The organism is Nonomuraea sp. NPDC001636, from assembly GCF_040298265.1.
Lineage (GTDB): Bacteria > Actinomycetota > Actinomycetes > Streptosporangiales > Streptosporangiaceae > Nonomuraea.
Genome location: NZ_JBEOZT010000017.1, coordinates 1 through 57,671, shown reverse-complemented (window position 1 = coordinate 57,671; position 57,671 = coordinate 1). Strand labels below are relative to the sequence as shown.

Annotated in this window: 51 protein-coding genes and 2 tRNA genes (1 of these 53 running past the window's edge); 11 read left to right on the top strand and 42 right to left on the bottom strand. The window is 70.6% G+C overall.

The features are described 5' to 3' along the window. The 11 genes from ABT158_RS28755 to dacB all read right to left on the bottom strand — a co-directional run. A protein-coding gene (locus ABT158_RS28755; protein ID WP_352358558.1) for a DUF3180 domain-containing protein crosses the window boundary here: on the bottom strand, positions 1 to 303 show its 5' portion. Its footprint begins 153 nt before the window's first position; only the first 303 of its 456 coding nucleotides appear in the window; the start codon lies at positions 301 to 303; its stop codon lies beyond the left edge, outside the window. Further along, complete coding sequence (folK, locus tag ABT158_RS28750; protein WP_352358556.1) at positions 300 to 803, bottom strand: 2-amino-4-hydroxy-6-hydroxymethyldihydropteridine diphosphokinase; 504 nt, start codon at positions 801 to 803, stop codon at positions 300 to 302. Before folK ends, ABT158_RS28755 begins: the two co-directional genes overlap by 4 nt. Beyond that, positions 800 to 1,165 carry a dihydroneopterin aldolase gene (gene folB, locus ABT158_RS28745; RefSeq protein WP_352358554.1) on the bottom strand — a complete coding sequence of 122 codons (366 nt, stop codon included), beginning with the start codon at positions 1,163 to 1,165 and terminating at the stop codon, positions 800 to 802. The genes folK and folB overlap by 4 nt, the downstream gene beginning before the upstream one ends. Continuing rightward, a complete protein-coding gene (locus tag ABT158_RS28740) occupies positions 1,155 to 1,601 on the bottom strand; it encodes a nuclear transport factor 2 family protein (protein ID WP_352358552.1) in 447 nt (148 codons plus the stop codon). Before ABT158_RS28740 ends, folB begins: the two co-directional genes overlap by 11 nt. Then, positions 1,598 to 2,455 (bottom strand): dihydropteroate synthase, encoded by an 858-nt coding sequence (folP, locus tag ABT158_RS28735; protein WP_502911577.1) that lies wholly within the window; start codon positions 2,453 to 2,455, stop codon positions 1,598 to 1,600. Before folP ends, ABT158_RS28740 begins: the two co-directional genes overlap by 4 nt. A gap of 66 nt (positions 2,456 to 2,521) precedes the next feature. Next, a complete protein-coding gene (gene folE / locus ABT158_RS28730) occupies positions 2,522 to 3,100 on the bottom strand; it encodes a GTP cyclohydrolase I FolE (RefSeq protein WP_352318609.1) in 579 nt (192 codons plus the stop codon). Next, positions 3,097 to 5,091 carry an ATP-dependent zinc metalloprotease FtsH gene (gene ftsH / locus ABT158_RS28725; protein WP_352358549.1) on the bottom strand — a complete coding sequence of 665 codons (1,995 nt, stop codon included), beginning with the start codon at positions 5,089 to 5,091 and terminating at the stop codon, positions 3,097 to 3,099. The genes folE and ftsH overlap by 4 nt, the downstream gene beginning before the upstream one ends. A gap of 238 nt (positions 5,092 to 5,329) precedes the next feature. Beyond that, complete coding sequence (hpt, locus tag ABT158_RS28720) at positions 5,330 to 5,881, bottom strand: hypoxanthine phosphoribosyltransferase (RefSeq protein WP_352318606.1); 552 nt, start codon at positions 5,879 to 5,881, stop codon at positions 5,330 to 5,332. 10 nt (positions 5,882 to 5,891) lie between these two features. Beyond that, complete coding sequence (gene tilS / locus ABT158_RS28715; RefSeq protein ID WP_352358547.1) at positions 5,892 to 6,896, bottom strand: tRNA lysidine(34) synthetase TilS; 1,005 nt, start codon at positions 6,894 to 6,896, stop codon at positions 5,892 to 5,894. A 50-nt stretch (positions 6,897 to 6,946) separates the two neighbouring features. Next, entirely contained in the window at positions 6,947 to 8,023 is a 1,077-nt protein-coding gene (locus ABT158_RS28710; protein WP_352358545.1) for an Rv3626c family coenzyme F420 biosynthesis-associated protein, read from the bottom strand. Positions 8,024 to 8,070: 47 nt separating this feature from the next. Next, on the bottom strand, positions 8,071 to 9,486 hold the full coding sequence (gene dacB / locus ABT158_RS28705) for a D-alanyl-D-alanine carboxypeptidase/D-alanyl-D-alanine endopeptidase (protein WP_352358543.1): 1,416 nt from the start codon (positions 9,484 to 9,486) through the stop codon (positions 8,071 to 8,073). 86 nt (positions 9,487 to 9,572) lie between these two features. Between dacB and ABT158_RS28700 the strand changes: the two genes are divergently transcribed. Continuing rightward, on the top strand, positions 9,573 to 10,064 hold the full coding sequence (locus ABT158_RS28700) for an inorganic diphosphatase (protein ID WP_352358541.1): 492 nt from the start codon (positions 9,573 to 9,575) through the stop codon (positions 10,062 to 10,064). 3 nt (positions 10,065 to 10,067) lie between these two features. Here the strand turns inward: ABT158_RS28700 and ABT158_RS28695 are convergent, their stop codons facing one another. The 5 genes from ABT158_RS28695 to ABT158_RS28675 all read right to left on the bottom strand — a co-directional run bounded on the left by ABT158_RS28695 (position 10,068) and on the right by ABT158_RS28675 (position 16,068). Beyond that, complete coding sequence (locus ABT158_RS28695; protein ID WP_352358539.1) at positions 10,068 to 11,189, bottom strand: C40 family peptidase; 1,122 nt, start codon at positions 11,187 to 11,189, stop codon at positions 10,068 to 10,070. Between the two features lie 68 nt (positions 11,190 to 11,257). Continuing rightward, positions 11,258 to 12,004, bottom strand: a complete 747-nt coding sequence (locus ABT158_RS28690) for a hypothetical protein (RefSeq protein ID WP_352358537.1) — start codon at positions 12,002 to 12,004, stop codon at positions 11,258 to 11,260. A 7-nt stretch (positions 12,005 to 12,011) separates the two neighbouring features. Then, entirely contained in the window at positions 12,012 to 13,490 is a 1,479-nt protein-coding gene (locus ABT158_RS28685; RefSeq protein WP_352358535.1) for an RNA polymerase sigma factor, read from the bottom strand. 102 nt (positions 13,491 to 13,592) lie between these two features. Then, on the bottom strand, positions 13,593 to 14,393 hold the full coding sequence (locus ABT158_RS28680; RefSeq protein WP_352358533.1) for a hypothetical protein: 801 nt from the start codon (positions 14,391 to 14,393) through the stop codon (positions 13,593 to 13,595). Positions 14,394 to 14,457: 64 nt separating this feature from the next. Further along, entirely contained in the window at positions 14,458 to 16,068 is a 1,611-nt protein-coding gene (locus ABT158_RS28675; RefSeq protein WP_352358531.1) for an ABC-F family ATP-binding cassette domain-containing protein, read from the bottom strand. A gap of 128 nt (positions 16,069 to 16,196) precedes the next feature. On the opposite strand from ABT158_RS28675, the gene ABT158_RS28670 reads away from it, so the two are divergent. The 5 genes from ABT158_RS28670 to ABT158_RS28650 all read left to right on the top strand — a co-directional run bounded on the left by ABT158_RS28670 (position 16,197) and on the right by ABT158_RS28650 (position 20,642). After that, positions 16,197 to 17,366, top strand: coding sequence for a DUF5005 domain-containing protein (locus ABT158_RS28670; protein ID WP_352358529.1), 1,170 nt, complete (start codon positions 16,197 to 16,199; stop codon positions 17,364 to 17,366). Continuing rightward, positions 17,363 to 18,373: a DUF4432 family protein gene (locus ABT158_RS28665; RefSeq protein WP_352358527.1), complete on the top strand. Its 1,011-nt coding sequence runs from the start codon at positions 17,363 to 17,365 to the stop codon at positions 18,371 to 18,373. The genes ABT158_RS28670 and ABT158_RS28665 overlap by 4 nt, the downstream gene beginning before the upstream one ends. Further along, positions 18,370 to 19,140, top strand: coding sequence for an SDR family NAD(P)-dependent oxidoreductase (locus ABT158_RS28660; RefSeq protein WP_352358525.1), 771 nt, complete (start codon positions 18,370 to 18,372; stop codon positions 19,138 to 19,140). The genes ABT158_RS28665 and ABT158_RS28660 overlap by 4 nt, the downstream gene beginning before the upstream one ends. 177 nt (positions 19,141 to 19,317) lie before the next feature. After that, a complete protein-coding gene (locus ABT158_RS28655) occupies positions 19,318 to 19,737 on the top strand; it encodes a peptidase inhibitor family I36 protein (RefSeq protein ID WP_352318580.1) in 420 nt (139 codons plus the stop codon). 110 nt (positions 19,738 to 19,847) lie between these two features. Beyond that, positions 19,848 to 20,642 (top strand): hypothetical protein, encoded by a 795-nt coding sequence (locus tag ABT158_RS28650; RefSeq protein WP_352358522.1) that lies wholly within the window; start codon positions 19,848 to 19,850, stop codon positions 20,640 to 20,642. On the opposite strand, the gene ABT158_RS28645 is transcribed toward ABT158_RS28650, so the two are convergent. From ABT158_RS28645 to ABT158_RS28600, 10 genes are all read right to left on the bottom strand, one after another. Then, a complete protein-coding gene (locus ABT158_RS28645; protein ID WP_352358520.1) occupies positions 20,601 to 22,037 on the bottom strand; it encodes a S10 family peptidase in 1,437 nt (478 codons plus the stop codon). The two genes, ABT158_RS28650 and ABT158_RS28645, sit on opposite strands and share 42 nt — an antisense overlap. 9 nt (positions 22,038 to 22,046) lie before the next feature. Then, entirely contained in the window at positions 22,047 to 23,279 is a 1,233-nt protein-coding gene (locus tag ABT158_RS28640; RefSeq protein ID WP_352358518.1) for an enolase C-terminal domain-like protein, read from the bottom strand. Next, complete coding sequence (locus ABT158_RS28635; RefSeq protein WP_352358516.1) at positions 23,276 to 26,233, bottom strand: glycoside hydrolase family 38 N-terminal domain-containing protein; 2,958 nt, start codon at positions 26,231 to 26,233, stop codon at positions 23,276 to 23,278. Before ABT158_RS28635 ends, ABT158_RS28640 begins: the two co-directional genes overlap by 4 nt. Then, entirely contained in the window at positions 26,234 to 27,043 is an 810-nt protein-coding gene (locus ABT158_RS28630) for a carbohydrate ABC transporter permease (protein ID WP_352358514.1), read from the bottom strand. Then, positions 27,040 to 27,885 (bottom strand): carbohydrate ABC transporter permease, encoded by an 846-nt coding sequence (locus ABT158_RS28625; protein WP_352358512.1) that lies wholly within the window; start codon positions 27,883 to 27,885, stop codon positions 27,040 to 27,042. Before ABT158_RS28625 ends, ABT158_RS28630 begins: the two co-directional genes overlap by 4 nt. After that, positions 27,885 to 29,135 (bottom strand): ABC transporter substrate-binding protein, encoded by a 1,251-nt coding sequence (locus ABT158_RS28620; protein ID WP_352358510.1) that lies wholly within the window; start codon positions 29,133 to 29,135, stop codon positions 27,885 to 27,887. The genes ABT158_RS28625 and ABT158_RS28620 overlap by 1 nt, the downstream gene beginning before the upstream one ends. 34 nt (positions 29,136 to 29,169) lie before the next feature. Beyond that, positions 29,170 to 29,865: a FadR/GntR family transcriptional regulator gene (locus ABT158_RS28615; protein WP_352358508.1), complete on the bottom strand. Its 696-nt coding sequence runs from the start codon at positions 29,863 to 29,865 to the stop codon at positions 29,170 to 29,172. A gap of 60 nt (positions 29,866 to 29,925) precedes the next feature. Next, positions 29,926 to 30,477 carry a DUF305 domain-containing protein gene (locus ABT158_RS28610; protein WP_352358506.1) on the bottom strand — a complete coding sequence of 184 codons (552 nt, stop codon included), beginning with the start codon at positions 30,475 to 30,477 and terminating at the stop codon, positions 29,926 to 29,928. 121 nt (positions 30,478 to 30,598) lie between these two features. Next, positions 30,599 to 31,705, bottom strand: a complete 1,107-nt coding sequence (locus ABT158_RS28605; RefSeq protein WP_352358504.1) for a serine hydrolase domain-containing protein — start codon at positions 31,703 to 31,705, stop codon at positions 30,599 to 30,601. 127 nt (positions 31,706 to 31,832) lie between these two features. Then, positions 31,833 to 32,681 (bottom strand): helix-turn-helix transcriptional regulator, encoded by an 849-nt coding sequence (locus ABT158_RS28600; RefSeq protein ID WP_352358502.1) that lies wholly within the window; start codon positions 32,679 to 32,681, stop codon positions 31,833 to 31,835. 102 nt (positions 32,682 to 32,783) lie between these two features. Between ABT158_RS28600 and ABT158_RS28595 the strand changes: the two genes are divergently transcribed. Then, positions 32,784 to 33,557: an alpha/beta fold hydrolase gene (locus ABT158_RS28595; protein WP_352358500.1), complete on the top strand. Its 774-nt coding sequence runs from the start codon at positions 32,784 to 32,786 to the stop codon at positions 33,555 to 33,557. Between the two features lie 134 nt (positions 33,558 to 33,691). On the opposite strand, the gene ABT158_RS28590 is transcribed toward ABT158_RS28595, so the two are convergent. The 4 genes from ABT158_RS28590 to ABT158_RS28575 form a co-directional block, all read right to left on the bottom strand. Continuing rightward, positions 33,692 to 34,198, bottom strand: coding sequence for an RICIN domain-containing protein (locus ABT158_RS28590; RefSeq protein ID WP_352358498.1), 507 nt, complete (start codon positions 34,196 to 34,198; stop codon positions 33,692 to 33,694). Positions 34,199 to 34,249: 51 nt separating this feature from the next. Next, a complete protein-coding gene (locus ABT158_RS28585) occupies positions 34,250 to 34,576 on the bottom strand; it encodes a hypothetical protein (protein ID WP_352358496.1) in 327 nt (108 codons plus the stop codon). 354 nt (positions 34,577 to 34,930) lie between these two features. Then, positions 34,931 to 35,007: transfer RNA gene (locus tag ABT158_RS28580), tRNA-Thr, on the bottom strand. Between the two features lie 56 nt (positions 35,008 to 35,063). Continuing rightward, entirely contained in the window at positions 35,064 to 36,596 is a 1,533-nt protein-coding gene (locus ABT158_RS28575) for an alpha/beta hydrolase (RefSeq protein WP_352358494.1), read from the bottom strand. A gap of 193 nt (positions 36,597 to 36,789) precedes the next feature. Between ABT158_RS28575 and ABT158_RS28570 the strand changes: the two genes are divergently transcribed. Continuing rightward, the gene (locus ABT158_RS28570) at positions 36,790 to 38,622 is read left to right on the top strand and encodes a glycoside hydrolase family 15 protein (RefSeq protein ID WP_352358492.1); all 1,833 of its coding nucleotides are present in this window, start codon (positions 36,790 to 36,792) and stop codon (positions 38,620 to 38,622) included. Between the two features lie 53 nt (positions 38,623 to 38,675). Here the strand turns inward: ABT158_RS28570 and ABT158_RS28565 are convergent, their stop codons facing one another. The 3 genes from ABT158_RS28565 to ABT158_RS28555 all read right to left on the bottom strand — a co-directional run bounded on the left by ABT158_RS28565 (position 38,676) and on the right by ABT158_RS28555 (position 41,515). Beyond that, positions 38,676 to 40,061 (bottom strand): MFS transporter, encoded by a 1,386-nt coding sequence (locus tag ABT158_RS28565; protein WP_352358490.1) that lies wholly within the window; start codon positions 40,059 to 40,061, stop codon positions 38,676 to 38,678. Positions 40,062 to 40,343: 282 nt separating this feature from the next. Next, complete coding sequence (locus ABT158_RS28560) at positions 40,344 to 40,862, bottom strand: hypothetical protein (RefSeq protein WP_352358488.1); 519 nt, start codon at positions 40,860 to 40,862, stop codon at positions 40,344 to 40,346. 158 nt (positions 40,863 to 41,020) lie between these two features. Further along, on the bottom strand, positions 41,021 to 41,515 hold the full coding sequence (locus ABT158_RS28555) for a DUF1269 domain-containing protein (protein WP_352358486.1): 495 nt from the start codon (positions 41,513 to 41,515) through the stop codon (positions 41,021 to 41,023). A gap of 432 nt (positions 41,516 to 41,947) precedes the next feature. On the opposite strand from ABT158_RS28555, the gene ABT158_RS28550 reads away from it, so the two are divergent. Beyond that, positions 41,948 to 42,241 carry a hypothetical protein gene (locus ABT158_RS28550; RefSeq protein WP_352358484.1) on the top strand — a complete coding sequence of 98 codons (294 nt, stop codon included), beginning with the start codon at positions 41,948 to 41,950 and terminating at the stop codon, positions 42,239 to 42,241. A gap of 104 nt (positions 42,242 to 42,345) precedes the next feature. On the opposite strand, the gene ABT158_RS28545 is transcribed toward ABT158_RS28550, so the two are convergent. The 7 genes from ABT158_RS28545 to topA all read right to left on the bottom strand — a co-directional run bounded on the left by ABT158_RS28545 (position 42,346) and on the right by topA (position 53,651). Continuing rightward, positions 42,346 to 43,518: an AI-2E family transporter gene (locus tag ABT158_RS28545; protein ID WP_352358482.1), complete on the bottom strand. Its 1,173-nt coding sequence runs from the start codon at positions 43,516 to 43,518 to the stop codon at positions 42,346 to 42,348. Positions 43,519 to 44,317: 799 nt separating this feature from the next. Further along, positions 44,318 to 45,178 (bottom strand): PSP1 domain-containing protein, encoded by an 861-nt coding sequence (locus ABT158_RS28540; RefSeq protein ID WP_352358844.1) that lies wholly within the window; start codon positions 45,176 to 45,178, stop codon positions 44,318 to 44,320. A gap of 522 nt (positions 45,179 to 45,700) precedes the next feature. Continuing rightward, positions 45,701 to 46,879 carry a DNA polymerase III subunit delta' gene (locus ABT158_RS28535; RefSeq protein ID WP_352358480.1) on the bottom strand — a complete coding sequence of 393 codons (1,179 nt, stop codon included), beginning with the start codon at positions 46,877 to 46,879 and terminating at the stop codon, positions 45,701 to 45,703. Positions 46,880 to 46,888: 9 nt separating this feature from the next. Continuing rightward, positions 46,889 to 48,925, bottom strand: a complete 2,037-nt coding sequence (gene tmk, locus ABT158_RS28530; RefSeq protein WP_352358478.1) for a dTMP kinase — start codon at positions 48,923 to 48,925, stop codon at positions 46,889 to 46,891. 141 nt (positions 48,926 to 49,066) lie between these two features. Further along, a complete protein-coding gene (locus tag ABT158_RS28525) occupies positions 49,067 to 49,639 on the bottom strand; it encodes a helix-turn-helix transcriptional regulator (protein WP_352358476.1) in 573 nt (190 codons plus the stop codon). Positions 49,640 to 49,711: 72 nt separating this feature from the next. Continuing rightward, positions 49,712 to 50,953: a metallophosphoesterase gene (locus ABT158_RS28520; RefSeq protein ID WP_352358474.1), complete on the bottom strand. Its 1,242-nt coding sequence runs from the start codon at positions 50,951 to 50,953 to the stop codon at positions 49,712 to 49,714. Between the two features lie 13 nt (positions 50,954 to 50,966). After that, entirely contained in the window at positions 50,967 to 53,651 is a 2,685-nt protein-coding gene (gene topA / locus ABT158_RS28515; protein WP_352358472.1) for a type I DNA topoisomerase, read from the bottom strand. A gap of 189 nt (positions 53,652 to 53,840) precedes the next feature. On the opposite strand from topA, the gene ABT158_RS28510 reads away from it, so the two are divergent. Continuing rightward, positions 53,841 to 54,026, top strand: coding sequence for a DUF5703 family protein (locus ABT158_RS28510; protein ID WP_125641854.1), 186 nt, complete (start codon positions 53,841 to 53,843; stop codon positions 54,024 to 54,026). Positions 54,027 to 54,148: 122 nt separating this feature from the next. Here the strand turns inward: ABT158_RS28510 and ABT158_RS28505 are convergent, their stop codons facing one another. Both ABT158_RS28505 and ABT158_RS28500 read right to left on the bottom strand, forming a co-directional pair. Next, on the bottom strand, positions 54,149 to 56,305 hold the full coding sequence (locus tag ABT158_RS28505; protein WP_352358470.1) for a chaplin family protein: 2,157 nt from the start codon (positions 56,303 to 56,305) through the stop codon (positions 54,149 to 54,151). Positions 56,306 to 56,503: 198 nt separating this feature from the next. Next, positions 56,504 to 57,085, bottom strand: a complete 582-nt coding sequence (locus ABT158_RS28500; RefSeq protein WP_352358468.1) for a hypothetical protein — start codon at positions 57,083 to 57,085, stop codon at positions 56,504 to 56,506. A gap of 319 nt (positions 57,086 to 57,404) precedes the next feature. Between ABT158_RS28500 and ABT158_RS28495 the strand changes: the two genes are divergently transcribed. Next, positions 57,405 to 57,490: transfer RNA gene (locus ABT158_RS28495), tRNA-Leu, on the top strand. Positions 57,491 to 57,671 lie beyond the last annotated feature (181 nt).

Here is a 57,671-nt window from a genome sequence, read left to right as displayed (position 1 = left end):
GTACGCGGCGAACCCGGCGAACATCCCGGCGAACACCGCCCCCGCGTACGCCGACGCCTTGGCCAGCGCCGCCAGCCGGGCCACCGCCAGCGGCTCGACCGGCTTGGTGTCGGGCTTCCTGGCGATCCTGGCCTTGGTCACCCATCCGCTGTAACCCTCGCCGAGAGCGAGCAGCAGCACGGTCGGGATGGCCGTCCAGGGCATGATGGGCAGGTCGGAGTAGAAATGCCGGACCGCCGCCCAGACGACCAGGGCGACGACGAGCAGGAGAGCGGCCAGCCGGCCGGGATGCGTCGGCTTCAATCGGGCCTCTGCAGCTTCAGGTCGTCACGCAGGCGCACGCCGTGCCGGTCGAGCTCGGCCAGCAGGTCGGCCACCCGGCCCCTGCCCGGCACCGTGGCCTCGGGGTCGATCACCGACCAGGGCACCAGCACGAACGCCCGCTCGTGGGCCCGGGGATGCGGCAACGTCAGCTCGGGGTCGTCGGACACGGTCTCGCCCACGACGATCAGGTCGACGTCGAGCGTACGCGGCCCCCACCGCTCCGCACGCACCCGGCCGAACGCGTTCTCCACGCCCAGCGCCCGCTCCAGCAACGTGCGCGGCGGCAGCGCGGTCTCGGCGACGACGACCGCGTTGAGGTACGGCTCCTGGCCGCCCGGCCCCCCGACCGGGTCGGTCTCGTAGACCGGGGACACCTTGACGAACTCCAGGCCAGGGGCGTCGAACAACGTGTCGATGGCTCCCTGCAACGTCTGGAACCGCTCGCCCAGGTTGCTGCCGAGAGCGAGGACGGCCTTCATGCGCGGCTCCGCTCGATCGTCACGATCACATCGTCGAACGGCAGCGGGATCGGCGCCGCCGGTTTGTGCACACTCACCTCGACCTTGTGCACCAGCTCGCTCGCCAGGCAGACGTCGGCCAGCCGCTGGGCCAGCGTCTCGATCAGCTCGACCGGCTCGCCCTCGACCACCTCGACCAGCGCCTGGGCCAGCTCGCCGTAGTGGACGGTCTTGGTGAGGTCGTCGCCGGCCGCGGCCGGGGCGGTGTCGAGGAACAACGTCGCGTCGATCACGAACTCCTGGCCGAGCTCCCGCTCGGCGGGCAGCACGCCGTGCCTGCCCCTGGCCCGCAGGCCCTTGAGAGCGATGCGGTCAGACCTCAAGCTCGCCCTCCTCGTCCTCGTCGTCGTCTCCCTGGAGCACCGGGGAGCCGTGGTGCATCCACAGCCGCCAGCCCTGCGCGGTGCGGATGTAGACGTTGCTCGCCACCACCTTGCCCGCGGCGAAGCTGGACTCGCCCTCCTCGCCCGCCGTCAGGATGTTCTCCACGCAGGTGAGCACGGCCACGTCGCCCAGCACGGTGGTGTTGACGTCGGTCAGCACGAACTGGATGTAGGTGGTGTTGGCCATGATCAGCGCCCACGACCGCAGCACCTCCGACCGGCCGCTCAGCAACGTCCAGCCGGGATGGACGCAGCTCACCTGGTCGTCGGCGGTGTCCTCGGCCCAGATCTCGGTCATCTTGTCGAGATCGGCGCTCTCGATCGCGGTGTAGAACTCCTCGTTGACCGTCTCGATCGCGGAAGTGTCGACGCTCATGTGCCTGCTCCGGCTCTCTTCCATGCGGCCGCCACGCGCACGGCATCGGCATTGGGACCTACCTCGTGCACGCGCACGCACCAGGCCCCCGCCTGAGCCGCCAGCGCGGTGACCGCCAGCGTTGCGTCGTCGCTCCTGCTGAACGGGCGGGGCGCGCCGTCGGGGCCGGCCAGCAGCCGCCCGAGGAACCGCTTGCGCGAGGCCCCGATCAGCAGCGGGTAGCCCAGCTCGGCGAGCTGCGGGATGCCGGCCAGCAACGCCCAGTTGTGCTCGGCGTTCTTGGCGAAGCCGAGGCCGGGATCGAGCACGATCTGCTCGGGGGACACCCCCTCGGCCAGCACGAGATCGACCCGTTTGCTGAGCTCCTCGCGCACCTCTGTCACGACGTCGGCGTAGACGGCGCGGCTGTCCATGTCATGGCTGTGGCCGCGCCAGTGCATCACCACGTAGGGCGCTCCCGTAGCGGCGACCACGCGCGGCATCTCGGGGTCGGCCAGGCCGCCGCTGACGTCGTTGACGAGCCTGGCGCCCGCCTCGACCGCGGCCCTGGCGACCTCGGCGCGCATCGTGTCGACGCTGACGGCCACGCCCTCGGCGTCGAGCGCCCGGATCACCGGGACGACCCTGGCCAGCTCCTCCTCCAGCGACACCCGCGCGGCGCCGGGACGGGTGGACTCGCCGCCCACGTCGACGATGTCGGCGCCCTCCCGCACCAGGTCGAGCCCGTGCCGGACGGCGGCCTCCTCGTCGAACCACAGGCCGCCGTCGGAGAAGGAGTCGGGGGTCACGTTGACCACGCCCATGACGAGGCACCGCTCCGTACCGCCCGGCACGTTGATGGGCACGCTAGTCATGGGGCAAGCCTAGGCGTTCCCCCACACCTGCCGACATCTCGGGTCCCCAGTTGTGGATAACGATCGTCACCTGCCGAGAATCAGCGCCATCGCCTCGGAGCGGGTCTTGTCGCTGGTACGGAAGTCGCCGCGGACCGCCGACGTGACCGTCTTGGCCCCCGGCTTGCGCACGCCGCGCATCGTCATGCACAGGTGTTCGGCCTCGACCACCACGATGACCCCGCGCGGCTCCAGCACCCGCATGAGGGCGTCGGCGATCTGCGAGGTCATGCGCTCCTGCACCTGCGGACGGCGGGCGAAGACATCGACCAGCCGGGCCAGCTTGGACAGCCCGGTCACCTGGCCGCGCTCGTTGGGGATGTAGCCCACGTGGGCCACCCCGTGGAACGGGACCAGATGGTGCTCGCAGGTCGAGTAGACCTCGATGTCCCTGACCAGCACCATCTCGTCGTGGTCGACGTCGAAGACCTTGTTGAGCACGTCTTCGGGGGTCTGGCCGAGCCCGGAGAACTGCTCGGCCATCGCGCGGGCGACCCTGGCGGGCGTCTCGAGCAGGCCGTCGCGGTCGGGATCCTCGCCGATGCCGTAGAGGATCTCGCGTACGGCCTTCTCGATCCGCCCCAGGTCAACCTCGTGCTGGGTCACGCACTGTCCCCGGACTGGAAGGCGTCCTGGTGGCCGGAGGTGAGCGAGCCGTTGGCCGACTGCTCCTTCGGGGTCAGGATCGGCGGGCGGTCGGAGGGCAGCCGCTTGCCGTAGCCCGCGTACGAGGGCCGGTGCTCCTTGACGACCACCGGGGCGAAGATCTGCAGGACCTGCTCGCGGGAGAGGGTCTCCTTCTCCATGAGCTCCAGCACCAGGTTGTCGAGCACGTCGCGGTATTCGACCAGGATGTCCCAGGCCTGGTCGTGCGCTGTCTCGATCATCCGGCGGACCTCCTCGTCGATGGAGGAGGCGATCTTCTCGGAGTAGTCGCGCTCGTGGCCCATCTCGCGGCCGAGGAACACCTCGGCCTGGCCGGTGCCGAACTTACGGGCGCCGAGCTGCTCGCTCATGCCGTACTCGGTCACCATGCGGCGGGCGACCGCCGTGGCCTTCTCGATGTCGTTGGAGGCGCCGGTGGTGGGCTCGTGGAAGACGAGCTCCTCCGCCGCGCGGCCGCCGAGCAGCATCGCGAGCTGGTCCATCATCTCGGACCTGGTGGCCAGGAACTTGTCCTCCATCGGCAGCGTCATGGTGTAACCGAGCGCGCGGCCGCGGGACAGGATGGTGATCTTGTGGACCGGGTCGGAGTTGGGCAGCGCGTGCGCCACCAGCGCGTGACCGCCTTCGTGGTAGGCGATCATCTTCTTCTCCTTGTCGGACATGACCCGCGACTTGCGCTCGGGCCCTGCCATGACACGGTCGATCGACTCCTCGAGGACCTCCATCGTGATCAGCTTCTGGTCGGCCCGCGCGGTGAGCAGGGCCGCCTCGTTGATCACGTTGGCCAGGTCGGCGCCGGTGAACCCGGGGGTGCGGCGCGCGATGACGTCGAGGTCGACGTCAGGCGCGAACGGCTTGCCGCGACCGTGGACCTTGAGGATGCCCTTGCGGCCCTCCAGGTCGGGACGGTCGACCGTGACCTGCCGGTCGAAACGGCCCGGACGCAGCAGCGCCGGGTCGAGGATGTCGGGCCGGTTGGTCGCGGCGATGAGGATGACGCCGCCCTTGACGTCGAAGCCGTCCATCTCGACGAGCAGCTGGTTGAGGGTCTGCTCGCGCTCGTCGTGACCGCCGCCCAGGCCGGCGCCGCGGTGGCGGCCGACGGCGTCGATCTCGTCGATGAAGATGATCGCCGGGGCGTTGGCCTTGGCCTGCTCGAACAGGTCGCGCACGCGGGAGGCGCCGACGCCGACGAACATCTCGACGAAGTCGGAGCCGGAGATCGAGTAGAAGGGCACGCCCGCCTCGCCCGCGACCGCGCGGGCCAGCAGGGTCTTGCCGGTGCCGGGCGGGCCGTAGAGCAGCACGCCCTTGGGGATCTTCGCGCCGATCGCCTGGAACTTGGCCGGGGCCTGCAAGAACTCCTTGATCTCCTGGAGCTCCTCGATGGCCTCGTCGGCGCCGGCGACGTCGGCGAACGTGGTCTTGGGGGTGTCTTTGGTGATGAGCTTGGCCTTCGACTTGCCGAAGTTCATCACCCGGGAGCCGCCGCCCTGCATCTGGTTCATGATGAACAGGAAGATCAGCACGATGATGACGATCGGCAGGAAGCTCACCAGGATGCTGAGCAGGAAGTTCTCCTGGGGCACCTCGGTGGTGAAGCTCTTCGTCTTGTTGGCGTCGACCTGGGCCTGCAGCTCGTCGGTCAGCTTCGCGCCGTAACCGCTGACCCAGTTGGACTGGATCAGCTTCGCCGGGGCGTCACCCGGCCGGACGACGATCGGCTTGATGAGGGTGAGCTCGACCCGATTGTCCTTGTCGACGACCTTGGCGCTGGTGAAATTGCCGGCGCGAATCTGCTGGAGGACCGTGGACGTGTCGGCCTGCTTGAAATTGCCCCCGCCGCTCCAGAGCTGGGTGACGAGCAGGAGCAGCACGACGATGCCCAGGATCCACAGCAGTGGCCCACGTGTAAATCGCTTGAGATCCATCCGATGCGGAACCCCTTGCGGGCCCGTCCCTTCCTGACCATGGCCTGGAACCCCGGGCTGGCCCGGGGCCGCGGCATCCGACACCGCGACTTCTGACTACCCGAAGGGGACTTGCGGTCACCCTTCCGGAGTCTGAAGGTACACCGGCACGGCGCACGGAGGGACCCGCCCGCTACACCGGTCTTGCCCTATCAACGTACGTCACGTTGCGCGATGTTCCCGGCCATGGCCGGGATTACTACTTATAAACGTGCGGGGCGAGCGTTCCGATGAACGGCAAATTGCGGTAGCGCTCCGCGTAGTCGAGCCCGTAGCCGATGACGAACTCGTTGGGAATGTCGAAGCCGACGTATTTCACGTCGATCGGCACCTTCACCGCGTCCGGCTTGCGCAGGGCGGCACAGATCTCCAACGACGCCGGATTGCGTGACTTCAGGTTTTCCAGCAGCCAGTGGAGGGTCAGGCCCGAGTCGATGATGTCCTCGACGATGAGGACGTGGCGGTTCAAGATGTCGGTGTCGAGGTCCTTCAGCACCCGCACGACGCCGGAGGACTTGGTGCCCGCGCCGTAGGACGACACCGCCATCCAGTCCATCTGCACCGGCACGTGCAGGGCTCTGGCCAGGTCGGCCATCACCATGACCGCGCCCTTCAGCACGCCCACGAGCAGGACGTCCTTGCCCGCGTAGTCCTCGTCGATGCGCCCGGCAAGCTCTTTGATCTTGGCCTGGAGGTCGTCCTCGGGGATGAGGACCTTCTCCAGGTCTTTGCCCATGTCGGCAGCGTCCACCTGTGGTTCCTTAAACGATGGGACTGATGGCGAGTATCAGGGTGCCATACCGCCGAACTGCGGACAGACCTCCGGGTAGATCCACCGCCTTCTGCCCGTGCCATTGCGTGACCAGCCGATCGACCGCCAGCACGTGGGTGGCGGAAAGCGCGCCGGAGGGCGTGCCCGCCGCGATGGCCGCGCGCCGCAGCACTCTGCGGCGCACGGCGTCGGGCAGTTTCTCCAACTCGGGTACGGACAGCACGACGGACTCTCCGATATCGCTAAGAGCGCAATTCGGGAACGCCGATTCGGCCCACTCGTCGAGGGCGTCGGCGTCCTCCCGCGCCATTCCGGCGGTCCGCGCGAGCGCCTCGGCCACCCCCGGGCCGAGTTCCTCGTCGAGCATCGGCAGGATCCGCTTCCTGACGCGGACTCGGGTGTAGCGGGGATCGTCGTTGTGCGGGTCGTCCCAGGGGACGAGGGACATGGCCGCGCAGGCGGCGACCGTCGTGGCCCTGGACAGGCCGAGGAAGGGCCGGCGGTAGCGGCCCGCGCGGGCGGCCATGCCGGAGATCGAGCGCAGGCCGCTCCCCCTGGCCAGGCCCAGCAGGACGGTCTCGGCCTGGTCGTCGCGGGTGTGGCCGAGCAGGACGGCGGCGGCCCCCAGGCGGTCGGCCGCCTCGGCCAGCGCGGCGTATCTGGCCTCCCGGGCGGCGGCCTCGGGACCGCCGTCGGTGCCGACGGTGACGGTGAGCACCTCGGCCGGGGTCAGACCGAGATCGGCGGCGATGCCGGCGACCTGCCGGGCGCGGTCGGCCGAGCCCGGCTGGAGCTGGTGGTCGACCGTGACCAGGCCCGCGCGCAGGCCGGAGCGGGGCGCGACGAAGGCCAGCGCCGCCGCCAGGGCCAGCGAGTCGGCGCCGCCGCTGCACGCGGCCAGGACCAGCGCGCCGGTGCCGGCGAGGTCGGTCAGCGCCTCGCGGACGGCCCGGCGCACGTCGGCGACGGCTGGACGGGGACCCACAGGAGCCATTGTCCCGGCTGTGGGAACCGGCCGCACGTCACGACGGCCGGGAAGGGACGTCAGGCGGGAAGGGCCGGGGTGCCGATGACGCGGTGGATCCAGGCGTCGGGGTCGGCGATCTCGGGGGTGGTGGGCAGAGTCTCCGGGGAGGTCCAGACCTTGTTGAAGCCGTCCATGCCGACCCGGTCGACCACCTTGCGGACGAACGCGGAGCCCTCGGCGTACTGCTTCATCTTGACCTCGATGCCCAGCAGGCGCCGCACGGTGCGGTCGAGCCGGGAGCCGCCCTCGCGGCGCTGGGCGAACTTGGCGCGGATCTCCGAGACCGACGGGACCACCGAGGGGCCCACGGCGTCCATGACGAAGTCGCCATGGCCTTCCACCAGGGTCATCACGGCCGTCAGGCGGTCGAGGATCTCCTTCTGGGCGGGCGACTGGATGGCGTCGATCAGGTTGCCCTCGCCGCCCCTGACCACGTCGGCCACCGTGTCGGCGGCGTTGCGCAGGCGGTCGAGGAGGGTGGGCAGGTCGAGGTCGGAGGCGAGCAGGAACTCGGTCATCTGCGACCTGACGTATTCGCGCAGCCAGGTGACGCCGGTGAACTGCACGCGGTGGGTCTCCTCGTGGAGGCACACCCACAGGCGGAAGTCGCGGGGCACGACGTTCATCTCGCGCTCGGCGTGGACGATGTTGGGCGCCACGAGCGTCAGGCGGCCGGTCGCCTCCTGGCCGGTCGGGTCGGGCGGCAGGAACAGCTCGTACTGGCCGAGCACCCGGGAGGCGAGGAAGGCGAGGACGGCCCCGACCTCGACGCCGGTGATGCGCGAGCCCACCGCGGTGACGATGGCGGGCGGCGGGTTGTCTCCGCCGCCCATGCGCTGGGTCAGCGGTTCGAGGACCACGCGGAAGCCCTCCACGTTGGCCTTGATCCAGCCCGGCCGGTCGACGATGGTCGCGGGCTGCGGCGCGGTCTCGGTGTGGATCTTCGTGAACTCGCGCACGTGGCCCTCGGCCTCACGTGACAGCGTGCGGAGCTCGGCGACGGCCTGCCTGGCCTCCTCCTTGCTCACCTGAGGACCGGGGCGCACCAGGCGCGTGCCGGTCGTGACGGCCAGATCCCAGTCGATCACCTGCATGACGTCCACCGTACGTTGTTCTCGTCACGCCTGCGAAGAAGCGGCGGTCAGGATCGCGCGACGATCGCGGCGAGCCTGTCGAGCACGGGTTCGGCGTTCACCGGCACGTCGTCGGCCAGGAAGGCGAAGGTGACCAGCCGGCCGTCTTTGGTGGTGGCCAGACCGGCCAGGGTGTTGACGTTGTTGAGCGTGCCGGTCTTGGCGCGGACGAGGCCGACCTGGCCCTTGCTGTCGGCGCGGGTGAAGCGCTTGCCGTTGCCCAGCGTGCCGGAGAAGCCGGCGATCGGCATGCCCGAGTCGACGGCCCGCAGCTCGGGATGCGCGGCCGAGCCGGCGATGGCGATGATCCTGGCCATGGCGTCGGCGCTGACCCGGTTGCGGATGGACAGGCCGCTGCCGTCGGCGACGCTGACGCCCTTGGTCACGCCGAGCCGCCGCATGACCCCGATCACCGCCTCCGCGGCCCCCGCGAACGACGCCTCCTTGCCCTCCTTGATGGCGACGTGCCTGGCCAGGGCCTCGGCCATGTCGTTGTCGCTGTGGGTCAGGGTGTGCTCGACCAGGGCGTACAGGGGGGCGGAGTCGACCTTGCCCAGCTCGGCGGCGCCCGCCGCGGCCCGCTCCTGGCGGACGTCCTTGGAGACGGTGACGCCGTACCTGGGCAGCAGCCGGGCGAAGGCGGCGGCGGCGTACGCGGCCGGGTCGGGCACGCGGGGCCGGGCGCCGGGGCGCTGGCGTCCCTCGTCCATGGCCAGGGCGTGGACGGGGGCCGCCTCGCCGTCGGGCACGTAGTTGGGCTTCCAGCCGGGCGCGATGTCCGGCCCGGTGAACAGGCTGTCGTCGTAGGAGAGCGTGACCTTCCTGACGCCCTTGGCCTTCAGCGCGGCGGCGGTCCGGGCGGCCAGGGTGGCGAGGGTGGCCTGCTTGGGGTAGCCGAGCCTGGCCGACGGCCCGGCGAGCAGCGGGTCGCCGCCGCCCACCAGGACGATCGCGCCGGGCGCGCGGCCCTGGACGACACGGGTGGAGAAGCGGGTGTCGGGGCCGAGCGAGGCGAGCGCCGCCGTGGTCGTGACGACCTTGTTCGTGGAGGCCGGGGTGATGCCCGTGTCGGGGTTGGAGGCGAAGATCCGGGCGCCGGTGGCGGCGTCGAGCACGACCGCGCCCACCCGGCCGCCGAGTGCTTTGTCACCCAGCGCGTCGGTGAGCTGGCGGGTCAAAGTACTCTTAGTCGGGAGAGGTCCGTCCCCTGACGTCGCCGAAAGCTGGGCCAGCACAGGCCCCGAGGTGACCACGGGGGCGGGGGGGATTCCCCGGGGAGACGCCGTCGGCCCGATCGGTGACGGCTGCCTCGTCAGCGCGCTCAGGTTGAAGTCGCTGGTCATGGCGTAGACGCCGATGACGATCGTGACGATCTGAAGCACGGCGAGAGTGGCCAGCATCATCGAACGCTCGTGCCGCGCCACGTCGCCTGACCTCTCTCCTGGTGTTCGCCTACGAGACATTAACGCCCAGCCGGGACTTCCCGGGGGCCTTGAGCGGAGGAACCGCGGTGGAGTTCGACGTTGTCGTTGAGATTCCCAAGGGGCAACGGAACAAGTACGAAGTGGACCACGAGACCGGAAAGATCAGGCTTGACCGGCTCCTGTTCACCTCCACGCAGTACCCCGCCGACTACGGCTTCATCGAGCACACCCTCGGCGAGGACGGCGACCCGCTCGACGCGCTGGTGCTGCTCCAGGAGCCGACGTTCCCGGGGTGCTACATCACCTGCCGCGCGGTCGGCATGTTCCGGATGACCGACGAGAAGGGCGGCGACGACAAGGTCCTGTGCGTGCCCTCGACCGACCCCCGGATGCACCACATCCAGGACATCCACCACGTGTCGGAGTTCGACCGGCTGGAGATCCAGCACTTCTTCGAGGTCTACAAGGACCTTGAGCCCGGCAAGTCCGTCGAGGGCGCCAACTGGGTCGGGCGCATCGAGGCCGAGGCCGAGATCGAGCGCTCGTTCCACCGGGCCAAGGACGCGGGTCACCACTGATCCTCACTGGGGCCTGGTGGCGCCCACCAGGTCCCCTCTCCAGATCGGGGCGACCCGCACCACGTCGCCGGTCTGGGGCGCGTGCACCATCTGGCCCTGTCCGACGTAGATGCCCACGTGGTGGATCGTGCCGGGGTCGTCGGTGATGCGGCCGAAGAACAGCAGGTCGCCGCGGCGGAGCTGGTCCAGCGGCACGTGCGGGCCGGACGTCCACTGGGTTCCGGTCCAGTGGTCCAGGCGCACGCCCACCTGCTCCCAGGCGCGCATGACCAGGCCGGAGCAGTCGTAGGTGTCGGGGCCCGCGGCGGCCCACACGTACGGCTTGCCGAGCTGGGTCAGCGCCCAGTTGGCGGCCAGGTTGCCGCCCGCCGAGCCCGCCGCCAGGCCGGCCGCCGACAGGGCCAGGGCCCGCCGTCTGGCCAGCAGCTCGGCGTGGCTGCGGGCGGCGTTCACCCGATGCTGGAGCTGCCGCCGCTCCACCCGGAGGGTGCGCGTCTCGCGGCGCTGCCGGGCGACGGCCGCCTCCGCGGCCAGCTTCGCCCGCCGGGCGCGCTCCGAGGCGGCCTGCCGGGCGTCGTAGGCGTTCCGCGCCTGCGTCCGGAGGATGGCGGCGACCTCCTGGGCGTCGCGCATCCTGCGCAGGATCTGGGCCCGCTCGTCGCCGAGCTGGCCGAGCACGCTCGCCCGGTGCAGGAACCCGTCGACGCCGCCCTCGTCGATCAGCATGCCGACGATCGGGTCCAGCGCCGTCATCCCGCCGTAGCTCTGCGCGGCGAGCAGCGCGACGGCCTGCCGGGCGCGCTCGGCCTCGGCGTCGGCCGCCGCCTGACGCGCCTGGGCCTGCGCGTACGACTGCTCGGCCTGCCGCAGCCGGACCAGCTCGCCGTTGTACGCCTCCACCTGCCGTTCCACGGCCGCGGCCAGCTCGTCGAGCCTGGACTGGGCCACGGCCAGCCCGGCGCTGGCCACCCCCAGCTCCTTCGAGCGCTCGCGGGCGGCCGCGCGCGCCTTCTTGACGTCCTTGGCCGACGGCATGGGGTCGGCCAGCACCGGCGAGCCCGGAGTGAGCGGACACAGGGTGGCCAGCAGGACGCACGCCAGGAGCCCAGCCCGAAATGCGCGCATAGGTCCCCCCGGAAACAGATGGTTACTCTATGCACACAGTTCCCAGCGCTTTCATGCACGTAACGTCATCACCGCAGGCGGAAGAGCCGTTCTATCCACGGACGCATTCCGGTGACCACCGGCCGGGCGGCCCGCGGGTAGGTGAAGACGGGGGTCTGGACGCCGTACGCGGCGTGCAGTTCGGCGGCCTTGCACCAGTCGGCGGTCACGCGGGCCGCGGCCCACGCCGCCGCGATGGCCGGTCTGGCCTCCGGATGGCGGTCGTAGGTCTGGAAGAGGGTCATCGCGGCGTCGGCGGCGGCGTGACCGTCGCCCGGGTAGGCGGTGCCGGCCAGGTAGGGGGCGGTGACCCGGCCGCCGTGGCAGGTGTCGAGCACCCAGGTCCAGTTGGCCGTCACCAGCCCGAGCACGGGCTCGGGGACGTCGGCGGCGGCGGCGTACATGCGGTCCTGGCGGGGGCCGGTCAGGCGGCGGGCGTCCCACAACCAGTCGAGCTCGTCCGGCTGCGGGCCGCCGGCCAGCCAGGACAGCACCGCCAGCCCGCGCGCGGTGCGCAGGCGGCACAGGTCGAGCACGTGGCGCAGCATGCGGGGGCCGCGGTCGAGCCAGGTCGGCCAGTCGACGCGGTGCCCCCTCGGCACCAGCTCGGCCACCCGCCCCGGGACGGGCATCGGGCAGACCCGGCGCCCCAGATGCGGATCCTGACGCACCTCGAACGCCTCCACGCCCCGCTCGGCGACCCGGTCCTGGCGCACCTCCAGAACCTGCACGGCCCCCTCGGCGAGCCCGACGTGGTGCGGCTCCCGCGCTTCCACGGGGTGCTCAGCCGCTCTCGACGGGGGTGACGGGCTCCTCGGTGGGGGTGTGCGTGGGGGCGGGCGTCGCCGTCTCCGAGGGCGTGGTGGTCGGCGCGGGCGTCTCGGTGGGCGTCGGGGCGGGGGTGGGGGTCGGCACCGGCGGGGTCCGGGTGGGCGGGCGCGTGCCGGGTTCGCCGTGCGGCGGACGGCCCGGCTCACCGTGCGGCGGATGCCCCGGGTGGCCGGTACGGCCGGGCAGGCCGGGCTGGCCGGGCTGGCCGTACGTCGGCTCGCCGGGGTCCTCGCCCGGCGGGTCGGTCTGGGGCGGGCCGTCGGGCGTCGGCCGCGGCTCGCCGGGCGCGGATTCGGCGGGCGGCGAGCTCGCATACGTGGGCACGAGGACGGCCGGCGGCACCGGCGTCGTCGAGCCGAGCATGCCGAACGGCTCGGGCGCGGCGCTGTCGAGGATGGGCTCTACGGTCAACTGGGCGTCCTGCGGGTCGGGTTGCCAGGGCAGTCTGATGCCGGGCGGCTCGCCGGTGGCGGGGAACGCGGCCGTCGCCACCCCGGCGAGACCGCCGTTGTCCTTGCCGAACTGGTTGAAGATCACTGCTATCGCCACCACGGTCGCGACCGCCGCCAGCGCGCCCGCCACCGCCTGAGGCCACCTTCGAGCCGCCGTCTGCGTGGGAACGGGAAATCCGGCGGCGTCCAGGGCGGCCGTGCGCCGGGCGACGTAGCGGCGGTAGGGCAGCAGCTCGGGGTCGGCGAAGCAGCTCATGACCCTGATGCGCAGGGCCTCGGGGAGCGCGGCGGCGGGCAGCAGGCCGAAGACCTTGGCCGCCGAGGCCTGGCGGGCGCGGTGGGGGGCGCAGACCTCGCAGCGGGCGACGTGCCCGACCAGGTGCTCGCGCATCTCCCTGGTGAGGTCGCCGGTGAAGCCGGCCAGGATCCGGGCCCGGCGCGGGCAGTCGTAGGGGCCCTTGCGCGCCAGGATCTCGGCGGTGACGGCGTCGGTGAGACGATCGCGCGCCTGCTCCCTGGCCTGCTCGACCTGGCGCGGCGGGATCGCGAGCACCTGGGACAGCTCGGCGGTGTCCAGCTCGTGCCTGGTCGCCAGCTCCAGCACCTCGCGGTCGGCGACGGGCAGGCTCACGACCGCGTTCCAGGCCATGAGCCGCAGGTCGGCGTCGGCGGGGTCGTCCAGCGGCGGAGCCTCTGCCAGGACCTCGTCGGCTCCGGGCGGCGCGGCCATCCGGCGGCGCAGGCATTCCTGCCGGGCCAGGGCGAGCAGCCAGACCCTGAACCTGTCCGGCTGGGCCAGCGCGCCCGCGTGCGCCTCGGCGGCGATCAGCGTGTCACGCAGGGCCACCTGGGCGCTGTCGGTGTCGAGGAGAAGGGACCAGCAGTAGCGGTAGACGCTCTCCGCGTGCGTGTCGTAGAGCGCGGCGAGGGCTCCCGGGTCGCGGGTGCGGAGTGCCTCCACCAGGACGCGGTCATTCATGTGACCGAAGGTAATGGATCGGTAACTAGTAGTTCTACCGGTTCCGCCGCTTCTACCGCGACCCCGCCAATTTCCCAAGCAATTTGTTCGGACTAATCCCGATTATTGCTTTACCTGTCCCATGGCCTCGCTCCCCCGGTCCACCGCGAACGGCTCGGAGGTGGGCTTGACCGTGTGCACCGGGAGCGCGCCGCCCATCGCCAGGTCCTCGTAGGGACGGCCGGTCGAGCCCCAGGTCCGGGCGGTGACGTCGGTCTTGACGACCTTGCTGTCCTTGGGCAGTCCGGCCACGGTGAGGATGAACCTGGGCGGGCTGCCGGCCTTGACGTCGTCCACGAACGTGCTGCCGCCGCCGAGCAGTTTGCCGGTCGCGTCGCGCAGCAACGCGTTCACCACCAGGCTGCTCGCCGGCAATTGATACGGATTCCCGACATAGCCGGTAATAAGGTAAGAGCCGTCCTTTTGGCGCATTGTCTGGACGCGCGTGATCGGGAACGACTGGAACGACGACGGGATGCGCGCGGCGGACCGCCACTGCGCCGGACGGTACTGGATGGTCACCTTCACCGGCTTCTCGGCGGCGGACGCCTGGCCGGTGAAGGCCAGGGAGCCGCCCGGCGGCACGGCGTCGAGCGGCTGGTCCATCCGCACCACCTCGGTGCCGGCGGCGTCGCGGCCCACGATGGTGGCCACCACATGCTCGCCGAAGTGCCACGGATTGGCGTTGGTGAGCACGCCCGCCCAGTTGACGGCGTAACCGTCGGTGGACTTGGCGATGTTCGAGACCTGCTCCTTGAGAACGAGCGGCTTGAGCGATTGGGCTGGCTGGTCCTCACTTGAACAACCGGCGAGGCAGATCGCCCCGAGTGCGAGGAGGCTGACGGTTCGGCTACGCGGGATCACTTTGCCGTGATAACCCGTGCATGGGCACGGCTGGCAGATGACACGCGCCGGGCGTACCAACTCTTTAACGCCTCCGGACGACCCTCGTCTCGTCCCACACCGGCTCGGACGACTCGTAGACCGTGCCGTCGGAGCCGAAGACCAGGAAACGGTCGAAGTCGGCGGCGAACCAGCGGTCGTGGGTGACCGCCATGACCGTGCCGTCGAACGCGTCGAGGCCCACCTGCAGCGCCTCGGCGCTGGCCAGGTCGAGGTTGTCGGTCGGCTCGTCGAGCAGGAGCAGCGTGGCGCCCGACAGCTCCAGGAGCAGGATCTGCAGCCGCGCCTGCTGGCCTCCGGACAGCGTGTCGAACCGCTGCTCGGCGATCAGCCCGGCCAGCTCGTAGCGGGCCAGCGTCTTCATGGCCTCGTTCTTGAGCTTGGCGTGCTCGCTCATCACGATCTCGACCGGGGTGCGGCCGAGCAGGTCGGGCCTGGAGTGGGTCTGGGCGAAGTGCCCCGGGACGACCCGGGCGCCGAGCCTGGCCACGCCGGTGTGCGCGACGGGCTCGCCGGCCACCAGGCGCAGGAAGTGGGACTTGCCCGAGCCGTTGGAGCCGAGGACGGCGACCCGCTCGCCGTACCAGATCTCCAGGTCGAACGGGCGCATCAGGCCGGTCAGCTCCAGGCCCTCGCAGATGACCGCGCGCTTGCCGGTGCGGCCGCCGCGCAGGCGCATCTTGATGTTCTGGTCGGCGGGGGCCTGCTCGGGCGGGCCCGCCTCGACGAACCTGCGCAGCCGGGTCTGGGCCGCGTGGTAGGGGGCGGCCATGCCGTCGTTGTACCTGGCCTTGTTCTTCAGCATGTTGACCAGGGCCTTGAGCTTGGCGTGCTCTTCGTCCCAGCGCCTGCGCAGCTCGTCGAGCCGCTCGTTGCGGGCCTTGCGGGCCTCGGCGTAGCCGGCGAAGCCGCCGCCGTGGATCCAGATGTTGCCCGACTCGACCGTGACGATGCGGTCGGCGGCGTTGGCGAGGAGCTGGCGGTCGTGGCTGACCAGCAGCACGGTCTTGGACGTCTCGCGCAGCTGCTGCTCCAGCCACTCCTTGCCGGGCACGTCGAGGTAGTTGTCGGGCTCGTCGAGCAGCAGGGTCTGGTCGGGGCCACGCAGCAGCGCCTCCAGGACGAGCCGCTTCTGCTCGCCGCCGGACAGGGTGGCCGCGTCGCGGTACTTCACCCGGTCGAACGGCACGCCGAGGGCCGAGACCGTGCAGGTGTCCCAGAGCACCTCGATGTCGTAGCCGCCGGCGTCGGTGTAGTCGCTGATGGCCTGCGCGTAGCGCATCTGCGCCTTCTCGTCGTCGCGCTCCATCATCACCAGCTCGGCCGCGTCGAGCCGCTCGGCCGCCTGCCGCACGGCCGGCGGGGCGACGCCGAGCAGCAGGTCGCGCACGTTGCTCCCGTCGCGCACGTTGCCGATGAACTGGCGCATCACGCCCAGCCCGCCGGAGCTGGTGACGCTGCCCTCGACGGGCTCCAGGTCGCCCGCGACCAGGCGCATGAGGGTGGTCTTGCCCGCGCCGTTGGGCCCGACGAGCGCCGCCTTGACACCGTCGCCGATCCGGAAGGAGACGTCGTTGAGCAGTGGCCTGCCGTCGGGCAGCACGTACGTCAGATGTCCTACTTCAACGTGGCCCATCCGGGCAGGCTACCGGCCGCCCGCGACCACCGGCACCCGGTTTTCGGCCGGTGAACCGGGGGCCCTGGACAGCAAGTGATCTAATGACTAGAACTGTACGGGACTCCCCCAGCCCCTAGGAACCGGTGATGACGCGATTCCGCTCCTCCCTCGTCCCCCTCGCCGTCGCCCTGCTCGGCCTGGTCGCCGTCCCGCAGCAGGCGTGGGCCGCGCCGCCCAAGCCGGTGCCACCGTCGGCCGGCGTGACGCGGGAACCGTCCGGGCCGGTCTCGGCGTGCGCGCCCACCGTGCGCGGCGCGTCCGTGGACGCCCGGCTGACCAGCCTGTTCACCTCGTACGGCAACGACAACAGCCGCCTGGACGACTGGACGGGAGCCGACGGCACCTACTCGCTCAAGCTGCCGAACGGCCGTGAGCTGTGGGTGTTCTCCGACACCTTCCTCGGCCGGGTCGACGCCGACGGCTCCCGGCCGCCCGTCGTCGAGGAGGGCGGCAGCACCGTCTTCCTGAACAACTCCTTCGCCGTCGAGCGGGACGGGCGGCTGTCCACCGTCCACGACGGCACGGCCGCGAAGCCGGAGGCCGTGATGCCGCCGCGCGACGACAAGCACTGGTTCTGGGCCGGGGACGCCACGCTGGCCGGCGGCCTGGTCGAGGTCACCTACCAGGAGTACGAGCGGTTCGGCCCCGGCGCGTGGGACTGGCGCTGGCACCGCAACGTGGTGGCCAGGTTCGCACCCGGCCGGCTCGACCAGCCGGTCAGCGTGCACGACCTGCCCTCGGGCCACGGCGTCTCCTGGGCCTCCGGCCTGCTGAAGGACGGCGGCTACACCTACGTGTACGGCGTCGAGGACCTCGGCTCGGCCAAGTACATGCACCTCGCCCGGGTCAGGGGCCAGAGCCTGCTGGGCACGTGGGAGTTCCGCACGGCCGACGGCTCGTGGTCGCCGGACGAGACCGACTCGGCCCGGATCATGGGCGGGGTGGCGAACGAGTACAGCGTCACCAAGGTCGGATCCGGATATGTCCTGATCACGCATGACACCACCGAGGTGCTCAGCCCCAACATCGTGGCCTACTCCTCCTGCTCGCCCACCGGCCCCTTCACCGGCAAGCAGCACGTCTACACCACCCCCGAGACCAGCGGGAACGTCTTCACCTACAACGCCCACGCCCATCCCGACGTCGCCGGGACCGGCCTGGTGGTCTCCTACAACGTCAACAGCTTCGTCAACACCGACCACTACCGGGACGTGTCCATCTACCGGCCCAGGTTCCTGGATGTGACGTTCGGGTGAGGCGCAACTGGGCGGCGCGCCTGCGCCACCTCACCCTCGACGGGCTGCGGGCGGTCACGCTGGAGAACGAACGGCTGCGCGTGACCGTCCTGCCGGACAAGGGCGGTGACGTGGTGGAGTTCCTGCACAAGCCCACCGACACCGACTTCGTCTGGCTCTCCCCGCAGGGCCTGCGCGACCCGCGTGACCACCGTCACGGCGCGGCCGACGACGTCGCCCAGTTCGTCGACCACTACGAGGGCGGCTGGCAGGAGGTCTTCCCCAACGGCGGCGCGCCGAGCGAGTACCGGGGCGCGCGCCTGGCCCAGCACGGCGAGGTCGCCGGGCTGCCGTGGTCGTGCGAGGTGGTGGCCGACTGCGAGGAGGAGGTCGCGGTGCGGCTCACCGTGCGGACCCGGCGGCTGCCGTACCGGGTGGAGAAGGTGTTCCGGCTCCGGGCGGGCACGGCCGCGCTGGAGGTCGAGGGACGCGTGACCAACGAGGCGGACCTCGCGCTGCACGCGATGTGGGGCCAGCACATCGTGTTCGGGGCGCCGTTCCTGCGGGCGGGCGCGCGGATCCGGCTGCCGGAAGGCGTGCGGGTGATCCCGCACGCGACGCCGATCGGCCCGTCCGGGCGCCGGGTGCGGGCCGGCGGGCCGTGGCGGTGGCCGGTGGTGCCCGCCGACGGGGGCGGGGAGACGGACCTGAGCGTGGTGCCCGAGCGGGGCGGGCCGAGCGACATCGTGTACCTCACGGGTTTCCCTGAGGGTTGGTACGAAATTTCAGGGGATATCGGTATCCGGGTGGAGTGGGATGCGGCGCTCCTCCCCTACCTGTGGATGTGGCAGGAGCTCGGCGCGTCCACCGGCTACCCCTGGTGGGGACGGGCCTGCACGCTGGGGCTCGAACCGTTCGCCGGCATGCCGACCGACGGCCTGGCCGCCGCCGTGGCCAACGGCAGCGCCCTGTCACTCGGACCGCAGGAGACCAAGGTGTCGAGATGGCGCGCGGAGGTGCTGGCGTGAGTGAGTTTTCCGGCAAGGTGGCGCTGGTCACCGGCGGATCGATGGGCATCGGGCGGGCGGTGGTCGACCGGCTGGCCGACGGCGGCGCGAACGTGGTGTTCTGCGGCGCGGACCAGGACGCGGCGCTCGACAGCGAGCACGTCACCGGCGTCGTGGCCGACGTGCGCCGGGCCGGCGACCTGCGCGACCTCGTGGACCTGGCCGTGACCAGGTACGGCGGCCTCGACGTCGTCGTCACCTGCGCCGGCGTCCAGCGGTACGGCACGGTCGAGGACACCCCGGAGGAGGTGTGGGACGAGGTCATGGACGTCAACCTCAAGGGCGTCTACCTCACCTGCAAGGCCGCCGTGCCGAGGCTCAGGGAACGCGGCGGCGGCTCGATCGTGGTCATGTCGTCGGTGCAGGCGTTCTCCTCGCAGGCGCAGGTGGCCGCCTACACCGCGAGCAAGGCCGCCCTGAACGGCCTGACCAGGGCCATGGCGCTCGACCACGCGGCCGACGGCATCCGGGTCAACGTGGTCTGCCCCGGCTCGGTGGACACCCCCATGCTGCGCTGGGCGGCCGACCTGTGGCGGGGCGACCTGTCGCAGGAGGAGCAGGTCGAGCAGTGGGGGAAGGCCCATCCGCTGGGCCGCGTGGGCCGCGCCGAGGAGGTGGCCGAGCTGGTGGCGTTCCTGGCGGGGCCGCGTTCGTCGTTCATCACCGGGGCCGAGCACCGCGTGGACGGCGGCCTGCTGGCCCGGAACCCGGCGGCGCTCCCCGACTAGGTCGAGTAAGTCCCCAGTCGCCTCCCGAACCTGGCAATCGTTGCGTCAATGCGGCGAAGTGCCAGGTGGTGAGCCTGGTAACCAAGGTCTCTGCGTGTATTCGAGGGTGGGTCCCGAGCCCCCTCACAGCACGCTTGGTACGGGTTCCGAAACGACTCACCGATCTAGGAGAGACCTGTGAGGCTCACCAAGAAGGCCGCCGGCTTCATCGCCGCGGCCGCGCTGTTCACCGTGGTCGTCCCGGCTGCCGCGGCTGAGGCCAGCCCACGCTCGACGTGCTACGGCGGCCGCGTCTGCCTGTACGCCGGTTTCGACTACAACCGGGGCCAGAGCGACCACTGGCGCGACTTCACCGCCGACGACTCCGACCTGGCCGACAACAACTGGCTGAACTGGGACTTCAGCAACACCTGGCACAGCATGGACAACGAGACCAGCTCCGTCAGGAACCGGATCGGCTGCAGCGCCACCCTCTGGCAGCATGCCGACTACACCGGTGCGCACAGCACCTTCACCCACAACTCCAACGACGGTTACCTGTCGAACAACGCCATCGGCAACAACCGCACCAGCTCGATCGACATCTGGTGCCGCTGAGAAATAACGGGAGTGCCGGTTTCCGGGCTTGGCCGCCGGAAACCGGCTGTCGCGGCCTCCTCGCGGGCGCGCTGCTGCTGTCCGTCGCGGCCTGCGCCGCCGGCGAGCCCGTGCAAGAGCGGCCCCCGGCGGGCGTGACCTCGGTGTCGCAGCTCGTGTTGCCGTTCGACGCCTACAAGCCGACTCCCGAGCAGCAGGCCGTCCTGGGCAATGCCCACAACCACCTGGTCGTGCGGTGCATGAGCCGCCGCGGCCTCACCGTCACCCCACCCGCGGAGGACGCCGCCGAGCTGGCGGCGATCGACCCGGGCAACTCCCGCCGCTACGGCGTCGTGGACGTCTCGGCCGCCCAGCGGTACGGCTACCACCTGGCCAGGCCCCCGTCCCCGGACACCACCGGCTCCTGGGTCAACAAGCTGCCCAAGCACACCCGCCACCGCCTGTACGGCACCGCCGCCGACCGCGGCTGCCTCGACCGCGCCTCCGCCGAACTGGAGGGCGGCACCCGCCAGGCGGACTGGCCCTGGCTGGGCCTGCAGGACTCGCTCACCCTGGAACAGGCCGCCAAGCACGGCGGCGTGGCCGCGGCGACCAGGCGCTGGCAGTCGTGCATGACCCAGGCGGGCCACCCCTACCCGGACCCGGAGTCGGCCATCGCCGACTCCCGCTGGAACCTGGAGAAGCCGGACGTGAGCGAGGAGGAGAAGGCCACGGCCGTCGCCGACACGACCTGCAAGTGGTCGTCGGGCCTGGTCGCCGCCTGGTTCACGGCCGACGCCGAGCTTCAGCGCGCGGTCATCCGGGACAACCGGGAACGCTTCGACGCGCTCGCGGCCAGCCTGCGGCAGCGGCTGGAGCGCGCCTCACGCCTGCTGTCCGAGCACGAAGGCCGCCAGGTCGGCTGACTGGCGCAGCCTGCTGGGCTCGTGCGCGTACATCATGTGGCCGGCCTCGTAGTACTTGAACTCGACGTTGGCGGCCAGCTCGGCGGGCACGGGCAGGTGGGCGAAGGCGTGCTCGGCCGCGTAGTACGGCGTGGCGCCGTCGTGGTAGCCGCAGGCCACGTGCACGCGCAGGTGCGGGTTGGTGCGCATGGCGGCGCCGAGCCGGTCGGTCACGCTGACGTGCACGCCCTCGAACTCCTTGAACGACCACGGGTACACCCGCTCGGTGAGCACCTCGTAGGGCAGGTCGTTGGCGTAGCCCAGCTCGGTCCGCACGTAGTGGTTGAGCGCGGCGCTGTAGGGGCCGGTGATGGCGTTCATGCTCGGGTCGGAGACGAAGTGCTCGCGCCCGCCGTCGGGGTCCCAGCCGGTGAAGCGGCCGTCGAGCCTGCCGACGGTCAGCCGGCGGTCGCGCAGCAGCTCGGTGAAGAAGCGGATGTGCTCGATGCGCAGGTTGACGCGGTCGACGTAGTCCTCGGACAGGCCGGACAGCGCGGCGACCCTGGAGACCGCGGCGGCGCGCTCTTCGGCCGTGAGGCGGTTGCCGCGGGCCAGGGCCCACGGGTAGTCCCGGGAGGCGTACTCCTCGGCCTCGCGCAGCACGTCGGCCAGCGGGCGGTCGCCGTGCAGCCCGTGATAGTGCGCGATGGCGGCATAGGTCGGGAGATAGAGGGCGTAGGCCAGGTCGTTGCCCTCGTTGAACTCCCCGGTCGCGTAGTCGAGCACCGAGGAGATCAGCATCACGCCGTTGAGGTACATGCCGTACCGCGACTGCAGGTGGTCGGCCAGCCCGGCCGCCCTGACCGTGCCGTACGACTCGCCGGCCAGGAACTTCGGCGACATCCACCGCGCGTTCCTGGTCGTCCACAGCCGGATCACCTCGCCGACCAGCTCCAGGTCGCCGCGGAACCCGTGGTACGGCTCGGCCTTCTCGCCCTCGGCCGCCCGCGAGTAGCCGGTGGACATCGGGTCGATGACGACCAGGTCGCTCACCTTGAGCAGGGTCTCGTCGTTGTCGGCCAGCGCGTACGGCGGCGGCAGGAGCGCGCCCGCGTCCCCCATCACGACCCGGCGCGGGCCGAGGATGCCGAGGTGCAGCCACACGCTCGACGACCCCGGCCCGCCGTTGAAGGCGAACGTGACCGGCCTGGTCAGCGGGTCGGCGTCGTCGAGGGTGTAGGAGGTGAGGAACACCTCGGCCTTCGGGCGGTGGCCGTCGAACGTGCCGTCCGTGAACACCTCCTCGCGCACCACCATGGTTCCGGTGGTGGCGGTGTACCCCTGGCCGGTCGGCAGGGTGTGCCGGGTGGTGACGAGGTTGTCGGCGGGCTTCTTTGTCTGTACTTCGTCGGACATAGCGGCCAATTATGGGGCAACGTCCACCGAGATCGCGGGGTCGGCGAAGCGCTCGTTCGGGACGGTGGCGTACCAGCCGGGACGACCCGGGTCGCGGTCGTAGGGATAGCCGCCGGTCTCCCGGTAGAACTCGGCGTAGCGGGCCACGCGATCGGGGTCGAGACGCACCCCGAGCCCCGGCCCGGAGGGCACGGCGATGGCGCCGTCCGCGTACGGCAGCCGGCCGCCCTCGATCACGTCGTCGCGCAGCTGGTGGTAGTGGGCGTCGGCGGCGTAGGTGAGGTTCGGCAGCACCGCGCCGAGGTGCAGCATGGTCGCGAGCTGGATGCCCAGCTCGCCCGAGGAGTGCACGGCCACCCCGACCTGGAACGTGTCGCACACCGCCGCCGCCTTCACGCACGGCCGGACCCCGCCCCAGAACGTCGTGTCCAGCAGCACCACGTCGGCGGACCTGCGCAGCACGTTGGAGGCGAGCTGCTCGAAGTTGACGACCACCGTGTTGGTGGCGAGGGGCACCCTGACCTGCTCCCGGACGGCCCTGAGCCCTTCCATGCCCCAGACGGGGTCCTCCAGGTAGTCGTTGTTCAGCCCCTCGATGGCCCGGCCGAACCGCAGCCCCTCGGCCACCGACAGGACGGCGTTGGGGTCGTACCTGAGCCGGTCGTCCGGGAACGCCTCGGCCAGGGCCCGGTAGCACTCCAGCTCGTAGTCCGGCGGGAAGACGCCGCCCTTGAGCTTGTGCACGGTGAACCCGTGCGCCTGCTTGAGCCGGGCGGCGTGCTCGACGAGCTGGGCGGGGGTGCGGATCTCCGGGTGGCCGTCGGCGGCGTACCGGAAGAACAGGTAGGAGGCGAACGGGACCGTGTCCCGCAGCCGCCCGCCCAGCAGGTCGTGGACGGGCACGCCGAGGTGCTGCCCGACGAGGTCGAGGCAGGCGAACTCGACGGCGGCCAGGAGCTGGGTGCGGTTGTTGTAGAGCGAGGCGGTCGGATTGGCGATCTTGAAGCGCAGCGCCTCCAGCTCGAACGGGTTGTGCCCCTTCAGGTACGGGACGAGCGCCCGGAAGGCCGACTCCGCGCTCTCGCCACCGCCGCCCATCTCCCCCAGGCCGACCAGCCCGTTGTCGGCCTCGACCTCGACGATCGTGCGGACGAACCGGCCCCAGTGAGCGCCGTTGCTGTGCCGCAGCGGCGCCTCCAGCGGGACGGCGACCGTCGTGGCCCGGATGTCAACGATCTTCACGCGCGCTTCCCTCCGACGACGGCGACCCCGCAGGCGGGCAGCCGGACCTCGACCGGATCCCGTCCTGGGACCGTGACCGTCGCCGTCACCGGCTCGGCGGCCAGCGACTGCAGCCGGACCACCTGCTCGCCGTCCACCCGGCCGATCGAGGTGATCAGCACGTCGGGGTGGTCCACCGAGGCGTAGGTCTCGGTGGCCCCGGGACCGCCGGTGATCAGCGCGCCGACGAACGGCTCGGTCAGCCCCGAGGCCGCCGCCGCGCCCAGCCTGCTGCCCTTGACGCCGGCCGCCGACGTGACGGCGTACCGGAAGGTGGTCTCGCCCTGCTGCTGGGCCGGGAAGTTGGTGTCCCAGATGTTGTTGAGCGCCCAGGAGTAGACCGTGCCGTCCTCCTGGTCGAGCGTGGGCGGGAACGGCGCGTACGGCATGTGGATGGTGCCGAGCTGCACCAGCGGCGCTTCCAGGGTGGCCCAGGCGACGGTCAGCTCGGGGTCCTCGAAGGCGATCCAGTGCCTGATCGGCAACATGTACTCGGCCGAGCCCGGCACGCGCGGCACGCCGGGGCCGCCGACCCCGCCGGTCAGCTCCCAGGCCGTGGCCGGGCCGGTCGCGAACGGGAACGCCAGGAACACCGCCTCCTTGGCCGGGGTGCCCTGCTTGGCGAGCTGGTAGGTCAGGTCGAGCCTGGGGACGCCCCGGTGCAGCTCGATCGTGGTCCGCAGCCAGTCGACGCCCTTGCCCTGGAGCTCGACGACCAGCTTCTCGCCGACCGCCGTGCGCAGAGCCCGGACGACCGTCGCGTTGCGGGCGATCGCCCGGTCGCCGAGGAGCGTCCTGTCGTGCGCCCCGACGTGGCCTGACAGGTGGTTGAAGTGCGGGGCGGTGGCGTAGCGGTCGTAGACGTACTGGCCGAAGCCGGCGGCGGCGTCGCCGTTGACCAGCTCGCGGCCGGCGGACTTGTCGAAGATCGAGCTGATGTAGCCCTCGCGGACGTCGTAGGCGACCCGGTAGAACTCGTTCTCGATCACGCCGTCCAGGTCCGGCTCGACCGGCTCGGGGGCCTGGCCCGGCCCGCGGACGACGTCCAGCCGCGCGTAGCCGAAGCCGGGGACGTCCGGCACGACCGCGTGCACGTGCCGTCCGATCGGACGGGTCGGCCAGTCGTCGGGATCGACGTACTCCTCGTGGTGCGGCACGGTCTCGCCGGTCCGGGCGTCGACCAGCGCGATCGGCACGTCCACGGCCACCACGTCGCGCGGCAGGAACGCGCGCACCACGTCGGTCCGCGCCCTGGTGCCGGGGTTGAACACGGCGAAGGCGGCCAGAGCGCCTTCCGGGTCCGCGCCTTCCCCGTCCGGGGACGAGAGGGCGGCGGCGAAGCGGCGGGTGGCGGCGTGCAGCAGGTCGGAGGCGTCGTCCTGGGCCTGGTAGGCGCCCGACGACTTGCGGGTCCACTGCAGGCCGCCGGAGTCGCCCGCCTCCTCGGCGTCCTCCCACGGGTTGGCCGCGCCCCAGGTGTGCTCGTTGAACAGGGCGACCTTGTCGTAGGCCTCGTCGATCTGGTCCGTGGCGTCCGCGCCGGCGATCGTGTGCAGGGTCTCGGCGACACGCAGGGCCGACTGGGCGCGGCGCACGTAGCCGAGCGGGCGGGCGCCCGAGCCGAGCCCGTCGGCCCACCAGTCGGTCCAGTCGCCCTCGTGCACGGCCAGGCGATCGTGGTAGCGCTCCTCGACGTGCTCGAAGAAGTCGCTGTTGACCGCCGAGCGCAGGCGCGGCCAGGCCCACGTCTCGTTCCACCGGCGGGCGATGGAGGCGGGCACGATCGACGGCCCGGCGTTGTCGGCGTGCGCGCCCTGGACCCGCAGGTGCAGCACGTCCAGCTCGTACGGCTCGCGCGGCGCGTCCGGCCCCTGCCACCCGAACGTCCCCGGCCCGTACGGGTAGCCCCGCGTGGCCAGCGCCGACAGGTAGCGCGGCAGCAGGTCGTCGGCCAGCTCGTAGGAGTCGGTCAGCCCGACCGTGTTGCCCTCCATGTACGCCATCCCGTGCGGCGTGTCGGTGAACCACACGAGCAGCTCGTTCCCGCTCGGCGCCCGCCACCGGAACGGCCTGGTCAGCTTGTCGCCGCCGTGCAGGTACGGCACCGACCGCCCGGCCCAGTTGTGCGCGGCGGCCAGGTAACGCACGCCTGAGGCGTTGAGCGCGTCCACCAGGCCGACGACCGCGCCCGGCACGTCGGTGTGCATGGCGGACCTGGTGGCGAAGCCGTACCGGTCCTGGAGCTGGGCGGTGAAGCGGAGCTGGCGGTAGAGCTCCTCGGTCGAGCACGCCTCGGTGTGCAGCTGGAACGGCAGCGCGGTCACCTCGATCACGCCCGCCCTGGCCAGCGCGGCGAACGACTCGACCTGCCCGGCCGGCCGGGCGTCGAGCCACTTGAGCGCGGGCATCGACGACTCGACCGTCCAGCGGAACTTGGCGTCGTCCGGCCAGGAGGCGGTCTCCTCGGCCAGCCGCACGGCCGCGTCGAGGTAGTCGAGGTGGTGGCGGAGCACCGTGCCCTGGGGGTCGGTGTAGCCGATGTCCAGGTGCGAGTGGTGCACGACGAACACGCTCCACTTGCGTTGCGGGGTGACCGTGACCTGCGCGCTGCCGACCACGCCGGCGTCGTCGCGGCACTCCAGGGTGAGCGTGCGCGGCGCGTCCACCTCGGGCACCAGCAGCGTCACGTCCGTGCCGGAGGCGCTGTCGACGCCCACCAGCACGTGGGTCAGGGGTTGCGTGCTCGACACCCTGACCGCCTGGCGGCCGTCGTGCGTGAACAGCGGCAGCACCGCGACCCGCACCTCCAGCCCGCGCGCGCTGATCACCGGGGTCGAGGTGTCGTTGCGCAGCGCCTGCCTGATCCCGTCGTAGTCGGGGCTACCCAGGCTCCGCTGCAGCAACCGGCTCGTCATCTAAACACTCCCTAGGGACAGGCCCCGTGCGAAGAGGCGCTGGGTTGCCAGGAACAGCACGACCGTCGGCAGCGAGACCACTAGGCCCGCCGCCAGGCCGACGGGGACCGGGGTGCCGGCGTAGACGTCGGTCATCAGCCCGGCCAGGGCGGTCATGACCGGCCGGACGTTGTCGGTCTGCGTCAGCGTCAGGCCGAAGATGAGGTCGTTCCAGATGAAGGTGAACTCCAGGATGAACACCGCCGTCAGCGCGCTGAGCGAGATCGGCAGGTAGATGCGCCAGAAGATGCGCCACGTGGACGCGCCGTCCATGCGGGCCGCCTCGAAGATCGAGAACGCGACCCCCGTGTAGAAGTTGCGCAGCACGAACGCGGCCAGCGGCACGTTGATCGCGGTGTAGACCAGGATCATGCCGAGCCTGCTGTCGTACAGGCCGGCGTCGCTGTAGCCGACGAACAGCGGCACCAGCAGCATCTGCGACGGGAACACGGTGCCGCCGAAGATCAGCAGGAACCACCAGAACCCGTGGCGCAGCCGCAGCACCACGATCGTGTACCCGGCCAGCGCCCCGATCAGCACGCCGAGCAGCGGCGAGACGACCGCGTAGAGCGCGGTGCTGGCCAGGCTGCCGGTCAGGTCGGCGCTGTCCAGGGCGCGGCCGAAGTTGTCCAGCAGCGCGAAGTCGCCGGACGGCGCCCACGCGCTGCCCGGGTCGTACGAGGCCGCCGGCCTGGAGGCGTTGACGACGAGCAGGTAGGTCGGGCCGAGCCAGATCAGCCCGAGCACGATGAGCACGATGCGCCGGATCACCGCACCTGCCTCCTCAGGTAGAGGTAGGAGGCCAGCCCGGTGACCACGGTGAGCAGCACCGCGACCGCCGAGCCGTAGCCGTAGTCACTGGCCACGAACGTGTCGCGGTACATGGTCACCGCCAGCGTCTCGGAGTTGCGTCCCGGGCCGCCCTGCGTCAGCACCCACACGATGTCGAACGTCTTCAGGCTCGCCACCAGGGCCAGCCCGACCACGACCGCGGTCAGCGGGCGCATCAGCGGCCAGATCACGTGCCGGAACAGCCGCCAGCCGGAGGCGCCGTCGAGGCGGGCGGCCTCGATCGGCTCCTTGGGGATGGACTGCAGGCCCACGACGAACAGCAACGTGTTCACGCCGAGCTGCTGCCAGGTCCACACCAGCAGCATGGCCAGCGTGTTGTCCGGCGCGACCTGCAGGAACGCGGTGTCCACGCCGAGCAGCCGGTTGGCGATGCCGTCGTGGGACAACACCGGGCTCCACACCATGGCCAGGCCCGCGCCGCTCAGCGCGTACGGCAGCATGAACGGCACCCGGTACCAGGCGCCGCCCTTGATGTCGTAGGACAGCACCGCGACCAGCAGGCCGAGCCCGACCGGCAGCACCATCGTGCCGGCCACCCAGATGAGCGTGTTGCGGGTCGAGGTGAGCAGCGCGGGGTCGTCCAGCAGCTTGACGAAGTTGTGCACGCCGGCCCACGCCGGGGGCTCCAGGCCGTCGTAGCGGGTGAGGCTCAGGTAGGCCGTCCACAGGAACGGCGCGTAGAGCAGCCCCGCGACCAGCACGGCCGCGGGCGCCACGTAACCGTGCCTGAACCGGCCCAGCATCGGGGTCCGGGCGCTCATCACTGATGCGTGGCCCAGTACTCGTCGGCGGCCTTCTGGATGGTGTCCAGCACTTCCTTGTACGTGCCGGGCTCGGTGACGAACTTGCCGAAGCCGTCCAGCGCGGCGGTCAGCACCGGCGGCGGCGTGGCCTCGAAGTAGCGGTTGACCAGGCGGTACTTGCCGCCGCCCGCGTCCTTGGTGACCGCGCCGAGCGCTTCGTCGGCGATCTCGACCTTGGGGTTGGCGCTCACGTCGCCCCTGGTGGTGGCCCACTTCTTCTGGGCGTCGGCGGTGGTCCACCACTTGAGGTACTTCATGCTGGAGTCGGGGTCGGCCCCCTTGGCGAGCGAGCACAGCGGCCCGCTCTCGAAGATCATCGAGGTCTTCGGCAGCGCGGGGTTGACGTTGGGGATGACGAAGAATCCGTAGTCGGTGCCGGACTTCAGGTCGCGCTGGGTCATGCTGGTGCTGAACCAGGTGCCGAAGGAGACCATCGCCGCCTTGCCGGTCTTCATGACGTCCCCGGGGTCGGTCTTGTCACCCGGGTTCATGAAATATCCGGCGTCGATGAGCGACTTCCACTTCTCCATCACCTGCACCACACCCGGGTCGGTGTACTTGGCCTGGCCCGTGGACAGCCGGTCGTACAGGTCGGGGTCGGAGCCGGCGAGGAGCTGCTCGAACCAGACGAAGGAGAACAGCACGCTGGTGTGGTAGAAGGCCTTGATCCCGTTCTTCTTCAGGGTCTCGGCGGCCTGGACCAGCTCGTCCCACGTCTGCGGGGGCTTCAGGCCGTACTTGTCGAAGATCTTCTTGTTGTAGAACATGCCCCAGTAGGCGACGTTCATCGGCACGCAGTACTGCTTGCCGCCGATGGTGTAGTACGGGGCAAGGTCCTGCGACAGGTCGCCCGCCTTGATCGCCTCCTGCCAGACGGCCGTGGTGTCGGCCACCTGCTTCTGCTTGACGATCTCCGTCAGCATCCCCCCGGTCTGCCAGGTGAACAGGTCGGGCTTCACGTCCGTGCGGAACGACGCCTTGATGAAGGCCTGGTACTGCGCGGAGTCGGTGTATCCCGTCGGCTTCATGCCCAGGCCGATCTGCTGCTTGGACAGCGCGCCCATCTCGTCGAAGTATTTCGTCCAGGCGCCCTTGTCGTTGTAGAGCGTCAGTTCGGTCTTCTTCTTCGGCGCCTCGGCGCTGTTGCCGCCGCAGGCGGTCAGGACCAGCGCCGCCACGCCGAGCGTGGCCACACGTGACCGGAACATGGCCGGCCTCCTTGCTCTTTCGGGGGGACTTGCTCTATCTGGGTGGCAACCTCTGTTCGACGACAGTCCGGACGTCGACCAGATGGGCCCGCATGCGCGCCTGCGCCTCGGCGGCGTCACGCGCTTCGATGGCCTCCAGGATGGCCAGGTGCTCCTCGTAGTCGCGGCGCCGGTCGTCGAAGATCTGCAGGATCTCCCGCTGCTCCGGCCCGTGGACGGTGAGCAGCGAGTCGACGACCTCGTGCAGCACGCTGTTGCCCGCCATCCGCGCGGTCGCCCGGTGGAAGGACATGTTGGCCTCGTGCAGCTCGGCGTCCTCGCCGCGCAGGTGCCGGCCGGCCTGGTCGAGCACCCGCTTGAGCGCGGCCAGCGCCGCGCCCTCGGCGTGCTCGGCGGCCATGGCGGCCAGCGGCGGCTCGATCACGATCCGCGCGCCGAGCAGTTCGAGGAGCTGGGCGGCGTGCATCTCGCGCATGTTGGGGTTGGGCAGCACGAGCCGCTCGATGTCGGCGCCGACGTAGATGCCCGAGCCGTGCCGCAGCTCGATGGCTCCGGTGGCCTCCAGCCTGCGCAGCGCTTCGCGCAGCGTCGGGGTGGTGACGGCGAAACGCTGGGAGAGCTCCCTGGTGGAGGGCAGCCTGTCGCCCGGCCGGTGCCCTCCACTACGGATGAGCTCCAGCATGCGCTCGGTCAGAGCGTCGGATAGCGTCGGCCGCGCAACCTCGGACATATCAAGTGATCTAATCACTTAATCCGACGCACGTCTACGCCGACCGGGGATCTTCCCCGATCAGCGCTTGAGCAGGTCCTTCATCAGGTCGATCTGCGCCTTGCGGGACGCCTGCACCTGCCCCGCCCACTCCTTGACCTCCGGGTCCGCACCGGAGGCGACCTCGGTGTCCGCCATCTTGATCGCGTCGCCCTGGTGCGCGATCAGCAGGGTCATCAGGTCGCGCTCGAAGGACTTCGACCTCTTCAGCGCCCTGATCTGCCTGCGGTCGGTCTCCGGCATGCCGCCGTGGTGGTCGTGGGCGCCGGAGGCGGCGGTGAGCGGCTGCTCCCAGGCGTACAGCCAGCGCAGCATCATCTCGACCTCGTCCTGCTGCGTGCTGGCCACGGCGGCCACCAGGATCCGGAGCTGGTCATCGGTGACCCGTTGACTGCCGAGCTTGGCGATCTCTATGCCCTGACGGTGGTGCTGCACCATCATCTGCACGAACATCACGTCCTGGGCGTTGACCGGAGGGGCCTGGGCCCCGGCCGCCCCGCAGGCGGTGGCCAGCAGTAGGCACAGGGCCGCCAGGACGAGCTTCAGGGCGCCGGATCGGGAGGTAGCGGCCACTCTGCGCGCCTTCCATTAAAAAGGAAACCTTCCTAAGAGTTAGACGATTTCCCGTTGGCGCGCAAGGGCCCCTGTCAAGGCGGCGGGCCGGCCCCGGACCGCTCGCCGTCCGGCCCGGCCCCTACGCGGCCGCCCGGCCGAAGACCTCCTTGACCAGCCGCTGCACGACCTCCTGGAACGCCGCCGCCTGGGACATCGCGGCGTCGTCCACGTAGGTCACCGAGGCGGTCAGGGTCCTGCGGCCGTCGGGCGTGCTGTACATCAGCGCCGCCGAGCCCGAGATGCCGCCGTTGTGCGTGATGACGGTGCCGGTGTCGGGGTCCGCGTCCTGCACGAACACCCCCAGGCCGTAGCCGACCTTGGGATGCGCGTCGCGCATCTCGTCCAGCAGCGAGGACGGCAGGAGCCGGCCGCCCATCAGCCCGGAGATGAACGTGTGCAGGTCGCGGGTGGTCGAGATCATGTCGCCGCCGGTGGAGATCCACGAGGGGTTCTGACGGGTGACGTCGACCGTCTTGTCCTGGCCGTCCTCCTCGTAGCGGTAGTAGGCGTGGGCGTGCGGGCCGGCGATCTCCGTGTCGGTGTCCGGCACGACGGTGTCCGGCAGCCCGAGCGGGTCCAGGACGCGCAGCCGCATCTCCTCGGCCAGCGGACGGCCGGTGACCTTCTCGATCAGCAGCCTGGCCAGGACGTAGTTGGTGTTGGAGTAGCTCCAGTCCGTCCCCGGCTCGAAGCGGGCGGGCTTGGACAGCGCGAGCCGGACCAGCTCTTGCGGCCGGTAGGTCTTGAAGCGGTTCTCCACCCACTCCTTGCCCGACCGGACGATCCCCGGCACGACGGTGCCGTCCTCGTAGTACTCGCCGGTGAAGTTGAACACGCCGCTGGTGTGCTGGAGCAACATCCGTACGGTGATCCGCCGGTCCAGCCCGAACTCGGGCAGGTGGTCGTCCACGACATCGTCCAGGCCGAGCACGCCGTCGGCCACCAGGCTCAGGACCAGGGCCGCGGTGAAGGTCTTGGTGACGCTGCCGACCCGGAACCGCCCGTCCGCCGGCGGCTCGGCGAGGCCGCCCAGCTCGCGCACCCCGGCGGTGCCGACCCACTCGCCCCGCTCGTCGTTCACCCGCATCTGCACGCCGACGAAGCCGGCGTCCACGATCTCCTGGAGGATCTTCTGCAGCTCCGGGCGCTCGGCCACGTTGTCTACGGAAACGCTGTCGTTCGTCATGCTTCGTACGCCTTTCAGAGCCTTCGGGCCGATCCCCGAACCGGTGATGGTTCAACCATCCCCGGCCGCGCTGACACGGGACCGTCGCCGTCCTGACGCGCCCGCTGACGCGGCGCCCCCCGTACGGCTACCGATGGCTGCGGTGCACGGTCTCCGGCCCCACCACCCGCAGCAGCTCCAGCGCCTCGAACGTCTTCGACCCGGGCGGCGGCGTGAAGATCAGCAGCCGCTGGTCCTCGGCCGGGGCCAGCAGCACCTCGTAGTCGAACTCCATCGCGCCGATGGCCGGATGCCGGACCCGCATGCGGCTGCCGCGGCGGACCGCGACCTCGTGCCGCTCCCACAACGAGACGAACTCCGGGCTGGCCCGGCGCAGGCGCTCGACCAGGGCGCGGGCCTGCTCGTCGTTGCCCCGGCGGACCACCGCCGCGCGCAGGTCGGCCACGTGCGCGCGGGAGCGTTCGGCGTGCTCCTCCTCCGGGTACGCCTCGCGCCGGAACGGATCGGTGAACCAGCGCCACACGATGTTGCGCTCGGGCTCCTCGACCGTGCAGCTGCACCCGAACAGGGACTCGGCCATGGCGTTCTGCGCCAGCACGTCGCCCAGGTCGCTCAACACCTGCGCGGGCGTCCCGACGAGGCGGTCGAGCAGGTAGAGCAGGCTCGGCTTGACGTGCTCGCCCGCCCGCGGCCCGGCCGGCGGCCGGTGCCCGGCCAGCAGGTAGAGGTGGTCGCGTTCGTCGCTCGTCAGCCGCAGCGCCCGCGCCAGCGCGCCCAGCAGCTGGGTGGACGGCTGCGGGCTGCGCGCCTGCTCCAACCGCATCAGATAGTCGGCCGACATGCCCGCGAGCTGCGCCACCTCCTCCCGCCTCAGCCCCGGCGTACGGCGACGCGGCCCCGACGGCAGCCCCACCTCACCGGGCAGCAGCCGCTCCCGCGAGCGGCGAAGGAAGTCAGCAAGCTCCGCACGATCCATGAGCCCATCCTGCAATACCGCGAAATATCGCAGCCCAGGACTGTCTGTCCTAGGGAATCCGGTCCGCTCCTCATCCGCGACGCCGGCTGGCACGGTGGCGCCATGACCCGACACCTGACCGTCTCCGGGACCCGCGTCGCCTACCGCACCGTCGGCGACGGCCCCGGCCTGGTGCTCCTGCACGGCACCGGCCCCGGCTCGTCGACCTGGAACGGCCTCGCCGAGCGCTTCGCCGACCGCAACACCGTGATCCTGCCCGACCTCGGCGGCAGCGACCTCGTCGAGGACGACGGCGCCCCCCTGACCGTCGAGGGCCTGACCGAGCAGCTCGCGGCCGTCATCGAGGACTCCGGCAAGGCCCCCGTGGACCTGCTCGGCTTCTCCCTGGGCGCGGTGGTCGCCCTGTCCCTCGCCGCCACCCGCCCCGAACTCGTCCGCCGCCTGATCCCGGTCTCCGGCTGGGCCCACACCGAGGACGCCTACCTGCGCACCGCCCTGCAGACCTGGCTCGGCCTGGCCGGCAACCCGGACGCCTTCGCCCGCTTCTCCATGCTGACCGCCTTCAGCCGCCGCTACCTCAACTCCCTCGACCCCGAGGACCTGGAGAGCCGGGCGACGTACTTCCGGCCGCACCCCAACCGCCTGCGCCAGATCGACCTCGGCCGCCGCGTCGACCTGCGCCACCTGCTGCCCGGCATCACGGCCCCCACGCTGGTCGTCGGCGCCGCCCGCGACGGCCTGATCCCGGTGGAGAACTCCCGCGAGCTCCACGCCGCCATCCCCGGCAGCTCCTACCTCGAACTCGACACCGGCCACGTCTCCAGCGTCGAAAGCCCCGACGACTTCGTCACCCTCGTCCGCGACTTCACCACCTGACCTCTGCCCCCGTCACCAGTCCGGCGTCCGGCGTCCGGCGTGCGGCGTGCGGCGTCCGGCGTGCGGCGTCCGGCACAAGACGGCGGGGGCCGGTCCGCTCACCGCGGACCAGCCCCCGCCACCGACCCTCCGGCTCAGACCAGAGTGTCCTTGATCTTGATCTGACCGGCGTCGATCACGAACTGCTGATTGTTGTTGCCGCTCTGACACTCCCACTGGTAGATCCGGACCCCGTTACCGCGGTCGTTGGTGACATCGACACACATCGGCCGCGACGTCCTCAGAGTGTCCTTGATCTTGATCTGACCGGCGTCGATCACGAACTGCTGGTTGTTGTTGCCGCTCTGACACTCCCACTGGTAGATCCGGACCCCGTTACCGCGGTCGTTGGTGACGTCCACACACATCGGCCGCGACGTCCCCAGAGTGTCCTTGATCTTGATCTGGCCCGCGTCGATCACGAACTTCTGGTTGTTGTTGTTGGCCTGACAGTCCCACTGATAGATCCGGACCCCGTTGCCACGGTCGTTGGTGACGTCGATGCACATCGGGTTCGGAGCGGCGGCCGCGGCGGGCAGCACGAGACCCGCACTGACGGTGACGACGAGGACGGCTCCAGACAGAAGGCGACGAACCAGCATGAGTGTCCCTCCGAGGGTGCGTTGAACAGGCCTCATGCACCATGTCGCAACTCACGGTGTTCGATCAATCACCTTCCGTTTACACTCCCCTTCCCTCCGCCCGGCACACACAGTGACCCCACCCGCGCACCCCGGCGCCACTACGCCCGCTCCCGCCCAGCACTCTCCGCAGCCCGGGAGGACGGCAGTCGCCTGCGTTGCGCCAATTCGGAAATCGAGCCGCGATTCGCCCGAGCCCAGGACTGCGAGGGCACGCAGGATCTCAGGCCGCTCGTCCGGCTGCGTGCCGCGAAGCGCGACGATCGCCACAACCGTCATCGCCACGGCGGGAATCGCGAGCGTGACAACGGCCGCGATCACGAACACCGACAACTGCATGACCCGCACTCCTCCGCCTGCTCGGGTCGAGCAAGCGGGGCTCAGCTCGACCAGTGGCACACTGGCAAGCTGAGTTCCCCTCACCTGGCGGGTCTCAGATGGGATTTCGTCATCCCATTCGGTTGTCTCAAGGAACGCCGTTCGATCATGACCGCCCGGACGACGGTGGGCGCGTTCCATCTCCCGAGGTCTCCCCCCGTGCATCGGCACCGCGCCCCCGTCAACCATCGCCGGAGACCGCTCCGGCGGCGAGGGTCAGGACCTCTTCGAGCAGTGATCAGCCCCGTTGCTGTACGGAGCTGCTGTACGCCCACGCAAAAGGCCCTCCTGGACGAACCGGGAGGGCCTTTGAACTGGAGCCGCCTTGGGGATTCGAACCCCAGACCCCTTCATTACGAGTGAAGTGCTCTGGCCGACTGAGCTAAGGCGGCGTGCCGTACGGCTTGGAAGAGTCTACAGGAGATCCAAGGGTTCTTGCTCCTCCCGATCACCGGATGCCCGGACAGATCGCGCCTTCCTTCGGCGGCACCCCCTCCATGAGATACCGGTCCACGGCGTCGTCCACACACGGGGAACCGTTCCCGTACGCGGTGTGCCCGTCGCCGTCGTAGCTGAGCAGTACGCCGGACCGCAGCTCACCCGCCAGCGCCCGAGCCCACCCGTACGGCGTCGCGGGATCCCGTTTCGTGCCGACGACCAGGATCGGAGGAGCCCCGGCGGCGGTCAGGCGGTGCGGCGAGAAGGTGGGCCGAGCCGGCCAGAACGCACACGGCAGGGACGACCACACGATGTACGGCCCGAACCGGGGCGCCTTCCTGGACGCCCGCGCCGCATCCTCCGCGAAGGCCGCGGCCGTCGCCGGGTACGGGCCGTCGACGCAGTTCACCGCCAGATTGGCGGCCAGCTGGTTGGAGTAGGTGCCGTCGTCCCGCCTGCCGGCGAGCTGGTCGGCGTTGCGCAGCAGGAGTGAGCCGTCGCCGTTCAGCGCCCGGCGTAGCGCCTCGGTGAGTTCCGGCCAGGAGGCACGGTCGTAGAGCGGCGTCAGCGCGCCGAGGGTGGCCAGCGCCTCGGTGACCGGCCGGCCGCCGCCTTCCAGGGGGCGGGTGTCCGCGCGGTGGATCAGGGCCCCGACCTCGTCCGTCGCCTCTTCGGCCGGCCGGCCGGCGAACGGGCAGTCGCGGTCGCCCAGGCAGTCCTCGACGTACGCGCGCAGCGCCTCCTCGAACCCCACGGCCTGTTCGGTGTTGGCCGGCACCCGCGGGTCGGCCGGGTCGAGGGCGCCGTCCAGCGCGAGCGCGCGCACCTTGCCGGGGAACAGGTCGGCATAGACGGCCCCGAGAAAGGTGCCGTACGACTTGCCGAGATAGGTCAGCTTCTGGTCGCCCAAGGCCTGGCGCAGCAGGTCCAGGTCGCGGGCCACGTCCACGGTGCCCAGGTGGGGCAGGAGCCGGCCGGAGCGCTTCCGGCAGCCGTCCGCGAACCGCCGCGCCGCGGCCTCCAGCGCATCCCGCTCCGCGAGGGTGTCGGGGGTGGTGTCCATGGCGAGGAACGCGTCGAGGGCTTCGTCGTCGAGACACTCGACCGGCGCCGACCGGCCGACCCCGCGCGGATCGAACCCGACGACGTCGAACCGCTCCCGTACCTTCTCGCCCACCACCAGCCGGGCGGCCCTGGCGTACTCGACCCCGGACGCCCCCGGCCCGCCCGGGTTCAGCACCAGCGAGCCGATCCGGTCGCCCGTCGCGGGCAGCCGGACGACCGCCAGCTCAAGCCGCTCACCGTCGGGACGGTCGTGGTCGAGCGGCACCCGCAACGTCCCGCACTCGAAGCCGTCCCCGCAGTCGGACCAGCCGAGCCCCCGCACCACCCGCTCCACCGGACGGCCACACCCACCGGCGAGAAGCACCACCGGCACCGCGACCCCGGCCACGACGCGGCGCAGCCACCGCGCGCCCCACCACCGCGACGCGCCCGGCACGGACGGCAGGACGGGGGCTCCCCACGAGCGGTGGTCACGCACCGCACCAGCAAACCACCCCCTGGATGCCGTCCGGCGAATCGCCGGGCCGAGCCGCGCGGTCGTCACCCTGGATGACTTCCTGCGATACCAGGAGTTAGCCTGAAATTGCTGCTCCGTCCCCCCGGTGACGGTCGCTCAGTCGACACGTCCGGAGGCAGTCGTCCGGTATGTCCGGCGAACAACGGAGGCATCGATGAACGGCTACCCGCAGATCGCGGACCACGGCATGATCGGAGACCTGCAGACCGCCGCGCTCGTCTCCAGCGACGGCACCATCGACTGGTGGTGCACGCCCCGGTTCGACTCCCCGAGCCTGTTCGCGTCCATCCTCGACAGCGAGCGCGGAGGCCACTGCCGGCTGGCCGCCGACCTGGAGGGAAGCGACGAGGCGGCCGTGCGGCAGCTCTACCTGCCCGACACCGCCGTCCTCGTCACCCGGTTCATGGCCTCCGGCGGCGTCGGCGAGGTCGCCGACTTCATGGAGCCGAACACCTCCAGCACCCCCTCCGGCCGGCACCGCCTGGTGCGGTTCGTCCGGGTGGTCCGCGGGAGCCTGCCCTTCGTCTTCGCCTGCCGTCCCCGCTTCGACTACGGGCGGGCATCGCACACCCTCGCGCTCGGCGACGCCGGCTCGGCGGTCTTCCAGGGCCCCGGCACGAACCTCCACCTGCAGGCCGCCGGCCCTGTCGCCCTGCGCCCGGACGGTGAGGACATCGTCGCGGACTTCACCCTCCAGGCCGGCCAGACGGCGGCGATCGTCCTGACCAGCTGCAGCGGCGACGACCAGGCCGTGCCGCCCGTGACCGCCGACGGCATCCGCGACAGCTTCGAGGCCTGCCGCGCCTTCTGGCACGGCTGGCTGCGCGCGTCCCGGTACCGGGGTCGCTGGCGTGACATGGTGAACCGGTCGGCGATCACTCTCAAGCTCCTCACGTACGCGCCCACCGGCGCCCCGATCGCCGCCGCCACGATGGGGCTGCCGGAGCAGATCGGCGGCGAACGCAACTGGGACTACCGCTACACCTGGGTCCGCGACGCCTCGCTGTCCGTCCGGGCCCTGATCGGCCTCGGCTTCGTCGAGGAGGCCCAGGCGTTCCGTACGTGGCTGCATGAGCGGCTCCTCGCCGGCCGCACCTCCGGTGAGCCGCTGCAGATCATGTACCGGATCGACGGGGATCCCCATCTGACCGAGGAGGTGCTCGACCATCTGGAGGGATATCGGCATTCCCGGCCGGTACGGGCCGGAAACGCCGCCTCCGACCAGCTCCAGCTCGACATCTACGGCGAAGTCGCCGACGCCCTGGCCCAGGCCCAGGAGATCGGCGGCATCCGCGGCTGGCGGTCCTTCGCCGGGCTGCTCGACTGGCTGGCCGACACCTGGGACCGTCCCGACGAAGGCATCTGGGAGACCCGCGGCGGGCGTCAGGACTTCACCTACAGCAGGCTGATGACCTGGGTCGCCTTCGATCGCGGCATCCGGATGGCCACCACCCACTCGCGTCCCGCCGACCTCGTGCGCTGGATGAGTGTCCGAGACGCCGTCTTCAACCAGATCATGGACCGCGGCTGGAGTCCTGACCGGCGGGCCTTCGTCCAGCACTACAGCACCGACGTGCTGGACGCCTCGCTGCTGCTCATGCCCCGGGTCGGGTTCATCTCCCCCCGCGACCCGGCCTGGCTGAGCACCCTGGACGCCATCGACCAGGAGCTGGTCAGCGACAGCCTCGTCTACCGCTACGACCCCGCCGCCTCCCCCGACGGCCTGCGCGGCTCGGAGGGGACATTCAACCTGTGCAGTTTCCTCTACGTCGAGGCCCTGGCCCGCGCCGGACGACTGCAGCAGGCCCGTTACGCCTTCGACAAGATGCTCACCTACGCCAACCACGTCGGCCTGTTCGCCGAGGAGATCGGCCCCTCAGGCGCGCAGCTCGGCAACTTCCCGCAGGCGTTCACCCACCTGGCGCTCATCGCCGCCGCCGTCGCCCTCGACGAACAACTCGACCGCGCCGAACCGGGCGGGCGGTAGACCGCACACGGCGTCTCGGCGTCTCGGCGTCTCGGCGTCTCGGCGTCTCGGCGTCACCGGGGGTCGGTGGGGAGCCGGATCGCGGCGGCCAGGCCCACCAGGGCGAAGACCGCAAGAGCGATCATGGCGAGGGCATAGGACCGGTGCCCTTCGGCCAGCCCGGAGATGAGGATCGTGCCGGCGATCGCCGTGCCGAACGACGAGCCGAGGTTCGACACACTGCGCGACAATCCGGAGATCTCGCCCTGCTGTTCCTCGGGAAAGCTGGACTGCACGACGTTGACCGACGGCGTGAGCATCACGCCCACGCCCAGCCCGATCAGCAACAGCCCCGGCACGAAGGCGACGACCCGCGACGACGCTTCGACCAGGGCGAGCAGGACGGCGATCCCGGCCACGGTCATGACGAAACCCGCCGAGATCAGGTTCTTCTGGGCGTGCTTCTTGGTGAGCCGCTCCGCCGCCAGGGAGCTCACCAGGATCCCCGCGGTCGCCGCGGTGAAGACGACACCAGTCTGGACGGCGTTGTACCCGCGGACCTTCTGCAGGAAGACCGCGACCACGAAGGACGTCCCCATGAGGACCAGCCACTGCATGTTCTGGGTGACGAGGCCGAGATCGGACGTACGGTTCCGGAACAGGCGCGTCGTGAGCAACGGCTCCTTCCCGGCGCGTTCCCGGGCCCGGATGTGCAGGAAGAACCAGATCAGGAAGCCCACTCCGACGACGAGGAACGCCGTCATCAGCAGGGCGTTCTTGCCGGCCTGGAGAATCCCGAACACCACGAAGAACATGCCGACGGCCGACAGGACCGCGCCGGCGGTGTCGAAGGGCCGGGTCGGATCCGGCGGTACCGGGTCGGCGATCCGGCGGCTGAGGAAGACGATCACCGCGACCACCACCGCCTGGAAGACGAACGCGGCACGCCAGGTGATCGCCGTCGCGATGAAACCGCCGATCAGCGGGCCCGCGGCCGCGCCGACGCCGCCCATCCCGCTGATCAGGCCGAAGGCGCGGGCCCGCGACCGCAGATCGTCGAAGGCCATCGTCGCGAGAATGTAGACGGGCGGGATCAGCAACGCGGTCCCCACCCCTTCGAGCACCGAGTTGCCGAGGATCAGCACCGCGAGGCTGGGCGAGAACGCGCTGGTCAGAGCGCCGATCCCGTACAGGGTGAGGCCCGCGAGGAAGCACTTCTTGCGTCCCCAGCGATCGGTCAGCTTGCTGCACGGGATCATCAGCACGGCCATGATCAACAGGAAGAGCGTGATTGTGCTCTGCACGCCCTTCACCGTGGTGTTCAGGTCCCGGCCGATGTCGTTGATCATCACGTTCATGTTCGAGCCGGCGAAGCTGCAGATGAACTGGGCGAGGGCCAGCGGGGTCAGCGGGCTCTTCGCGAAGGCGGCCGGGCTGCCGGGGGCTGCGGGCCCGGTCATGGTCCACCCCGCCGTCGCGCTCGATCGGTGGCGACGCCTTGGCCGTACGAACCGGCGGCGGCCCTTTCAAGGACGGGATCGCTGCGGCACATCATCCACCTGCGCATGACCACCTCGACATGAATCCGGCATGACGCTCGCCGCCTCCGTGGTGGCCGCCTTCCGTGGTTGCCGCTTCCGTGATGGCCGTCGCCACGGATGACCGGCCGCTTCTGCGGTGGCCGTCGCCACGGATGACCGGCCGCTTCTGCGGTCGGAGTGGCCGTCCCGGCGGGCGTCCGGTCAATGGTGGAACGCGGCCTTCAGCACCACGATCACCAGCCCGAGCAGCAGATTGATCACGCTCGTGACCAGCACCATGCGAGCGGAGGCGCCGATCCCCACGGCCGCCGCGGCCGACCAGCCGACCTGCCCGGCCACCGCGACCCCGAGTGCCAGCCAGGCCGTGCCCTGCGCTTCGAGACCCAGCAACGGCCCGACGGCCACGGCGACGGCCGGCGGAACGGCCGCCGTGACGATCGGCCACTCCTCGGCGCAGGCCCGGCGGATGTCGGCCACGCTCATGCTCTGGAAGACCGCACGGGCGCCGAACAGACGGGCGTGGACATGAGCGGCCCAGAACACCGTGCTGGTCCCCAGCAGCAGGATGATCATCTCCAGACGCGGGAACCTGCCGAGCGACGCGGCACCGGCCACCACGGAGGCGGCGAGCAGTGATCCGTAGACCGCACCGGTGTAGTCCCTGTGGGCGCCTTCGGCCGGCGACCGATGACCGTCGGCCGGATCGGGCACCTTCCCCATGACGACCTCTCTTGGTGGCGACCGGACCATCCTTGGACAAAGGGTGCTCAACTCTCACCCTCGCGACGAAGCGCACGCGCCGCGCTCACGCGGCGGGGCGAGGCAGGGCGGGGGCACCGCGGATCTGTGGCGGTGTGCGGCGGTGTGCGGCATTTCGTTCACCGGGCGCCGATCCCCTCCATCATCTCGCGCAGTTGCGCCTCCTCCTCGCGGTTGAGCGAGGTCTGGATGACATGCCCGCCGTACGACTGGATCTCCGGAATGACCTTGTCCGGCGTACTCTGCACGACCAGGACGAACAGCGCGGCGGTGCCGGGTTCGAGCTTGCCGGCGATTTCCCTCATGAACTCGTCGTTGACGCCGGCGTCGGTCATCGCTGCGGCGGCCGCTCCGGTGGCGGCGCCCATTGCCATGCCGAAGAGCGGCACGAAGAACAACATCCCGATCAGGCCACCCCACAGCGCCCCGCCGGCCGCACCCATACCCGTCGTACCGCTGGTCTGGTGGAGCTTGATCGTCCCGTCGGCCCGGCGTTCGACGATGGCCACGTCCTCCATCGTGATCAGGTTCTGCCGTTGCAGGTCGGCGAGGCGGTCACGTACGGCGATGGCGGTGGAGAGGTCGGGATAGGAGATCGCGATGAGGTTGCTCATTGGGCTTGTTCCTCCTGGTCGGTTGCATCGACGAGCGGCTGCGGATGCCCCGGCAGACAGTGCGGGCCGCCGCCGGGAACAGGTCTGTGACCGGCTTTCCGGGCGGACAGGCCCACATGACCCGGGCTCCCAGCGGAAGATCCGCAACGGCCGCATCTCCGCACATGTGACGGCATCGCCCGGCCAAGCCGCCGTCCATGCTTCTGATCCCCTGTTCCCGATCGGGCGGCCACCGCGAGAAGGCAAAGATTTCCCCCGGGCAAATCTGTGCATTTACCGGAAATAGCCCTCAGTGCGCCGAGACAGCATCCAGGCAGGCAAATCGAATCAGGGACTTTCCATGCACAACGTCGAGGATGAGCAGCCCCGGCTGCGGGGACCATCCACTTCGCCTACCTTCCGGCGAGGCGTGATGGAGGGACGTGGGCCGTCATGGGATGTCTGTTCGCGATCTTCGCGGGCCTCTTTCCGCGACTTGCCGTTTTCATCATCTGGGTGGCGCGGCCCGCTCTGGTCAGCGCCGCCTTCCACACGTGGATCTGGCCTCTCCTCGGGCTGATCTTCCTGCCGTTCACCACGTTGATGTACGTGATCCTGTACGTGCCCGGCGTCGGCCTGAGAGGAGCGGACTGGTTCTGGATCGCCGTATCGGTCGCGCTGGACCTCTTCCACTGGATCGGCACCGCAACCCAACGCCGCCAGATCCCCGGCTACCCCCGCGGCTGACCGGCCACCGCCCGTACCGACACACGTGACATCGGCCGGAGACCCCGAGGCGGCCTCCGCTCGGACCCCTTCCCGGAACGGTCGTCCATCCGCTCGGTTCCACGTCACTTCGGCGGCGGCGAGCCGGGGCCGCCCTTCGAAGACGCTCCCCCGCCTCCGCCCTTCGGCGGCGCCGACTCGGCGGCCATGGCCTCTCGCAGCTCCTGACGGGTGGCGAACGTGTCGATCAGCGACAGCAGCATGGCCACGATGGGGATGGCCAGCAGCGCCCCCATCGCACCGAACAGCGAAGCCCCCGCGATCACGGCGGCGAAGGACACCCCGGGATGGATGTCCACCGCCCGCGAACTGATCTTCGGCTCCAGCGTCAGGTTCTCCACCTGCTGGTACACGATGCCCCACGCCAGCGCGGCCAGACCGACCCAGGGACGTGACGAGACCAGTCCCACCACCACCGGCAGGGCGATGGAGATGTAGGTGCCGATGGTGGGCACGAGCTGGGCGACCAGCCCCGTCCACGCACCGAGCGCCAGCCATGAGGGCATGTCCAGCAGCCGGAACACCAGGGCCGACGCCGTGCCGTTGATGGCGGCCAAAATGAGCCGGGAGGAGACATATCCGCCGGTCTTGATGGTGGAGACGTCCCAAACGCTGATGAAGACCTGCTGGAGCCGGCCGGGCAGCAACTGCGCGAGCCACCGGCGCAGCCTCGGCCCGTCGGCCGAGAAGTAGAACGTCAGCAGCGCCAGGGTGAACAGGTTGAACAGCGTTCCGGTCACCGTGCCCAGCAGTCCCAGCACCCCGCCGAGCGCGCCCTGCGCGTACTCGGCCGCCTGCTGCGGGGTGAGTTTGATGGACTTGAGAATGTCGGAGATCTCGTAACGGGTGCCCAGACGGGCGTTGACCCACTCGACGACGCCCGCGATGACGTCGGGCAGAGCCTTCAACAGCACCGCGACCTGCTGCACGAACATGCTGCCGAACAGGACCATGAAGATCACGAACGCCAGGATGAACAACGTCATCACCAGCAGCGTCGCTCTGCCCCGGCGCATGTGCCGCGACATACGCCGCACGGCGGGCTCCATGGCCAGAGAAAGGAACCAGGCCATCACCAGCATGGCGATCAGCGCACCCGCGTCCGTGATCACGAACCGGACGAAGAACGCCACCGCCACGACGGCCGCCATGGCGAGCCCGGCACGCCAGACGTTGGCAGGCGAGAGCATCACCTGCACTACGGGCGCGCCGTCGCTCGACTGCACCGGCTTCTTCATGACTCTCCAGAGATCTAGATTCCACCTCCGATGACGACGACGAACGACAAGACCGCAGAGGACAACAAGCCCGGCCCTCACCCCGGGCGCTCCGTAGGCTGCGGCCGGATGCGTCATGCATGGAAGTGACGCACCCAACGTACGACGACCAGCCACTCCAGCCCCGCATCTACCACCTGACCGGCTTGTCCCCCACCTCACCCCAGCCCCCTGCTGAACGGCGCCCCGCGCCCAGGCCGTACCGGGCCGGGCCGGAGCCACGCGAGGCGGGGTCGCGGTCGCGACGAATGGCTGTCTCCGGCACTTCGAACGGACTGCGCAAGCTGGCCCCTCAGAAAGGCGCCGGAGGGTGACGCTTCGGGCGCGCTGCTGCGGTTGGTGCCTCCGGTGGGCATCGGATTCGGCTGGCACTCGATGGGCTGGCGCTTTGCGAGGGGCTACAGGGGACTGCTCGGGCGGGGCTGTTGTGAGCTGGGCCTCAGGTGGGCATCGGATTGCGAGTCGGCACTTCCGATGGGGCTCCGGCGGCAGCGGTTGGCGCCTCAGGCAGGGCTGCTGCGGCGGCGAGTCGGCCCATCCGATGGGGCTGGCGCTTCGGGTGGGGGTGCTGTGAGCTCGTGCTTTTCGCCGCAGTGAGCCTCATCCATGAGCCCGGGTGCACACGAAGGGGCCGCACGGAGCCGCCGCAGCCATGCCCCTCGCGCTGTCGCCCCCACCGCCTCCCCATCGCCTTCGGGAAGGCGGTCAGTCTGTTACCGGCCGCCCATGAGCGCCACCTGGGCCAGGACGGGATGAGCGTTCAGACGTCCTCCCCATCCCCGGAAGGCTGGCGGTCGGGCGATTCCTCCTGGTTGCCGTACATCGTGTCGTGCTGGATGCGGGGCGAGCACACCGACGCGGAAGGGCACGCACAGCGCCTCCCTCCATCGTCCAGGCGCACCGTCACCGTGTCGGCGGGGACGTTGTGCCCGGTGACGACCCCATCGCCCTGCGGCGTGCTCACCCGGCTTCCCGCGCGAGGCATCCTGTACCGGCTCTCGACGTACAACGGGTGCTCGTACTTCAGGCAGCACATGAGCCGCCCGCAAGCCCCCGCGATGCGCAACGGGTTGACCGGCAGGTCCTGGTCTTTGGCCATGCGCACGGACACGGGCTCGAAATCCTTCAGGAACGTGGCGCAGCACAGGTCACGGCCGCAGGGACCGATGCCGCCCTGCAACCGCGCCTCGTCCCTGGGACCGATCTGCCGCAGCTCGACCCTGGCCCGCAGGTTCCGGGCCAGGTCGCGGACCAAGGCCCGGAAGTCGACCCGATGAGGGGCCGAGAAGTAGACGGTGTAGACGTTGTCCTGGTCGAGATAGTCGATGCCGACGACCTTCATCGGCAGCGTGTGCCGTTTGATCAGCTTCTTCGACACGCTGCGGGCCTCGGCCCTGCGGCGTTTGTTGGACTCGTCGCGCGAGAGGTGTTCCTCGCCCGCCGGCCCCTCACACACGGGCAGACCGTCGATGTCCTCGCTCGTGTACTGCGGCGCCCACACACACTCCGCCACCTCGGGGCCCGAGTCGGTCGGCACCAGCACCTTGTCGCCGACCTTGAAGGTGTGCCCGCCCGGATCGAGGTAGTAGAGCCTCCCGTAGCGCGTGAAGCTCACGGCCATGATCATTCCCATGGGCTAGAGCTCGCCTCCCTGACGGCCTCGGGGGTTGTTACGGCCTTCCGTTGCCACACTACGTGTGTCGGCCCGGTGAACGTGAGGGGCACCGGGCCCGATCTTGAACCAATCGCCCGCCCGGCAGTCCTGCCCCTTCGGCAGCGAGACCCGGTAGAGGGCCATGGCCAGAGCCGCGTCGACCGGACAACGGCGGTCGACGACGGATGCGACACCCCGCTGCCGCCTCAGGGCCTTGAGCGTCGCGCTCCGACCTCATCTGCAACCGGTACGACTCCGGCATGTCCCCGACCCTGGTGGCGGCGGCTACAGAGACGCTTGGCGGGCTCACTTGCCGCGCCGGTCACCCAGCTATCTTTCGCCCTCCTGACAAGCGAGAAGGCGGAAACCGCACCCCGTCCGCACAGCGATCCCTTCACCAGGTCCCCCCTCACGCCACCACCAGCCCCCAGCCCCGCATCGCGCCTAAGGCAGCCCGCGCAGCGACCACACGCAGTGGCCGGGATCAGCTCAGGCCGCCCCGCGCAGTGACAACATCATCGCCTCCACCGCCATCTGCGGATTGACGTTGGCCCCCAGCCGCTCCCGGCACCGCATGATCGCGTCGATCCGCCGCAGCGTCTCCTCCGGCGTGGACGACCTGGCGAGCTGGTCGAGATCGAACCGGATGTCGTCGTTGGCCAGCTCCACCCCCGCCCCGAACTGCATGGCCAGCACGTCGCGGTAGAACGACACCAGTTCCAGCAGCGCGGCGTCGAGCGAATCCCGTTTGATGCGGGTGGCCCGCGACTTCTGCCGGTCCTCCAGCTCCTTGAGTGCGCCCGCCCCGCCGCGCACCAGCCCCCGGTTGAGCCCCTTGCCCGTGGAGCCCTCGCCGTAGATCTTGCGCAGCTCGGCCGTCTCGTTCTCGTTGAGCGCCGCCGTGGCCACCGCGGCCTCTTCCTCGGCCGTCTTGACCAGGCGTTCGGCGGCGGACACGCACTCGCCCACCCCGGTCAGCGAGCGCGGGATGCCGAGCACGGCCTCCCGCCGGTGGCGGGCGCCCTCGTCGAGGGCCAGTGACCGCGCCCTGCTGATGTGCCCCTGCGCGGCCCGCGCGGCGAACGCGGCGGTCTCCCACGGCACGCTGTCGCGCGTGGCCAGCACGTGCGCGACGGCCTCGGTGGACGGCGTGGTCAGCGTGACCTGGCGGCAGCGCGACCTGATGGTGATCATGAGGTCGTCGGGAGCGGGCGCGCACAGCAGCCAGACCGTGCGCGGCGGCGGCTCCTCGATGGCCTTGAGCAGGGCGTTGGCCGCCGACTCCGTGGCGCGGTCGGCGTCCTCGAACAAGATGACCCGCCAGCGGCCCTGGGTGGGGGCGCCCGCGGCCCGCAGGATGAGCTCGCGGGTCTGCTTGACGCTGTAGGACAGGCCCTCAGGACGTACGGACTCCAGGTCGGGGTGGGAGCCGATGAGCACCTGGTGGCACTGGTCGCAGTGGCCGCAACCGGCGTCGGGGCACAGCAGCGCGGCGGCGAAGGCGCGCGCGGCCTCCTCCCGGCCCGAGCCGGGCGGGCCGGTGAACAGCCAGGCGTGCGTCATGCCGGCGCCGCGACCGCCCTTGACGGCCTCGCCGGCCGCCGCAGCGGCCCGCGACAGCACGGAGATCGCCTGGTCCTGCCCGACGAGGTCATCGAAAACTGTCACGGCGTAAGGCTAGTCGCGGATGGCGGGCATCGTGCCCGTGGCGTCTTCGGACTCCCGGGGCACCGGGTCGGGCAGGATCTCGCGGATGCGGTCCTGGATCTGGCGGGTCAGCACCTCGGGCGGCATCGTGCCGTCGACCACGAGGTAGCGGCCGGGATCGGCGGCGGCCAGCGCGCGGAACTCCTTGCGCACCCGCTGGTGGAACTCCAGCGGCTCGGACTCGATGCGGTCGGCCGCCCCGCCCAGCCGGGTGAGCCCCACCTCGGGCGGCGTGTCGATGAGCACGGTCAGATGCGGCACGAGGCCGCCCGTCGCCCACGCGTTGATCTTGGACACGTCTTCGGGGTCGAGCGCCCGGCCGGCACCCTGGTAGGCCAGGGACGAGTCGACGTAGCGGTCGCTGATCACCAGCGAGCCCCGGTAGAGCGCCGGGCGGATCACCTTCTCGACGTGCTCGGCCCGGTCGGCCGCGTAGAGCAGGGCCTCCGAACGGGCCGACAGACCGCGCTCGGCCGCGTCGAGCAGGATGGCCCGCAACCGCATGCCGATCTTGGTTGAGCCGGGCTCCCGCGTCTGGACCACGTCGTAGCCCTGGTCGCGCAGCCAGATGGCGATCAGCCGCGACTGGGTGGTCTTGCCCGAGCCCTCGCCGCCCTCGAACGCCATGAACAGCCCCGGCACGTGCTCGGCCGGCTCGGCGGGGTAACGCTCGCCGCGCACCGCCGCGAGGAGGTCGGCCGACAGTGAGACGCCCTGCCTGTCGTCCATGTGGCGCAGCGCCAGGATCCCGACGGCCATCGCGAGCGCGCCACCGATGACCAGCACCAGGTTGGTGCCGTCGAAGCGGTAGGCGATGGTGCCGAGGCCGAACTCGTGGGCGCCGAAGAGCGCCGCCAGCGGGTTGGCCACCGCCACCACGAGCAGCAGGGTGACCCGCGCCGTGGACTGCAGGAACGAGAACGTGCGCCCGCGCAGGGCGTCTTCGACCTCCAGCCCGATCAGGGTGTAGCCGATGATCCACGCGATGCCCGCGCACGCCCCGAGCAGCACGGTCAGCATGACCACGATCGGCAGGTTGTGGATCAGCGCGATGGCTACGAGCACCACCCCGGCCACGGTGATGGCCAGGCCGAACAGCCGGCGCCGCGACAGCCCGCGCAGCAGCCTGAGGCCGACGAACATGCCCAGCGCCATGCCGACGAAGACGGCGCCGAACACGACGCCGTAGGCCGCGTCGCCGCCGCCGAGGGCCACCACGTAGATCTTCGCCACGCCGACCACGGCCCCACCCGCGGCGAACGCGCCGAGCATGCCGATGATCAGGCCGCGCACGAGCCGGTTGCCGCCCACGAAGCGCCAGCCCTCGACGACCTGCTTGAGCACCGAGGGCGTCGAGATCGCGCCGTCGCGCTTGGGGATGCCGCGCAACGTGAAGATCAGGAAGGCCGACATCAGGTAGGCCAGGGAGTTGACGATCAGCGCCGGAGCGGTCGGGTCCATGCCGTTGAGCAGTGGCAGGACGCTACGTCCCATGTCGCCGGCCAGGGACAGCGCGGCGAACAGCAGGGCCGCGATCGGCGCGCTGCCGTAGGTGACCAGCAGGTTGAGCCGGTTGGCGGATTCGAGCTGGTCCTTGGGCACCAGGTTGGGCACCGTGGCGTCCTTGGCCGGGACCCAGAACAGGTTGACGCACTCGACCAGGACGGTCGCGACGATCACCCACTGGTAGGTGCCGATGATCGGGATCGACAACACGACCGCGAACCTGGCCAGGTCTGCGGTGAACATGGTCAGGCGCCGGTCGAACCGGTCGGCGAACACCCCGGCCAGCGGCCCGAGCAGCACCGCGGGCAACATCTTGGCGATGAACACGCCGCCCACGGCCAGCGACTGCATGCGGTAGTCGCCCTGGTTGAGGTTTCCGGCGAGGGCGGTCAGGGCCAGGATGTTGAGCCAGTCGCCCAGACTGCACACCGACATGGCCGTCCAGAGACGGCGGAACGGCGCATGGGCCAGCACATGTGCAGCGCGCCTAGGGGCAGTCATGATTTCAGCGTATCCAGGTGTCGGCCGGACTTGGGAAGGCAGGAGACAACACGGAATTACCCGCTTGTCCGTGGCTGAGGGTATTACGTTCACGGGTCGGCGTGCAGGTTACCCGCATGGAATAGGCCATCGAAAACGTCGTCATTTCATTACTCCGGCCTCTTGCCTGATCTGCTCCACCAGAGGCATCCAGGCGGCGCGGACGGCGGCCGGCAGGGCCAGCTCGCCCCAGAGCTCGACGAGCAGCGCGCCGTCGACGTGGTCGAGCAGGTCGGCGGGGCCGCCCTCGCTCAGCAGCGCCGAGTAGGCCGCCCGGCGCTGGTCGCGATCGGCCAGCTCGTAGACCCGGCCGCCGAACCGCAGGACGCCGAGGGCCGCGGCCACCGGCAGCCGCCGCAGCCGGCTCGGGACGTGGAAGCTGCGCCCGCCCGCCGAGTGCCCGGCGAACTCGACCTTGGGCTCAAGGGCCAGCCGGAACCCGGCCGCGTCGAGGATGCGCCCGGCCGTCTCCAGCGTGGGCGACTTCCGGCCGTGCTCGTAGGCCGACAGCGTGGTGCGCGAGGTGCCGCTCCTGCTGGCCAGCGCCTTCTGGTTCATGCTCGCCGCGTGGCGCGCCTGCCTGAACAGCAGCCCGCCGCGCCTGGCCCAGAAGGCGACGTCGGGCGCGAGCGAAGCCGCCTGGCGCAACGCCCCTTCGGCCGGGGAGGAAACCATGCTCACCTCCTGCGAGTATCCGGTCGGATACTACGCCAAGATGACACCACGTGGCGACCGCGTCGCGCAAAGTCAGGAGCGCAGCTCCAGCATAGTGATCTCCGGCGGCGCGCCGACCCGTACCGGCGGCCCCCAGAACCCCGCGCCCCTGGTGACGTACACCTGCACGCCGTCGATCGTGGCCAGCCCCGACACGACGGGCTGCTGCAGGCCCACCACCAGGTTGAACGGCGCGATCTGGCCGCCGTGCGTGTGCCCCGACAGCTGCAGGTCGACGCCGAAGCCGGCCGCCTGGTCCACCTGTACGGGCTGGTGCGCGAGCAGCACCGTGGAGCGCCCGGGCGTCCGTCCGCCGAGGGCCTTGGCGAAGTCGGGCCCGTCGCCGACGGCCTGGCCGTTGAGGTCGTTCACCCCGGCCAGGTCGAGTACGGCGCCCTGGTGGCTGATCTCCACGCGCTCGTTACGCAACGAGCGAACGCCGAGCTGGTCGAGCTCCTCTATCCATTCCTGGGGGCCGTTCTGGGTGTAGTACTCGTGGTTACCGGTCACGAAATATGCCCCGTAGCGGGACTCAAGGCTTTTGAGGGGCTTGGCGAGGGCGCCCAACTGGGCCACGGACCCGTCCACCAGGTCGCCGACGATGGCCACCACGTCGGGACGCAGCCCGTTGATCATCCTGACGATGCGCTCGGTGTGGCCGACGCCCGTGAGCGGGCCCAGGTGGATGTCGCTCACCACCGCGAAGCGCAGGCCGTTCAGCCTCGGGTCGAGCCTGGGCAGCCGGACCCGCACCGGCTCAAGCACCGGGTCGCCCAGAGCGCTGGTCATGCCGTAACCGACCGTGCCGAGCGCGCCGACCCCGGCCACCACCGCGGTGGTGCGCCCCAGGAAGAGCCGCCTGCTCATGGGCGGCACGGTCGCGGGAACAGGCTCAGCGGCAAGCTCAGCGGCGGACTCGGACGGCGGGACGGCGGACGCCACCGCCGCGACCGGGACCGGCTCCTTGACCGCCGCCGACCCGCGCTCACCCCTGCGGATGATCATCGACGCGACGGCCCGCGGCACCTCCAGCACGAGCAGGAACACCACGAGGTAGAACATCAGCGCCACCCACAGGTAGCCCGGCCAGGCCAGCCAGTTGCCCAGCTCCATCCGCGTGCCCGCGAACGCGGCCACCACGAGCAGGACGAGCCCGACCAGACCCCAGGTCAGCGCCTTGCGGACGCGCCCGGGGCGGGTCGCGGAGCGCACCATCCGATGCCACAGATAAAGGTGCGCCACCACGACGAGAGCGACGAAGACCAGCACGATCACACGTCGATGCTACTTACGACTTGGCCGCCGGCTTCTTCGCGGTCGTCTTCTTCGCCGGGGCCTTGCGCGTGGTCTTCTTCGGCGCGGGCGCCCGCTCGCGGCGCTCGGCCAGCAGCTCGGCGGCCCGTTCGATGGTGATCTCCTCGACCGTGTCGCCCTTGCGCAGCGACGCGTTCGTCTCGCCGTCGGTCACGTAGGGACCGAAACGCCCCTCCTTGACCACGACCGGCTTCTTCGACGCCGGATCGTCGCCCAGCTCCCGCAGCGGCGCCGCCGCCGCGGCCCGCCGCCCGCGCTGCTTGGGCTGCGCGAACAGCTCCTTTGCCTGCTCGATCGTGACCGTCAGCAGGTCCTCTTCCGAGGTGAGCGAGCGGGAGTCGGTGCCCTTCTTGATGTACGGCCCGAACTTCCCGTTGTGCGCCACGACCTCCTCGCCGTCGAGCTCGCCCACCACCCGGGGGATGGCCAGCAGCTTGAGGGCGTCGTCGAGGGTGATCGTGTCCAGCGACATCGTCTTGAACAGGGAGCTGGTGCGCGGCTTGGGGGCGTCTGCCTTCTTCGTCCGCTTCTTCGGCGTCTCGTCCTCGGCCGGCTCGGGCAGGATCTCCGTCACGTACGGGCCGTAACGGCCGTCCTTGGCCACGATCGTGTGCCCGCTCACGGGGTCCTTGCCCAGCTCGCGGTCGCCGGTCGGCCGCGAGAACAGCTCCTCGGCCTTCTCCGCCGTCAGCTCGTCGGGCGTGGTGTCCTCGGGCACGTTGACCCGCGCGCCGTCCCTGTCCAGGTACGGCCCGTAACGCCCGACCCGCAGGACGATGTCCGTACCCTTGATCGGGAACGAGCTGATCTCCTTGGCGTCGATGTCACCGAGGTCGGTGACCATCTCCTTCAGGCCCTCGTCGCCGTCGCCCGCGCCGTAGTAGAAACGCTGCAGCTCGGGCACCCGCTCGGCGCGGTCGTTGGCGATGTCGTCGAGCACCTTCTCCATCTCGGCCGTGAAGTCGTAGTCGACCAGGTTGCCGAAATGCTGCTCAAGCAGGTTGACCACGGCGAAGGCCAGGAAGGACGGCACCAGCGCGGTGCCCTTCTTGAACACGTAGCCGCGGTCGAGGATCGTGCCGATGATCGACGCGTACGTCGAGGGCCGCCCGATCTCGCGGTCCTCCAGCTCCTTGACCAGCGAGGCCTCGGTGTAGCGGGCGGGCGGCTTGGTGGAGTGGGCGGCCACGTCGAGCCGCGACACGGTCAGCGCGTCGCCCTCGGCCAGGTTGGGCAGCCGCTTCTCGGAGTCGTCGCGGTCGGTCGAGGGGTCGTCGGCCCCCTCGACGTACGCCTTGAGGAACCCGTAGAAGGTGATCGTCCGGCCCGAGGCGCTGAACTCGACGTCTTCGCCGGAAGCCGAACGGCCGCCGACCTTGACGCTGATCGACTCGCCGACCGCGTCCTTCATCTGCGAGGAGACGGTGCGCTGCCAGATCAGCTCGTAGAGGCGGAACATGTCGCCGGACAGCCCGGTCTCGCCCGGCGTGCGGAACTCCTCGCCGGAGGGCCGGATCGCCTCGTGAGCCTCCTGCGCGCTCTTGACCTTGCTGGTGTAGACGCGCGGCTTGTCGGGCACGTACGCGGCGCCGTAGAGCTTGATGGCCTGCGAGCGGGCGGCGGCGATCGCGGTCTCCGACAGCGTGATGCTGTCGGTACGCATGTAGGTGATGAAACCCTGCTCGTACAGCCGCTGGGCGACCTGCATCGTGTACTTGGCGGAGAAGCCCAGCTTCCGGCTGGCCTCCTGCTGCAATGTGGTCGTCCGGAACGGCGCGTACGGCTTGCGCGTGTACGGCTTGCGCTCGACGGACTTGACCGAGAACGACGTGCCCTGGAGCCGGCCGGCCAGCTCACCGGCGGCGGCCTCGGACAGGTGCAGCACGTCGGCCGTCTTGAGCTGCCCGGTGCTGGCGAAGTCGCGCCCCTGGGCCACCCTCCTACCGTCGACCGAGCTCAGCGTCGCGGTGAAGTCACGCGGCCGCTCCTCGGGCTTGCCCGAGTCGAACAGCGCCTGCAGGTCCCAGTAGTGGGCGGAGGTGAACGCCATGCGCTCCCGCTCGCGCTCCACCACCAGCCGCGTCGCCACCGACTGCACCCGGCCGGCCGACAGCCGCGGCTTGACCTTCTTCCACAGGACCGGGCTGACCTCGTAACCGTAGAGCCGGTCGAGGATGCGGCGGGTCTCCTGGGCGTCGACCAGGCGGAGGTTGAGGTCGCGCGGGTTCGCGACGGCGTCGCGGATCGCCTGCGGCGTGATCTCGTGGAACACCATGCGGTGGACGGGCACGGTCGGCTTGAGCACCTCGCGCAGGTGCCAGGCGATCGCCTCGCCCTCCCGGTCCTCGTCAGTGGCCAGGTAGAGTTCGTCAGCGCCCTTCAACAGCTGACGCAGCTTGCTGACCTGCGCCTTTTTGTCGGGGTTGACGACGTACAGCGGCTCGAACTCGTGCTCGACGTTCACGCCAAGGCGCGCCCAGGACTCCTTCTTGAAGGCCTCGGGGATGTCGTCGGCCCGCTCCGGCAGGTCACGGATGTGGCCGATGCTGGACTCCACCGTGTAGCCGGCGCCGAGGTATTTCTCGATCGTCTTCGCCTTGGCGGGCGACTCGACGATCACCAGGCGTGTTCCGCCGGAGCTGCCGTTCTTGGCTGGCACGCTGCTTCCTACCTCACTGTTCGCTTGCAATCCCCCTGCCGGGAGTCGGCATAGATCTGAAAGGTAACCCGACTCGCGGAAATTTCCTTCCCCCGGGCTACCCACTAGCTTCCGGGTCCACCCACAAGCACGCAGAATAAGCCCCATCGAGCGGCATGGCGCCCTGACTCACCCTGGAGACTAATCGTTGTGCTCGACTACTCCTACATGGATATCTTCATTCCGCGCGACCTCACTCGCGAAGCCGCACGTCAACTGCTGACCGAACACGCAGAGTACGGCCAGTGGGAGCTCGCGCGGGTGCGGGTGCACCCCGACGGGAGCCGGCACGTACGGCTGCGACGCAAGGTCATCCGTGTCCGCAGCACGCTCTGAGGCCGGACATGGCTTTGCCCGCCCCGGGCCGCGCCCCCGGAACGGGCAAAGCATCTATCGCCTACCGCTCCCAGGCGGTGGAGCGGTAGCGGTATCTGCGGTTACCGACCTATGCCGTATATCTACTTACGGCCGAACCGGAACCGGCGGGCGGTCGCGAACAGCGTGGCCGACGCGGCGAACATCGAGCCGAGCAGCAGCGCGAGCAGCGAGCTGGAGTTCATCCCGGTGAGACCGGCGGGCTGGGCGGCGCTCATCAGGCCCAGGTTGCCGACCGGCAGGCCGCCGGTGGCCGAGGTCACGGCACTGCCGACCGGGGTGGAGGAGAGCAGGTCGGTGGCCGGGGAGAGCGGCGAAGAAGGACGGGCCGGCGCCCTGCGCACGTGGTCGGTCCTGTCGGCCATGTGACGCTTGCCGGGCCGGACGGGCACCCGCTTCTCCCAGGCCTTGGCCGGCATGTCCACCTCGCCGGGCCTGGCCTGCGCCGGAGCCTGCGCCTGGCCGGGCAGACCGGGCAGCTCGGGCAGGGCAGGCAGGCCCAGGGTCTTGGACGCGTCGTCCACGAGCGGCAGCGAGGACAGGCCGCCGCCGACCGGCAGGCCCGAGCCCTCCAGCTGCCGCGTCACATTGCCGGGGAGCGGCAGGCCCGAGCTCTGGAGCTGCTGCGTCACGTTGCCGGGAACCGGCAGGCCGCCCGCCTTCGACAGGCCGCCGACGTCGGGCAGACCGGGCACGGCGCCGGTGCCGTTGACACCGTTGAGCGCCGGGACGGCGGGCACCGCGGGCAGCAGCCCGCTCTTGGCCGCGGCCTGGTGGCCGGAGGAACGCAGGAACTGGTTGTAGCCGCCGCCCGGGTAGCCCGGCTTGCCGACGTGCGCGCCGCCCAGGCAGCCCGCCGCGGCGTCGCCCAGCACGGCCACGGCGTTGCCGCAGACGTTGACCGGGGCCGTGATCGGCGCGATCGCCTGGTTGCCGCTCAGCACGCCCGAACGCCCGGAGGTCGAGTTGCCGCCGCCGCCCACACCGTCGTGCGGCCAGACGGCCGCGCCGCCCTTGCAGTGGGCGTTGGAGGCGCCGAGCACCGCGGCCGCGTTGCCGCAGACGTTGAGCGGAGCCGTGATCGGCGCGATCACCTGGTTGCCCGCCCCGACGCCCGACTGCCCGGAGGTGTGGTTGCCGCCGGCGCCCCGGCCGCCGTTCTTGACCGAGACGACGCCCCGGCACCCGGCGAACGCCTTGCCGAAGGCGGCCACCGCGTTGCCGCACACGTTGAGCGGAGCCGTGATCGGCGCGATCACCTGGTTGCCGCTCAGCACGCCCGAACGCCCGGAGGTCGTGTTGCCGCCCGCGCCGGAACCGGCGCGGGTGTTCAGCACCGTCGCGCCGCCCCGGCAGTTGGCCACCGCGTTGCCGACGGCGTTGCCGCAGGCCGTGATGGGCAGGTTGACGGGGGCGATCACCTGGTTGCCGCTGCCGGCGCCGTAACGCCCGTCGGTGTCGTTGCCCGTGGAGCCCGGCGCGGCCATGTGGTGCAGCCAGCCGCCACCGCCCGAGTTGGTGACGCTGGCGCCGCCCTGGCAGCCCGCGAACGCCCGCCCGAACACCGCCACCGCGTTCCCGCAGATGTTGATCGGCCCGTTGACCGGCGCGATCACCTGGTTGCCGCCCAGCGCGGACGAGCGCCCGGACGTACGGTTGCCGCCCGCGTTGCCGACGCCGCTGTTGTGCACGGAGGCGCCGCCCTTGCAGCCCGCGGTCGCGTCGCCGAAGATGGCCAGCGCGTTGCCGCAGGCGTTGATCGGAGCCGTGATCGGCGCCGTGAGCTGGTTCCCGCCGATGAGGCTGGAGTCGCCCGAGGTCTGGTTGCCCCCGGCGCCGCCCTTGCCCTTGTTGTGGACGGTCGCGCCGCCCCGGCAGCCCGCGTCCGACTTGCCGAACAGGGAGACCGCGTTGCCGCAGGCGTTCAGCGGCGCGGTGATCGGCGCGTTGACCTGGTTGCCGCCCAGCACGCTGGAGTTTCCTGAGGTGCGGTTGGGGATGTCGCTCGGGCCGACGTTCTCGACCGAGGCGCCGCCGTGGGACCCGGCGGACGACTGGCCGGCCGCGCCGACGGCGTTGCCGCTGATGTCGATGGGCAGGTTGATCGGCAGGTTGACCTGGTTGCCGCCGCCCACGGAGGAGTTGCCCGAGGTGTCGGCGAAGGCCGCACCGCTGCCGAACGACATGACCGCGACCGCCAGAAGGGCCGCAGGAGTAGATGCTCTAGCCCACGTACGCATGGTGAATGCTCCTAGTGGTTCTTGGGGGGATACCTGAAACGGTTCGCGGGCAGCCGAGGCCGTGCGAGGTCGCACACAACGGTGACCTCGGATTCGCGAACAGGTTGACTGACGTCTCACCCGCCGGCGGAGGGGATGTGACCACGCTCCGCCGTCGCTCTCCGGACGGGACGTCCGGGGCGTGTGGAGATGGCGGGATCAGTCAGGTGAGAAGGAAGGGTCGTCCGCCGCTGTGCGGACGACGGGGGGCAGCACACGCGCCATGACGGCGGACTGGTACTGCAGCCGCGGGTCGACACCGGACCTCGCGACATCCCCCATACCGGGCCCGAACGGGCCGCTGCCACCACCGTTGGGCACCAGTCCATCGGTGTCCAAGATCTTTCCGGCGGAGGATGGTGGTGGCAGACCAGGATCCTGCTGGCTGTTGAGACCGTCCACGGTGCGGCCCGCCATCGCCTCGGCGTTGTCCGACGCCGAGAGGTAGCCGGGGACCGAAAGGGGAGCGGGGGCCGCGTCGGCGGCTCCTGTGGTGGCCGCGGTGGCATCCGCGGCCGCCGGAGCGGCGGACATGGCTCCGAACACGACGGCGAGCAGCCATCCGGCCGCCACCAGGGCGCCCATCGTGACTGCCCGCACGACAACCCTGCGGGCACCGGCCGCGAACCGCGCCATCCGGTCGGCCCGCTCGGCGGTCGTGTCCTGCTCCGGGAGCGTCGTGGGCACGCGGCGCGCAGCGAGGGACGACGCCCTCGACTGCCCGACCTTCGTGCGTGCCACGTGACCTCCCAGCTTCCGGAACCGGCCTCACGTCGTGAGGCCGGCCCGTGGACTCACCCCTCAACGATCCGTAACCGTAGCAGCACTCAAAGTTGCCGCAAGGGCTTTTCAGCAGAGACCCCGGAAAAGGGCAACGACACGCTGGTCCGCTTCACGAAAGACACTTGGGAGGGTCATCAGGACGGTCCGGCGGGGCCGTCGGCGGGCCGCCGGAGAGCCGGCGCCTCTCCCCTGTGCCGATACTTGGTATGACTCACCCCCCAGAGTTTGCTAACCTTACGGAGCCGACGCGAGATGACGTCCCGCGTGCAGGCACCAAGTCCGGGTGGCGGAATAGGCAGACGCGCTAGCTTGAGGTGCTAGTGCCCAGTGATGGGCATGGGGGTTCAAGTCCCCCCTCGGACACACCGCACACATGTGGAGGCACCGGTTAACCGGGCCTCCACATTCTGCTTTCTGGGGCAGTACGCCCAGGTTGCGAGGACCCCTAGCCCCAATGCCGGGAAGTTAAGGGCTTTGGGCTGCTGTCAACTGGTGTTCGGTGAGGACGTTGATGGTGGTGCTCGCGCGGTGGTTGGTGCGGTCG

Coding starts and splice junctions, on each gene's coding strand:
- folK (WP_352358556.1), bottom strand. CDS start 803: ATGAAGGCCGTCCTCGCTCTCGGCAGCAACCTGGGCGAGCGGTTCCAG.
- ABT158_RS28740 (WP_352358552.1), bottom strand. CDS start 1,601: ATGAGCGTCGACACTTCCGCGATCGAGACGGTCAACGAGGAGTTCTAC.
- folP (WP_502911577.1), bottom strand. CDS start 2,455: ATGACTAGCGTGCCCATCAACGTGCCGGGCGGTACGGAGCGGTGCCTC.
- ftsH (WP_352358549.1), bottom strand. CDS start 5,091: ATGGATCTCAAGCGATTTACACGTGGGCCACTGCTGTGGATCCTGGGC.
- tilS (WP_352358547.1), bottom strand. CDS start 6,896: ATGGCTCCTGTGGGTCCCCGTCCAGCCGTCGCCGACGTGCGCCGGGCC.
- ABT158_RS28710 (WP_352358545.1), bottom strand. CDS start 8,023: ATGCAGGTGATCGACTGGGATCTGGCCGTCACGACCGGCACGCGCCTG.
- ABT158_RS28695 (WP_352358539.1), bottom strand. CDS start 11,189: ATGCGCGCATTTCGGGCTGGGCTCCTGGCGTGCGTCCTGCTGGCCACC.
- ABT158_RS28685 (WP_352358535.1), bottom strand. CDS start 13,490: ATGAATGACCGCGTCCTGGTGGAGGCACTCCGCACCCGCGACCCGGGA.
- ABT158_RS28675 (WP_352358531.1), bottom strand. CDS start 16,068: ATGGGCCACGTTGAAGTAGGACATCTGACGTACGTGCTGCCCGACGGC.
- ABT158_RS28670 (WP_352358529.1), top strand. CDS start 16,197: ATGACGCGATTCCGCTCCTCCCTCGTCCCCCTCGCCGTCGCCCTGCTC.
- ABT158_RS28645 (WP_352358520.1), bottom strand. CDS start 22,037: ATGTCCGACGAAGTACAGACAAAGAAGCCCGCCGACAACCTCGTCACC.
- ABT158_RS28635 (WP_352358516.1), bottom strand. CDS start 26,233: ATGACGAGCCGGTTGCTGCAGCGGAGCCTGGGTAGCCCCGACTACGAC.
- ABT158_RS28625 (WP_352358512.1), bottom strand. CDS start 27,885: ATGAGCGCCCGGACCCCGATGCTGGGCCGGTTCAGGCACGGTTACGTG.
- ABT158_RS28620 (WP_352358510.1), bottom strand. CDS start 29,135: ATGTTCCGGTCACGTGTGGCCACGCTCGGCGTGGCGGCGCTGGTCCTG.
- ABT158_RS28615 (WP_352358508.1), bottom strand. CDS start 29,865: ATGTCCGAGGTTGCGCGGCCGACGCTATCCGACGCTCTGACCGAGCGC.
- ABT158_RS28605 (WP_352358504.1), bottom strand. CDS start 31,705: ATGACGAACGACAGCGTTTCCGTAGACAACGTGGCCGAGCGCCCGGAG.
- ABT158_RS28600 (WP_352358502.1), bottom strand. CDS start 32,681: ATGGATCGTGCGGAGCTTGCTGACTTCCTTCGCCGCTCGCGGGAGCGG.
- ABT158_RS28595 (WP_352358500.1), top strand. CDS start 32,784: ATGACCCGACACCTGACCGTCTCCGGGACCCGCGTCGCCTACCGCACC.
- ABT158_RS28590 (WP_352358498.1), bottom strand. CDS start 34,198: ATGCTGGTTCGTCGCCTTCTGTCTGGAGCCGTCCTCGTCGTCACCGTC.
- ABT158_RS28585 (WP_352358496.1), bottom strand. CDS start 34,576: ATGCAGTTGTCGGTGTTCGTGATCGCGGCCGTTGTCACGCTCGCGATT.
- ABT158_RS28570 (WP_352358492.1), top strand. CDS start 36,790: ATGAACGGCTACCCGCAGATCGCGGACCACGGCATGATCGGAGACCTG.
- ABT158_RS28565 (WP_352358490.1), bottom strand. CDS start 40,061: ATGACCGGGCCCGCAGCCCCCGGCAGCCCGGCCGCCTTCGCGAAGAGC.
- ABT158_RS28560 (WP_352358488.1), bottom strand. CDS start 40,862: ATGGGGAAGGTGCCCGATCCGGCCGACGGTCATCGGTCGCCGGCCGAA.
- ABT158_RS28555 (WP_352358486.1), bottom strand. CDS start 41,515: ATGAGCAACCTCATCGCGATCTCCTATCCCGACCTCTCCACCGCCATC.
- ABT158_RS28550 (WP_352358484.1), top strand. CDS start 41,948: ATGGGATGTCTGTTCGCGATCTTCGCGGGCCTCTTTCCGCGACTTGCC.
- ABT158_RS28545 (WP_352358482.1), bottom strand. CDS start 43,518: ATGAAGAAGCCGGTGCAGTCGAGCGACGGCGCGCCCGTAGTGCAGGTG.
- ABT158_RS28540 (WP_352358844.1), bottom strand. CDS start 45,178: ATGGCCGTGAGCTTCACGCGCTACGGGAGGCTCTACTACCTCGATCCG.
- tmk (WP_352358478.1), bottom strand. CDS start 48,925: ATGACTGCCCCTAGGCGCGCTGCACATGTGCTGGCCCATGCGCCGTTC.
- ABT158_RS28525 (WP_352358476.1), bottom strand. CDS start 49,639: ATGGTTTCCTCCCCGGCCGAAGGGGCGTTGCGCCAGGCGGCTTCGCTC.
- ABT158_RS28505 (WP_352358470.1), bottom strand. CDS start 56,305: ATGCGTACGTGGGCTAGAGCATCTACTCCTGCGGCCCTTCTGGCGGTC.